General features: G+C 71.9%; 46 protein-coding genes, 1 pseudogene and 1 riboswitch (2 of these 48 only partly in view). Of the genes and pseudogenes, 23 read left to right on the top strand and 24 right to left on the bottom strand.

Features of this window, described 5'->3' with window-relative positions; genetic code table 11:
- From ACLIN4_RS24875 to ACLIN4_RS24855, 5 genes are all read right to left on the bottom strand, one after another.
- Window positions 1-574, bottom strand: partial view of an ABC transporter substrate-binding protein gene (locus ACLIN4_RS24875; protein WP_100049108.1) — the beginning only. 1,226 nt of this gene lie to the left of the window's left edge; 574 of the gene's 1,800 nt are visible here — the first part of the coding sequence; it begins with the start codon at window positions 572-574; its stop codon lies off the left edge, out of view.
- A gap of 70 nt (window positions 575-644) precedes the next feature.
- A complete protein-coding gene (locus ACLIN4_RS24870; protein ID WP_100049109.1) occupies window positions 645-1,652 on the bottom strand; it encodes an ABC transporter permease in 1,008 nt (335 codons plus the stop codon).
- 315 nt (window positions 1,653-1,967) lie between these two features.
- Complete coding sequence (locus ACLIN4_RS24865; RefSeq protein ID WP_100049110.1) at window positions 1,968-2,765, bottom strand: enhanced serine sensitivity protein SseB C-terminal domain-containing protein; 798 nt, start codon at window positions 2,763-2,765, stop codon at window positions 1,968-1,970.
- Window positions 2,766-2,978: 213 nt separating this feature from the next.
- Window positions 2,979-3,746 carry an enhanced serine sensitivity protein SseB gene (locus ACLIN4_RS24860; protein WP_107477066.1) on the bottom strand — a complete coding sequence of 256 codons (768 nt, stop codon included), beginning with the start codon at window positions 3,744-3,746 and terminating at the stop codon, window positions 2,979-2,981.
- Window positions 3,747-3,825: 79 nt separating this feature from the next.
- The gene (locus tag ACLIN4_RS24855) at window positions 3,826-4,494 is read right to left on the bottom strand and encodes an AAA family ATPase (protein ID WP_107477065.1); all 669 of its coding nucleotides are present in this window, start codon (window positions 4,492-4,494) and stop codon (window positions 3,826-3,828) included.
- 179 nt (window positions 4,495-4,673) lie between these two features.
- Window positions 4,674-4,767, top strand: a riboswitch (glycine riboswitch).
- 160 nt (window positions 4,768-4,927) lie between these two features.
- Between ACLIN4_RS24855 and gcvT the strand changes: the two genes are divergently transcribed.
- The 4 genes from gcvT (at window position 4,928) to ACLIN4_RS24835 (ending at window position 9,282) form a co-directional block, all read left to right on the top strand.
- A complete protein-coding gene (gcvT, locus tag ACLIN4_RS24850; protein ID WP_100046626.1) occupies window positions 4,928-6,046 on the top strand; it encodes a glycine cleavage system aminomethyltransferase GcvT in 1,119 nt (372 codons plus the stop codon).
- Window positions 6,047-6,156: 110 nt separating this feature from the next.
- Window positions 6,157-6,534 (top strand): glycine cleavage system protein GcvH, encoded by a 378-nt coding sequence (gene gcvH, locus ACLIN4_RS24845; RefSeq protein ID WP_043379681.1) that lies wholly within the window; start codon window positions 6,157-6,159, stop codon window positions 6,532-6,534.
- Between the two features lie 14 nt (window positions 6,535-6,548).
- Entirely contained in the window at window positions 6,549-7,814 is a 1,266-nt protein-coding gene (gene glyA / locus ACLIN4_RS24840; protein ID WP_100046627.1) for a serine hydroxymethyltransferase, read from the top strand.
- A gap of 100 nt (window positions 7,815-7,914) precedes the next feature.
- The gene (locus ACLIN4_RS24835; RefSeq protein WP_100046628.1) at window positions 7,915-9,282 is read left to right on the top strand and encodes an L-serine ammonia-lyase; all 1,368 of its coding nucleotides are present in this window, start codon (window positions 7,915-7,917) and stop codon (window positions 9,280-9,282) included.
- Window positions 9,283-9,356: 74 nt separating this feature from the next.
- Here the strand turns inward: ACLIN4_RS24835 and ACLIN4_RS24830 are convergent, their stop codons facing one another.
- The 4 genes from ACLIN4_RS24830 to ACLIN4_RS24815 form a co-directional block, all read right to left on the bottom strand.
- A complete protein-coding gene (locus ACLIN4_RS24830; protein ID WP_143657510.1) occupies window positions 9,357-9,671 on the bottom strand; it encodes a hypothetical protein in 315 nt (104 codons plus the stop codon).
- Between the two features lie 230 nt (window positions 9,672-9,901).
- Entirely contained in the window at window positions 9,902-10,702 is an 801-nt protein-coding gene (locus tag ACLIN4_RS24825; RefSeq protein WP_107477062.1) for a helix-turn-helix domain-containing protein, read from the bottom strand.
- Window positions 10,699-11,526, bottom strand: a complete 828-nt coding sequence (locus ACLIN4_RS24820; protein WP_289911579.1) for a peptidoglycan-binding protein — start codon at window positions 11,524-11,526, stop codon at window positions 10,699-10,701. The genes ACLIN4_RS24825 and ACLIN4_RS24820 overlap by 4 nt, the downstream gene beginning before the upstream one ends.
- 407 nt (window positions 11,527-11,933) lie before the next feature.
- Window positions 11,934-12,962, bottom strand: coding sequence for a helix-turn-helix domain-containing protein (locus ACLIN4_RS24815; RefSeq protein ID WP_307652075.1), 1,029 nt, complete (start codon window positions 12,960-12,962; stop codon window positions 11,934-11,936).
- Between the two features lie 157 nt (window positions 12,963-13,119).
- On the opposite strand from ACLIN4_RS24815, the gene ACLIN4_RS24810 reads away from it, so the two are divergent.
- Both ACLIN4_RS24810 and ACLIN4_RS24805 read left to right on the top strand, forming a co-directional pair.
- Window positions 13,120-14,535: an MFS transporter gene (locus ACLIN4_RS24810; RefSeq protein WP_411576244.1), complete on the top strand. Its 1,416-nt coding sequence runs from the start codon at window positions 13,120-13,122 to the stop codon at window positions 14,533-14,535.
- Between the two features lie 130 nt (window positions 14,536-14,665).
- Window positions 14,666-15,223 (top strand): glycoside hydrolase family 25 protein, encoded by a 558-nt coding sequence (locus tag ACLIN4_RS24805; protein WP_107478153.1) that lies wholly within the window; start codon window positions 14,666-14,668, stop codon window positions 15,221-15,223.
- Between the two features lie 58 nt (window positions 15,224-15,281).
- On the opposite strand, the gene ACLIN4_RS24800 is transcribed toward ACLIN4_RS24805, so the two are convergent.
- On the bottom strand, window positions 15,282-15,494 hold the full coding sequence (locus ACLIN4_RS24800) for an EF-hand domain-containing protein (RefSeq protein WP_107478154.1): 213 nt from the start codon (window positions 15,492-15,494) through the stop codon (window positions 15,282-15,284).
- 107 nt (window positions 15,495-15,601) lie between these two features.
- Here ACLIN4_RS24800 and ACLIN4_RS24795 point away from each other — a divergent pair.
- Window positions 15,602-15,732: pseudogene (locus ACLIN4_RS24795) on the top strand (GNAT family N-acetyltransferase); the annotation flags it as partial.
- Between the two features lie 10 nt (window positions 15,733-15,742).
- Here ACLIN4_RS24795 and ACLIN4_RS24790 read toward each other — a convergent pair.
- The 5 genes from ACLIN4_RS24790 to ACLIN4_RS24770 form a co-directional block, all read right to left on the bottom strand.
- Window positions 15,743-16,354 (bottom strand): ADP-ribosyltransferase, encoded by a 612-nt coding sequence (locus tag ACLIN4_RS24790; RefSeq protein WP_269957125.1) that lies wholly within the window; start codon window positions 16,352-16,354, stop codon window positions 15,743-15,745.
- A gap of 98 nt (window positions 16,355-16,452) precedes the next feature.
- The gene (locus tag ACLIN4_RS24785; protein ID WP_179342491.1) at window positions 16,453-16,956 is read right to left on the bottom strand and encodes an ATP-binding protein; all 504 of its coding nucleotides are present in this window, start codon (window positions 16,954-16,956) and stop codon (window positions 16,453-16,455) included.
- Between the two features lie 303 nt (window positions 16,957-17,259).
- Window positions 17,260-18,027, bottom strand: coding sequence for an enoyl-CoA hydratase/isomerase family protein (locus ACLIN4_RS24780; protein WP_107478157.1), 768 nt, complete (start codon window positions 18,025-18,027; stop codon window positions 17,260-17,262).
- An 88-nt stretch (window positions 18,028-18,115) separates the two neighbouring features.
- Window positions 18,116-19,378 (bottom strand): L,D-transpeptidase, encoded by a 1,263-nt coding sequence (locus ACLIN4_RS24775; RefSeq protein ID WP_411576243.1) that lies wholly within the window; start codon window positions 19,376-19,378, stop codon window positions 18,116-18,118.
- 177 nt (window positions 19,379-19,555) lie between these two features.
- A complete protein-coding gene (locus ACLIN4_RS24770; RefSeq protein WP_289911565.1) occupies window positions 19,556-20,794 on the bottom strand; it encodes a L,D-transpeptidase in 1,239 nt (412 codons plus the stop codon).
- A gap of 169 nt (window positions 20,795-20,963) precedes the next feature.
- On the opposite strand from ACLIN4_RS24770, the gene glgX reads away from it, so the two are divergent.
- The 3 genes from glgX to ACLIN4_RS24755 all read left to right on the top strand — a co-directional run bounded on the left by glgX (window position 20,964) and on the right by ACLIN4_RS24755 (window position 24,881).
- Complete coding sequence (glgX, locus tag ACLIN4_RS24765; protein ID WP_107478159.1) at window positions 20,964-23,231, top strand: glycogen debranching protein GlgX; 2,268 nt, start codon at window positions 20,964-20,966, stop codon at window positions 23,229-23,231.
- 75 nt (window positions 23,232-23,306) lie between these two features.
- Window positions 23,307-23,402 (top strand): putative leader peptide, encoded by a 96-nt coding sequence (locus ACLIN4_RS24760; protein ID WP_354671095.1) that lies wholly within the window; start codon window positions 23,307-23,309, stop codon window positions 23,400-23,402.
- 81 nt (window positions 23,403-23,483) lie between these two features.
- On the top strand, window positions 23,484-24,881 hold the full coding sequence (locus tag ACLIN4_RS24755; protein ID WP_411576242.1) for a sulfatase: 1,398 nt from the start codon (window positions 23,484-23,486) through the stop codon (window positions 24,879-24,881).
- 70 nt (window positions 24,882-24,951) lie between these two features.
- Here the strand turns inward: ACLIN4_RS24755 and ACLIN4_RS24750 are convergent, their stop codons facing one another.
- Genes ACLIN4_RS24750 through ACLIN4_RS24735 form a run of 4 tightly spaced genes read right to left on the bottom strand, consistent with a single transcriptional unit; the run spans window position 24,952 to window position 28,517 of the window.
- Window positions 24,952-25,596, bottom strand: coding sequence for a response regulator (locus ACLIN4_RS24750; RefSeq protein ID WP_290014086.1), 645 nt, complete (start codon window positions 25,594-25,596; stop codon window positions 24,952-24,954).
- Window positions 25,586-26,842: a sensor histidine kinase gene (locus ACLIN4_RS24745; protein WP_107478162.1), complete on the bottom strand. Its 1,257-nt coding sequence runs from the start codon at window positions 26,840-26,842 to the stop codon at window positions 25,586-25,588. The genes ACLIN4_RS24750 and ACLIN4_RS24745 overlap by 11 nt, the downstream gene beginning before the upstream one ends.
- Window positions 26,843-26,868: 26 nt before the next feature.
- Window positions 26,869-27,618 carry an ABC transporter permease gene (locus ACLIN4_RS24740; RefSeq protein WP_290014087.1) on the bottom strand — a complete coding sequence of 250 codons (750 nt, stop codon included), beginning with the start codon at window positions 27,616-27,618 and terminating at the stop codon, window positions 26,869-26,871.
- Window positions 27,615-28,517, bottom strand: a complete 903-nt coding sequence (locus tag ACLIN4_RS24735; protein ID WP_179342492.1) for an ABC transporter ATP-binding protein — start codon at window positions 28,515-28,517, stop codon at window positions 27,615-27,617. Before ACLIN4_RS24735 ends, ACLIN4_RS24740 begins: the two co-directional genes overlap by 4 nt.
- A 149-nt stretch (window positions 28,518-28,666) precedes the next feature.
- Here ACLIN4_RS24735 and ACLIN4_RS24730 point away from each other — a divergent pair, with 149 nt between their 5' ends.
- The 6 genes from ACLIN4_RS24730 (at window position 28,667) to ACLIN4_RS24705 (ending at window position 38,907) form a co-directional block, all read left to right on the top strand.
- Complete coding sequence (locus ACLIN4_RS24730; RefSeq protein ID WP_290014088.1) at window positions 28,667-30,520, top strand: ABC transporter ATP-binding protein; 1,854 nt, start codon at window positions 28,667-28,669, stop codon at window positions 30,518-30,520.
- A complete protein-coding gene (locus tag ACLIN4_RS24725; protein ID WP_411576241.1) occupies window positions 30,517-32,388 on the top strand; it encodes an ABC transporter ATP-binding protein in 1,872 nt (623 codons plus the stop codon). The genes ACLIN4_RS24730 and ACLIN4_RS24725 overlap by 4 nt, the downstream gene beginning before the upstream one ends.
- A 25-nt stretch (window positions 32,389-32,413) precedes the next feature.
- Window positions 32,414-34,222 carry an ABC transporter ATP-binding protein gene (locus ACLIN4_RS24720; RefSeq protein WP_411576240.1) on the top strand — a complete coding sequence of 603 codons (1,809 nt, stop codon included), beginning with the start codon at window positions 32,414-32,416 and terminating at the stop codon, window positions 34,220-34,222.
- A complete protein-coding gene (locus tag ACLIN4_RS24715) occupies window positions 34,219-35,988 on the top strand; it encodes an ABC transporter ATP-binding protein (RefSeq protein ID WP_107478167.1) in 1,770 nt (589 codons plus the stop codon). The genes ACLIN4_RS24720 and ACLIN4_RS24715 overlap by 4 nt, the downstream gene beginning before the upstream one ends.
- A gap of 292 nt (window positions 35,989-36,280) precedes the next feature.
- The gene (locus ACLIN4_RS24710; RefSeq protein ID WP_289911544.1) at window positions 36,281-38,320 is read left to right on the top strand and encodes a M4 family metallopeptidase; all 2,040 of its coding nucleotides are present in this window, start codon (window positions 36,281-36,283) and stop codon (window positions 38,318-38,320) included.
- A gap of 77 nt (window positions 38,321-38,397) precedes the next feature.
- Window positions 38,398-38,907 carry a DUF1990 family protein gene (locus ACLIN4_RS24705; RefSeq protein WP_179342494.1) on the top strand — a complete coding sequence of 170 codons (510 nt, stop codon included), beginning with the start codon at window positions 38,398-38,400 and terminating at the stop codon, window positions 38,905-38,907.
- 27 nt (window positions 38,908-38,934) lie between these two features.
- Here the strand turns inward: ACLIN4_RS24705 and ACLIN4_RS24700 are convergent, their stop codons facing one another.
- A complete protein-coding gene (locus ACLIN4_RS24700; protein WP_381914129.1) occupies window positions 38,935-41,553 on the bottom strand; it encodes a glycosyltransferase family 1 protein in 2,619 nt (872 codons plus the stop codon).
- Between the two features lie 312 nt (window positions 41,554-41,865).
- Here ACLIN4_RS24700 and ACLIN4_RS24695 point away from each other — a divergent pair, with 312 nt between their 5' ends.
- The 4 genes from ACLIN4_RS24695 (at window position 41,866) to glgB (ending at window position 49,721) form a co-directional block, all read left to right on the top strand.
- On the top strand, window positions 41,866-43,977 hold the full coding sequence (locus ACLIN4_RS24695; protein ID WP_411576239.1) for an alpha-1,4-glucan--maltose-1-phosphate maltosyltransferase: 2,112 nt from the start codon (window positions 41,866-41,868) through the stop codon (window positions 43,975-43,977).
- Entirely contained in the window at window positions 43,974-45,674 is a 1,701-nt protein-coding gene (treS, locus tag ACLIN4_RS24690; protein WP_290014530.1) for a maltose alpha-D-glucosyltransferase, read from the top strand. Before ACLIN4_RS24695 ends, treS begins: the two co-directional genes overlap by 4 nt.
- 99 nt (window positions 45,675-45,773) lie before the next feature.
- Window positions 45,774-47,174, top strand: coding sequence for a maltokinase N-terminal cap-like domain-containing protein (locus tag ACLIN4_RS24685; protein ID WP_411576238.1), 1,401 nt, complete (start codon window positions 45,774-45,776; stop codon window positions 47,172-47,174).
- A gap of 51 nt (window positions 47,175-47,225) precedes the next feature.
- The gene (glgB, locus tag ACLIN4_RS24680) at window positions 47,226-49,721 is read left to right on the top strand and encodes a 1,4-alpha-glucan branching enzyme (protein WP_411576237.1); all 2,496 of its coding nucleotides are present in this window, start codon (window positions 47,226-47,228) and stop codon (window positions 49,719-49,721) included.
- On the opposite strand, the gene ACLIN4_RS24675 is transcribed toward glgB, so the two are convergent.
- The 4 genes from ACLIN4_RS24675 to ACLIN4_RS24660 form a co-directional block, all read right to left on the bottom strand.
- The gene (locus ACLIN4_RS24675) at window positions 49,718-51,982 is read right to left on the bottom strand and encodes a HelD family protein (protein ID WP_411576236.1); all 2,265 of its coding nucleotides are present in this window, start codon (window positions 51,980-51,982) and stop codon (window positions 49,718-49,720) included. The genes glgB and ACLIN4_RS24675 overlap by 4 nt on opposite strands.
- Before the next feature lie 130 nt (window positions 51,983-52,112).
- Entirely contained in the window at window positions 52,113-52,427 is a 315-nt protein-coding gene (locus ACLIN4_RS24670; RefSeq protein ID WP_398012383.1) for a thioredoxin family protein, read from the bottom strand.
- Between the two features lie 11 nt (window positions 52,428-52,438).
- Window positions 52,439-52,837, bottom strand: coding sequence for a MerR family transcriptional regulator (locus ACLIN4_RS24665; RefSeq protein WP_100047813.1), 399 nt, complete (start codon window positions 52,835-52,837; stop codon window positions 52,439-52,441).
- A gap of 129 nt (window positions 52,838-52,966) precedes the next feature.
- Window positions 52,967-54,355 (bottom strand): cation:dicarboxylate symporter family transporter, encoded by a 1,389-nt coding sequence (locus ACLIN4_RS24660; RefSeq protein ID WP_411576235.1) that lies wholly within the window; start codon window positions 54,353-54,355, stop codon window positions 52,967-52,969.
- Window positions 54,356-54,510: 155 nt separating this feature from the next.
- Here ACLIN4_RS24660 and ACLIN4_RS24655 point away from each other — a divergent pair, with 155 nt between their 5' ends.
- The 3 genes from ACLIN4_RS24655 to ACLIN4_RS24645 form a co-directional block, all read left to right on the top strand.
- On the top strand, window positions 54,511-56,211 hold the full coding sequence (locus ACLIN4_RS24655; RefSeq protein WP_411576234.1) for an ATP-binding protein: 1,701 nt from the start codon (window positions 54,511-54,513) through the stop codon (window positions 56,209-56,211).
- Window positions 56,208-56,909: a response regulator gene (locus ACLIN4_RS24650; protein ID WP_411576233.1), complete on the top strand. Its 702-nt coding sequence runs from the start codon at window positions 56,208-56,210 to the stop codon at window positions 56,907-56,909. Before ACLIN4_RS24655 ends, ACLIN4_RS24650 begins: the two co-directional genes overlap by 4 nt.
- A 106-nt stretch (window positions 56,910-57,015) precedes the next feature.
- Window positions 57,016-57,671 carry the 5' end (the start) of an extracellular solute-binding protein gene (locus ACLIN4_RS24645; RefSeq protein WP_289908705.1) on the top strand. The gene runs 724 nt beyond the window's last position, so the window shows 656 of its 1,380 coding nt (coding positions 1-656); it begins with the start codon at window positions 57,016-57,018; its stop codon lies off the right edge, out of view.

Below are 57,671 nucleotides of genomic sequence, written 5' to 3'. Positions count from 1 at the left end.
TGTCCTTGGACTTGTCCTTGTACGGGCCCTGGTACTCGTCCTTGGGGTCGAGCACCTCCTTGAGGTACGTCGGGCCGCCCGACAGCACGTCCTGCGCCCAGACGCGCTCGATGCCGTACTTGACGTCCTTGGAGGTGATCGGCTTGCCGTCCTCCCAGGTGATGCCGTCACGCAGGGTGTACGTGTAGGTCTTGCCGTCGTCGGAGACCTTCGCGAGACCGGTGGCGAGGTCGGGGGTGACCTCGGCGCCCGCCTTGCCCGGCTCGGTCTTGTTCGTGACGAGCTGGCGGCTGTAGTAGCGGGAGAAGTTCCACATGAAGCCGTAGTAGCCGCGCGTGGTGTCCCACGAGTCGGCGTCCTGCGAGCTGGCGAACTTCAGGGTGCCGCCCTTCTTGGCCGCGGAGGCCTGGGCGACCTTGTTGTTGGCCGCGTCGAAGCCCGGCGCGCCGTTCTTCGAGCCGCCGTTGCTGTCGTCGCCTCCGCCGCCGCACGCCGCCGTGGTCAGCAGCGCGGCGACCACTGCGGCAGCGGCCAAAGCCTGCTTGCGCCGCCCTGAGGTGCGTTGGGTAGTCACGATCTCGGATCCTCCGGATTAGATGAGAGACCCCGTGCAGGTGCCACGGGTCGCTTTGCGGTACGGCAGGTCAGCGGGAGCCCTTCGGGTCCAGCGCGTCGCGTACGCCGTCACCGAAGAGGTTGAAGGCAAGAACGGTGATGAAGATCGCCACACCCGGGATCACCATGTACATGGGATCCGACTTGTAGTAGTCGATGGCGCTCGACAGCATCTGTCCCCAGGAGGAGGTGGGCGGCTTGACGCCCACGCCCAGGAAGCTGAGTGCGGCCTCGGTGAGGATGTTGGTCGGGATCATCATCGTGGTGTAGACGATGATCGGCGCGACCAGGTTGGGCAGCAGTTCCTTGAACAGGATGTAGAACCGCCCGGCACCCAGCGACCGGGCCGCCTCGACGTACTCCCGCTCGCGCATGGAGAGGGTCTGGCCGCGGACCACACGGCCGATGTAGGGCCATCCGAAGAAGCCGATGACCAGGATCATCATCAGCAGGCGGACGCCGGTGCCGCTGAGGCCGAGCATGCTGTCCGGCATGACCGAGACCAGCGCGATGATGAAGAGCAGCTGCGGGAAGGCCAGCAGGCCGTCCATGACCCGGCTGATGAGGGCGTCGACCCAGCCGCCGAAGAAGCCGGCGAGGACACCGAGGACGGTACCGATGATCACGGCCACGATGGCGGACAGGAAGCCGACCAGGAGCGAGATCCGGGCGCCGTGGACGATGCGGGCGAAGATGTCGCGGCCGTTGACGGGCTCGACGCCCAGCCAGTGCTCACCGCTCATGCCGCCGAGGGAGCCGGTGGGAGTACCGAACAGCGGGTCGATCAGGTCCTCGTGGAACTCGTTGGGGTCCTGCCCGTAGAGCGAGGTGATCAGGGGCGCGAAGATCGCGACCACGATGAGGAAGAGCACGACGATACCGCCCGAGAGGGCCAGCTTGTCCCGCTTCAGGCGCTCCCAGGCGATGCGGCCGAGGGAACGCCCCTGAACCGCCTTGGTCTCGGCGCCGGCAACCGCCGCCTCCTCGGCCGCACTCGGGGCCGCTTCCGCGGTCGGCTCGTGCAATGGTGCCGTCATCTGGCAGGGACCCCTCTCAACCGGCGGTAGCCGGCCCGCACTTGCCGCTGTAGCGGCGTGATCAGTCCGTCGTACAAAGGGGCGAACAGTCACCCCTTGCTGCGGGAGTCTTCAACGGTTTGGCGATCTGTAGCCAGACTTGGCAGGGAATGGATGCGCAACCGTGATGCTGTTCGAGGTGTTCCGTTATCCGGACAGTGGGTAACGGGGGCCGGACGCGGACGAGTTGGGACATCAGCGGCACAGTGGTGCCATACGTCCTCGTCTACGCGCGAAGATGTCCGCCCACCGCGGGCGGGAGACGTCCCGGGACGGTCAGTACCGGCCTTGGGCCGGAGGGTATCCGTATCCGCCCACCGGCGCCTGGGCGGGAGCGGCGACGTGGGCCTCCCGGTCGTAGAACGGGCGGGCGTTGGCGCGCAGCCACATGGCGACCGGGTCGTGGGCGTCGGTCATCGCGACGGTCGACACGGGCAGCCCGTCCGGGACCGCGCCGACGGACTGCTGCATCATCGCGCGCACCGCGTCGACGGCCGGCGGGGAGGTGTCGTACACGTCGAGACCGATGGCGAGATACGGCGCCCCGAGCGCCGGCTGGACCCAGGCGCGGCGCAGCGCGCGGACCGCCGGGGTGCGGTGGGCGTTCTGCGCGAGCAGGGCGTAGAACTGCGGGATCTCGATGGCTGGTTCGGACAGGCGCAGGGGTCCGGCGGGCTGGCGGTCCAGGCCGGAGGCGATGCGGCGCAGGTCGGGCCAGGGGATGCCGACGCCGCCGCCGGGGGCGTGCGGGTTGAGCCACAGGCCGTAGTGGTCGGGGTAGAGGGCGCGGGCCACTTCCAGGCCGTCGACCACCTCGTACGAACGGTTCCAGCCGCTGGCCGACAGCTCCTGGGCGGAGGTGACGCAGGGCGCGTAGCCGTGGCCGTCGACCTCCATGTTCCCGTACTGGGCGTCCGGGGAGCCGGCCTGGCCGTGCCAGAGGAGCATCCAGACCTGGCCGGAGGTGGGGGTGGCGAGCGCGCGCAGCAGTGCCTCGTAGGCGTCGTAGCGCCCGGGGGTCACCTGGCGCAGCATGTGCTCGACCTGTCCGGTCGTGGTGCCGCTGGCGCTCACGCGTATCGCCCCTTCGAGAAGTTCCCCGGTTGTGAAACCAGCTTAAGGCTCCGCCGGGTGCGGGGCGCCTATGAGCTCGGGGTGCCTTGTCCGTTCGCGGGTGCGGGTGCGTCGTGGCCGGTCGCGCCCACGCGGCGGAGCCGCATATGTCACAGCCCCGCGCCCCTGGGCCGGCTGCTCCGACCGGTGTCCAGAAGTGCCGCGGATGGCTTCCTACAAGTCCCGGTCGTAGAACGGGCGGACGTTCGCCCGCATCCAGTCGCAGACCGGGTCCTGGGCCGCCTCCAGGAGGACCAGGTTGACCTGGGTCTTCAGGGGGGCCTTGGCGAGGGCTCGGCCGAGGGCGTCCAGGGGGAGGGCGCGGGCGTCGCCCTCCCAGTGGGTGAGTTCGACGCCTACGAACATCACCGGGTCGGCGGTCTCGATGGCGGCCATGCAGCGGCGGGCGGTGCGGACGACGCCGATCGCGGCGAACTCGGCGGAGGCGGCGGCGAGGAAGTCCACCGGGTCGTCCTGCCAGTCCGGTTGGAAGAGGCGGACCCGGCCGCCGGAGGCGGGCCCGTCCAGGGGGGTGCGGCCGGCCCGGCACAGCTCGGCCACGGCGGGCGGCGGCAGCGGGATGCCGACCACGCCGTCCGGGTTGACGGCGATGCCGACCTGCGGGGGCAGTCCGCGGGCGAACTCCACGGCGGGGGCGACGGTGTACGACATCTGCGCGCCGGCGACCTGCCGGAACTGCTCCTCGGAGCTGAACACCGGGACGTAGGCCTGGCCGTCGATCTCCAGCGAGGGCAGGTCGAGGGGGCCGCTGTTCGGGCCGCCGCCGTTGGGCAGGGGTATCCACAGGAAGCTTCGGCCGAGCACCTCCACGATCCGGCCGCCGGCCGAGGGGACACCGAGGGAGGCGGACAGCACCTCCTCCAGCTCGTTGCCGGGCCACCCGCCGTGCGGGTGGGGGTGCGCCTGTGCCGGGAAGTCCATCTGCCTACCTACCGCCTGCCTGGTGCCACTGCTGTGGCTGAAAAGGCTAACCCGTTCGGCCCTGCCGACCTACGGTGCGTCACCCCGTGAACGCGATCCGGTGGAGTGTGTCGGCCGCCGCCCGGTCCAGGAGGACCGCCGAGGTGCAGCCGGCGGGCAGGGTGCCCTCGGTCACCGCGCGCAGCAGGCGGGCGTTGGCCGTGCGGTGCCGCAGGAACGCGTACCGCGACACGCCCCGGCCGCGCTCGCGCTGGCCGGCCAGGGCCTCGTCGGCGCCGACGTCGAGCAGGAGCAGGTGCAGGGTGCCCTCGCGGCGGCGGGCCTCGCGGGCCAGCCAGGCCCGCACCCAGGACTGCGTGCCGCAGTCGTGCACGACGACGCCCTCGCCGGAGCGCAGGGCCTTGCGCAGGCCGGCGTAGTGGGCGAGGCGGACCAGCGGCCGGTAGAGGGCGTAGGGCAGGAAGCGCGGCATGCGGCGCTCCCAGCGGTCCCGGGTGTCCTGGGAGTCGATGCGCCGTCCGCGCACGGTGCGCTCCATCAGCGTGGACTTGCCGCTGCCGGGCAGGCCGGTGATCACCACCAGGTCCCGGGGTCCGAAGAGCAGGGCGTGCGGGCTGCGGCCGTCGCGGTCCCGCAGGTCGCGGACGACCGGTGCGGGCAGTTCGGCGCACGTCTCCGGGGCCGGGGCGCCGGGCTGGCCGGGCAGCGCGAGACCCGTGGTGGTGGCGTACGCCGTGGTCCTGTTCACCGTGATCGTCCTCCCCTGGGGCGGTTCACGAGTTACCGTCCCCGTCGAGTGTAAAGAGAAGGTAATGCGCGGGTCTCGCTTTTTCGTGCGCTTACTGCCACAGCCCGGTTACAGATCGCGGCCTGCCGTCGGCGGGCCGGGCGTGCAATGATGGCGGCGCCAACTGCATACCGGCCGTTTGAATCCGCGCGGGAGAGTCCCCGGCCGCGCCGGGGCGCCGAAGGAGCAAGTCCCTCCCTTGAATCTCTCAGGCACCGTTACCGCGCGGGCGAGGCACATCTGAAAAGCGGGCCGCCGTCCGACGGCGGCCCCACCCAAGGTGCAAGCCCTGATCGCCGTACTCCGGTGGTCGTGGCGAACCTCTCAGGTTCCGATGACAGATGGGGAGGAACGACCTCGCCCGTGCCGTCCTGTCCTGGGAGACGACCGACCGATGAGCAGCACAGAACTCCGCCGTACCGCGCTCGATGCCACGCATCGCGCGCTGGGCGCGACGATGACCGACTTCGCCGGCTGGGACATGCCCCTGCGCTACGGCTCCGAGCGCGACGAGCACGTCGCGGTGCGCACCCGGGCCGGACTCTTCGACCTCTCGCACATGGGCGAGATCACGGTCACCGGCCCCCAGGCCGCCGACCTGCTGAACTTCGCGCTGGTCGGCAACATCGGCAGCGTGAAGCCGGGCCGCGCCCGCTACACCATGATCTGCCGTGAGGACGGCGGCATCCTGGACGACCTGATCGTCTACCGGCTGGGTGAAGCCGAGTACATGGTCGTCGCCAACGCCTCCAACGCCCAGGTGGTGCTCGACGCGCTGACCGAGCGGGCCGCCGGCTTCGACGCCGAGGTGCGCGACGACCGGGACGCGTACGCGCTGCTCGCCGTGCAGGGCCCGGAGTCCCCGGGCATCCTCGCCTCGCTCACCGACGCCGACCTGGACGGCCTGAAGTACTACGCCGGGCTGCCCGGCACGGTCGCGGGCGTCCCCGCGCTCATCGCGCGCACCGGCTACACCGGCGAGGACGGCTTCGAGCTGTTCGTGAAGCCCGAGCACGCCGTGGAGCTGTGGCAGGCGCTGACCAAGGCGGGCGAGGGCGCCGGGCTGGTCCCGTGCGGCCTGTCCTGCCGGGACACGCTCCGCCTGGAGGCGGGCATGCCGCTGTACGGGCACGAGCTGACGACCGCCCTGACGCCCTTCGACGCCGGGCTCGGCCGGGTGGTGAAGTTCGAGAAGGAGGGCGACTTCGTGGGGCGCGCCGCGCTGACCGAGGCCGCTTCCCGGGCCGAGCAGAACCCGCCGCGCGTCCTGGTCGGCCTGGTCGCCGAGGGCCGCCGGGTCCCGCGCGCCGGGTACCGGGTCGTCGCCGGCGGCGAGGTGATCGGCGAGGTCACCTCCGGTGCGCCGTCCCCGACGCTGGGCAAGCCGATCGCCATGGCGTACGTCGACCCCGCGCACGCGGCGCCGGGCACCGAGGGTGTCGGCGTGGACATCCGGGGCAGCCACGAGCCCTACGAGGTCGTGGCGCTGCCGTTCTACAAGCGCCAGAAGTAGACACTGGGCGGCGGGGCCCTCGCCGCCCCGCGCGCGTTCTCGCTGATCAACAGCGGTTTCAGCAGTCCCCCCTTCACCAGCACTCCCCCGCGTACAGGAGAATTCAGGCCATGAGCAACCCCCAGCAGCTGCGTTACAGCAAGGAGCACGAGTGGCTGTCGGACGCCGAGGACGGCGCCTCGACGGTCGGCATCACGGAGCACGCGGCCAACGCGCTCGGTGACGTCGTCTTCGTCCAGCTCCCCGAGGTCGGCGACTCGGTGACCGCGGGCGAGACCTGCGGCGAACTGGAGTCCACCAAGTCGGTCTCCGACCTGTACTCCCCCGTCTCCGGTGAGGTCACCGAGGTCAACGAGGACGTCGTCAACGACCCGTCGCTGGTGAACAGCGCGCCCTTCGAGGGCGGCTGGCTGTTCAAGGTGCGGATCACGGACGAGCCGGCCGACCTGCTCTCCGCCGACGAGTACACCGCCTTCACCGCCGGCTGAGGAGTCACGCCCGCATGTCGCTTCTGAACACCCCCCTGCACGAGCTCGACCCCGACGTCGCCGCCGCCGTCGACGCCGAGCTGGACCGCCAGCAGTCCACCCTCGAGATGATCGCCTCCGAGAACTTCGCGCCGGTCGCGGTCATGGAGGCCCAGGGCTCGGTCCTCACCAACAAGTACGCCGAGGGCTACCCCGGCCGCCGCTACTACGGCGGCTGCGAGCACGTCGACGTGGTCGAGCAGATCGCCATCGACCGGGTCAAGGCGCTCTTCGGCGCCGAGCACGCCAACGTGCAGCCGCACTCGGGCGCCCAGGCCAACGCGGCGGCGATGTTCGCGCTGCTCAAGCCGGGCGACACGATCATGGGTCTGAACCTCGCCCACGGCGGGCACCTGACCCACGGCATGAAGATCAACTTCTCCGGCAAGCTCTACAACGTCGTCCCGTACCACGTCGGCGACGACGGCCAGGTCGACATGGCCGAGGTGGAGCGCCTCGCCAAGGAGACCAAGCCGAAGCTGATCGTGGCCGGCTGGTCGGCCTACCCGCGTCAGCTGGACTTCGCCGCCTTCCGCAAGATCGCGGACGAGGTCGGCGCGTACCTGATGGTCGACATGGCGCACTTCGCCGGTCTGGTCGCGGCGGGCCTGCACCCGAACCCGGTGCCGCACGCCCACGTCGTCACCACCACCACCCACAAGACGCTGGGCGGCCCGCGCGGCGGTGTGATCCTCTCCACGGCCGACCTGGCCAAGAAGATCAACTCCGCCGTCTTCCCCGGTCAGCAGGGTGGCCCGCTGGAGCACGTGGTGGCCGCCAAGGCCGTCGCCTTCAAGGTCGCCGCGAGCGACGACTTCAAGGAGCGCCAGGGCCGTACGCTGGAGGGTGCCCGCATCCTCGCCGAGCGCCTGGTGCGGGACGACGCGAAGGCGGCGGGCGTGTCCGTCCTGACCGGCGGCACGGACGTGCATCTGGTCCTGGTCGACCTGCGCGACTCCGAGCTGGACGGGCAGCAGGCCGAGGACCGTCTCCACGAGGTCGGCATCACGGTCAACCGCAACGCCGTCCCGAACGACCCGCGTCCGCCGATGGTGACCTCCGGTCTGCGCATCGGTACGCCGGCCCTGGCGACCCGCGGCTTCACGGCCGAGGACTTCACCGAGGTCGCGGACGTGATCGCCGAGGCGCTGAAGCCGTCCTACGACGCCGAAGCCCTCAAGGCCCGGGTGAAGGCCCTGGCCGACAAGCACCCGCTGTACCCGGGTCTGAACGACAAGTAGACACCGCGCTTGTCCGGGGCGCCGGGCCCGTCACGAGCGGACCCGGCGCCCCACCCCGAAGCACCACCCTCTGCACCACCCCCGTTCTGAGGAGACCCCCGTGGCCATCTCGGTCTTCGACCTGTTCTCGATCGGCATCGGCCCGTCGAGCTCCCACACGGTCGGCCCGATGCGCGCGGCCCGCATGTTCGCCCGCCGCCTGCGCAACGAGGAGCTGCTGGGCTCCGTCGCCACGGTCCGCGCCGAGCTGTACGGCTCGCTCGGCGCCACCGGACACGGCCACGGCACGCCCAAGGCGGTGCTGCTCGGCCTGGAGGGCGACTCGCCCCGCACGGTGGACGTGGAGACGGCCGACGACCGCGTCGAGACGATCAGGACGTCCGGCCGCCTCAGCCTCCTCGGCGAGCACGAGATCGCCTTCTCCTACGACGACGACATGGTCCTGCACCGCCGCAAGGCCCTCCCCTACCACGCCAACGGCATGACGCTGTGGGCGTACGACGCCGAGGGCGCCGAGGTGCTGACCAAGACGTACTACTCGGTCGGCGGCGGCTTCGTCGTCGACGAGGACGCGGTGGGCGCCGACCGCATCGTCCTCGACGACACGGTCCTCAAGTACCCCTTCCGCACCGGCGACGAGCTGCTGCGCCTCGCCAAGGAGACGGGCCTGTCCATCTCCGCGCTGATGCTGGAGAACGAGCGGGCCTGGCGCGACGAGGACGAGATCCGCGAGGGCCTGCTGGAGATCTGGCGGGTGATGCAGGCGTGCGTCTCCCGCGGCATGTCCCGCGAAGGCATCCTGCCGGGCGGCCTGAAGGTCCGCCGCCGCGCCGCCAACACCGCGCGCAAGCTGCGCTCCGAGGGCGACCCGCAGGCCCTGGCGATGGAGTGGATCACCCTCTACGCGATGGCCGTGAACGAGGAGAACGCGGCCGGCGGCCGGGTCGTCACCGCCCCGACCAACGGCGCGGCCGGCATCATCCCCGCGGTCCTGCACTACTACATGAACTTCGTCCCCGGCGCCGACGAGGAGGGCGTGGTCCGCTTCCTCCTGGCAGCGGGCGCCATCGGCATGCTCTTCAAGGAGAACGCCTCCATCTCCGGCGCCGAGGTCGGCTGCCAGGGCGAGGTGGGCTCCGCGTGCTCGATGGCGGCGGGCGCGCTGGCGGAGGTGCTGGGCGGCACGCCGGAGCAGGTGGAGAACGCCGCGGAGATCGGCATGGAGCACAACCTCGGCCTCACCTGCGACCCGGTCGGCGGCCTGGTCCAGATCCCGTGCATCGAGCGCAACGGCATGGCCGCGGTCAAGGCGGTCACGGCGGCGCGGATGGCGATGCGCGGCGACGGCTCGCACAAGGTGTCCCTGGACAAGGTCATCAAGACCATGAAGGACACCGGCGCCGACATGTCGGTGAAGTACAAGGAGACGGCGCGGGGCGGGCTGGCGGTCAACATCATCGAGTGCTGAGCGGAAACGCCTCGGCCGGGCGGGCGCCGCGAGGTGCGGCACCCGCCCGGGCCGGAGCGCCGGCGAACGTCCGGTCAGCAGCGGACGGTCGCCTTCCAGACCTTGATGCCCTTGCTGTCGAAGTAGACGGTCTTGCCCTTCGCGATCCTGGTGCAGGGGTGGTCCGTGCCGTACTTCATCTGGACCTTGACCTTCATCGCGCCCTTGCAGGTGTTCCTCACCTGGACGGTGTAGACGCTGGGCTGGTTGTACGTGGTGGTCTTCACGCAACTGGGCACCGGCCTCGCCTTGCCCGCGGCCTGGGCCGGCGCGGCGGCGGTGACGCCCATGCCCGCGCTGAGAACGGTCGCGGCTACGAGCGAGCCGACCAACGACTTACGTGACCTCATGCTGCTCCTCTGCGGTGTGGGGCGCGGATCCGCAGTACCCCCGTGGCCTGCGGCTTCTCGCGGCTCCTCCAGTAAGACACGGCCCGGGGGCGATCACCGCCGTCAGCTCGCGAGAGAGGACGTCCCAGGCGGTGGCCTGCGGTGACGGCGCCCGGACAGGGACGGGTCGGGACGCGCGGGACGGCGTGGGACGGGGCCGTGTCCTCGGGTCCCTTCGAGGTCGTCGTCCACTAGGACGTGAGGCAGTGGCGCTCCGCCGTGTCGCCGAGGACCAGGCAGGCCTTCAGGCCTTCGGGACCACCGCCGACCATGGGGGTGGAGAGGTAGCCCTCGGCGTCGAATCTGTCCTTGATCTCGGTCCAGCGCGTGCCCTGGCCCGGAGCGCTGATCTCGACGCGGTCACCGACCCGGCCGAACCAGATCCGGGCCCAACTCGCCTCGCAGAACGGGCTGTACCGGATGTCCATGGACGGTCCCCGTTCGGGGCGCCGTTCGGCGACCGTGCGGGTGCCGGAGCCCGCGATGGCGCACGCCTGGGGCTGGGAGGAACGACCGGTGCACTCCGCCCCCGTGCAGCCGGGGCGCAGCGGCTCGGGCCGGGCGTCGGAACCGGAGTCGCGCGGGAGGCTGACCGCCGTGAGCACGGCCGCCAGTGCCAGGCCGCCGGCCAGCACGGCCGTCAGCACGGGGCGGCGCAGGCGTGGCCGGGCGCGTTCCCGGAAGGGCCGGGACTGCTGCGGGCCGGGTTCGGGCAACGGGGGTGGCGGCGTCGGGGGCTCGCCTCCGGGCTCGGCCGCGAGGTCCCACAGGGCGAGCAGCCGGGCGGGGGGCTCGTCCGCCAACGCGCACAGTTCCCGGACCAGGGCACGCGGAGGCAGCAGGGTTCCGTTGAGATAGCGGTGCCAGGAGGACCTGCTCGCCGTGGTGCGCCGGGCGAGGGCGTCCAGGCTCAGCCCCGTACGCGCGCGCAGCGCGGCCAGCTCGCGCGCGAGGACGAGAAGACCGTGTTCCGGCCCGCTCCGGTGCGTCACCGGCGCAGGGCTTCCCAGGTGTGGGGGCCCATGTGCCCGTCCGTGACGAGACCGGCCGCCTCCTGGAAACGCTTGACCGCCTTCTCCGTCTCCGCACCGTACGCGCCGTCGACCAGGCCCGGTGAGTAGCCGCGGTGTGCCAGGAGACACTGTGCCTCGACCACGTCCCAACTCGTGGAGATCTGCTGGAGCAGGGCATCGCGCGTGTCGCTGTGCCCGGCGTGCAGGAGGCCGTCTTCGCGGTGGATGTCGCAGGCGTGGGTCCGGCCCGGTTCGAAGACGAACGTGGCCTTCTCACCGCGGCGGTCGTCGCCGTTCACGGCTCCGCTCGTCTCACGGGAGGCCAGGAACACCACGGCCGCGGCCACTGCCCCCAAGGTGACCACCGTGGCCGCGGTGAGGGCGGTACGGCGCGTCGGCCGCCGGGGCGGGGCAGCCGCGTCCGCGTCCACGGGCCCGGCGGGCTCGGTCTCGGCCGGCTCAGGCAGGGCGTCCGGCGTGCCGGCGCCGCTCGTCTCGCCGCCCGCCGACCAGCTGTCCTCCGCCAGGGACCGCAGAGCAAGCGTCCGGTCCACGTCCCCACCGCCGAGCCGGGCCAGCTCCTCCACCACGACGGCCGGTGGCAGGTACGAGCCGTTGAGATACCGCTCCCAGGACGACTTGCTGCAACTCGTCCGGTCCGCCAGGGCGGCGAGGCTGAGGCCGCTGCCGCTCTTCAACCTGCGTAACTCGGCCACGAACTGACGCCCCGGCTCATCGAGTGCGTCCGGCAGTTCCTTCCACCGGGCCATCGGCAACTCCTCCCCCTCCATGTCACGGCGCACCGCAAGCATGGTAATCACCGGACCGATCCCCATGTCGGATCGCGGGCCGCGTCCCAGCCGTCCCGCGAAGTCCCATCGCGATGTGTGTTTCCGCTGGTCAGAGGCTGGGACATCCCGAGTTCGGCACGCTGCTTGTCCAGGTACTCACCGTGCTCGCAGAATCGCCGCGCACCACGGGTACCGAGGGACAGCCCACTCCGGCGCGCATCGTCAAGAGGGTGTCGCTGATCGTCAAGGCCAGGGCCGGCGGCTCTTCGCAGACTCATGGGCATTCACCGGGCAGCGGATCGACACCCTCTCCTTCGACGGCACGACCCTGCACACCGTCACCGGCGACCGGCGTCAGGTCCTCGACCTCGCACCGGACAGGCTGGCCGCGACGGTGTGCCGGCGAGTGGGACGCGACATCACCGCGCAGGAGTGGCACACGTACGTCCCTGACGCGCCCTACCGGAGTCTGTGCTGAGCCCGGCCTTCCTGTACTCGCTGGGAGGGACGCCGTAAGCGGCCCGGAAGGCGCGGCTGAAGTGCGCCGACGTGGTGAATCCACAGCGGGCCGCGATCGTCTGGACCGGCGTGTCGAGCAGGGCCGGGTCGACGAGGTCCCGGCGGGCCTTGTCGAGGCGCCGGTGGCGGATGAGAGCGGCCACGGTGACGCCCTCCTGCTGGAACAGACGGTGCAGGTGCCGGCTGGAGATGTGGTGTGCCGCCGCGACCGTCTGCGGAGTGAGCCGGGGATCGTGGAAGTTGTGCAGGATGAAGGAGCGGATGGTCAGGACGAGATTGCGGGTGCGGGTCTCCGGGGGCAGGGCCGCCTCGGCGTCCAGCTCGTGGGAGATCAGCCCGGCCACCAGATCGACCAGCACACTGTTGAGTCGCGGCGCGTCGGACGGCCGGTAGGCGTCCGGCTCGTCGGTCACATGGCTGATGAACCGCGTCAACAGCGCACCGAAACCCCGCCGGCCGGACAGCCGTCGGCCGAGCACGCCGTCCAGGGCCCCGGCGCCGGGCAGGTGGAGCCGGGACTTGGGGATCTCGACGCCTACGCCCACCAGTGGCCGCTCGGCGTGCGAGCGGACGTCGTAGGGGCGGGAGGTGTCGAGGAAGTAGAGGTCGTACGGGTCGTTGACACTGCGGTGGCCGCCGCGGTCGACGTGGACCGTCCCGCTGCCGGGCAGGACCAGCGACATGTGGAGAAGCTCGGGGTCGGACTGCCGGATCATCCTGGGCGTGCGCCGATACCGTGACGCGCAGACGCTCACGGGCCACAGCCACGCGTCCTCGAGGTGCAGCAGCCGCTGGCGGGCCCAGAAATCCTCGGCGCGCGGACTGGTGATCTCCGAGGGTGCCATCGTGTGCTCGAAGCGCTCCCGCCAGGAGTCGAACCGGTCGCTCCGCGAAAGGGCATCCGTCCGGAACTCCGACTCGGTCAGCACAGGCCGCCCTCCCCCTCGTACGTCCGAGCTCGGTGAGCATATCCAAGCACTCGAACGGGCCCCGCCCAGGTGTCTCACATATTGAAACCCGCTTCCCGAAAAACAAGACGCCTGAGATCGTTGCCATCCCCATGTTTCGCACATGAAAGACCGAGCAATGCCCGCACCAGCCCCCGGCTCAGCCCAGACCCCCGTCAACCCCCGGTCGCGCGTCCTCATCGCCAGCCTCATCGGCACGACGATCGAGTTCTACGACTTCTACATCTACGCGACCGCCGCCGTACTGGTCTTCCCCGAGCTCTTCTTCCCGAACAGCGACCCGACCACGGCCCTGCTGTCGTCGTTCGCCGTCTTCGGCGCCGCGATGGTCGCCCGCCCGATCGGCGCCGTCTTCTTCGGACACCTCGGCGACCGGCTCGGCCGCAAGAAGACGCTGGTGGTCTCGCTCCTCACCATGGGCATCGCCACCTTCCTCATCGGGGTACTGCCCACCTACGCGCAGGCCGGCTGGATCGCCACCGCGCTGCTGGTGCTGATGCGGCTCGCGCAGGGCTTCGCGCTCGGCGGCGAGTGGAGCGGCGCGGCGCTGGTCGCGACCGAGAACGCCCCCCGCGGCAAGCGCGCCCTGTACGGCACCTTCCCGCAGCTCGGCGCCCCGCTCGGCTTCATCATCGGCAACGGCCTCTTCCTGATCATCGGCGCGCTGCTGCCGTCCGCGGCCGGCGCCGACCCCACGCAGCCGTCCGAGGCCTTCACCAGCTGGGGCTGGCGCATCCCGTTCCTGTTCTCCGCCGTGATGGTCGCGATCGGCCTGTGGGTGCGCTCGCGGCTCGTGGAGTCGGCGGTGTTCACCAAGACGCAGGAGACCGGGAAGGTGCGCAAGCTGCCGCTGGCCACCGTGGTCCAGGGCCACTGGAAGCAGCTGATCCTCGGCACCTTCATCATGCTGGCGACGTACGTGCTCTTCTACCTGATGACCACGTTCTCGCTGAGCTACGGCCGCACCGCCGAGGACGCGGACGTGCCCGGGCTCGGCTACAGCTACACCACCTTCGTCCTGATGATGATCTTCGGCGTGCTGTTCTTCGCCGTGTTCACGCTGGTCTCCGGCCCCCTCGCCGACAAGTACGGCCGCCGCACCACCCTGATCTGGATCACGGCGGCGATCGTGGTCTTCGGCCTGGTCTGGGTGCCCCTGATCGGCCTCGGCACGCTCGGCGTGGTGCTGTGGCTGGTGCTCGGCTTCACGCTGATGGGCATGACGTTCGGCCCGATGGGCGCGCTGCTGCCCGAGCTGTTCCCGACCAGCGTGCGCTACACCGGTTCCGGCATCTCGTACAACGTCAGCTCGATCCTCGGCGCGGCCGTCGCCCCGTTCATCGCGGTGGCGCTGTGGGAGGCCGGGGACGGCTCGCCGTGGCTGGTCGGCGTCTACCTCTCCGCGATGGCGGTGCTGACGCTGATCGCACTGCTCCTCGGCAAGGAGACCAAGGACGTCTCCCTGGACGAGGGCGAGGCCGCTCCCGCCGGCGAGGACGCCCCGGCGGCCTCGGTCACCACCACCGCCCCCTGATCCGACCGGCGTTCACCACCGCCCGACGCCGGGCGTCCACGCGCCCGGCGTACGGCCGGCCGATGCCGGGCATAACAACAACCTCCGCCCCCAAGGCACTTCAGCCCCACCGGCATCCGAGGGAGTCCGCATGCTGCGCGGCATCGACGTGAGCGCGTACCAGTCCTCCAGCTACGACACGGACGGCCTCTCCTTCGTCTTCATCAAGGCGACGGAGGGCCGTTCGTACATCAACCCCAAGCTCGCGGCCCAGACGGAACGGGCCCGCGACGCCGGTCTCGTCGTCGGCTTCTACCACTTCCTGTGGCCGGGCAACCTCACGGCCCAGGCCGAGTACTTCGTCTCCAAGGCGCCCGACCGCAAGGGCGACATCCTCGCCGTCGACTGGGAGACGACGGGCGAGGGCACCCACGCGAGCAACTCGGAGAAGGACCGCTTCATCCGGAAAGTGCGGGAGCTGCGTCCCGACAATCGGGTCATTCTGTACTGCAACCGGAACTTTTGGCTGAACATCGACACGACCTCGTACGCCGGTGACGGCCTCTGGATCGCCGACTACGTGTCGGCCGGCAAGCCCCGCATCCAGGCCGAGTGGCGCTTCCACCAGTACACCGACGATCCGGTCGACACCAACGTGGCGGACTTCTCGAGCAAGGCCGCGCTGAAGAAGTGGGCGGACGGCGCCTGACCGGACACACCGAGGGGGCGCCCCCCGGTGACCGGACGGGCGCCCCCTCGTGGGGTCGCTACTTGTTCAGGTGCGCCCAGAACTCGTCGAACGACAGCAGCTTGTCGCCGTCGAGGTCGCGGCCGGCGATGATCGCCTCGGCCACCGACTCGGTGACGTTCCAGTCGCCGCCCTGGGCCAGCGCGGTCTTGAACTCGGCCGCGGTGATGAAGCCGTCACCGTCCGTGTCGATCCGCTCGAACTGCTTGCGTGCTTCCTCGATGTCCGCCACCGGTCCGCCCCTCATTTCCGTGCTCTGCTCGTCCTGTGGACGCGTCTGACGCAGGTCAGATTAGCTGCCCGTGCGGGCGCCCAGTGCGGCGACCACCCACCCGAACCGCGGCGCGGCGCCCGGCCGAGGGCGAGCCGGTGTGGGCGCAGGTCGCGGCGGGAACGCCCGCGGTCTGCGGGCGTTCCAGGCGGCGGGCTACCGGCCGGTGGGAGCGGAGGCGCTGCCGCTGCGGCCCTGAGCGGTGTCGCTCAGTGCCAGGGCTTGTAGTGCGGGTTGCTCTCGCACTCGCTCATGATCTCGGTCTTGGTCTGCCGGTCGACCGGGCAGACGCCGATGATGTACTGGCGCTTGATGCCGCCGGGGAAGGCGACCTCTACCTGGTCGGCCCACTTGTGGGTGTCGCCGATGGTCTTGTTGACGTCGATGCCTCCGGGGGCGTCGACGTAGTAGTTGTAGCCGGACTTGTACCAGGTCTTGTAGAGGTCGTGGTCGTAGGTGGTCGAGACGTACGGCGAGGGCTGGTTGACGAGGACGTACTTCTCGACGTCGTACTGGCCGTTGTGGACGTCCTTGGCGTGGAAGCCCTCTTCGAAGACGACCTGCGGGCCGCGGCTGTCGCTGCGGTAGAGGGTGCCGCACGTGGTCCGCCAGACCGGCTCGGGTGTGATGCGGTCGAGGTCCACGCCGGGGTCGGCGGCGGCCTTGAGCTTGTCGTCGAACTGCGGGCAGGCGGGGGCGGCCTTGGCGGGGGCCGTCGTCGTGGCCGCCGTTCCGGGGGCGGTGGCGGCCGTGGTGGCGAGGACGGCGGACAGGGACAGGACGGCGGCGGCGCCCCGGCGGCGCAGGCGAGTGGTGAACATGCGGCTTACGATCCCGGGTGCGGAGCGACAGGCTCCGGACCTTCACCCGTAGGTGGCGTGTCCGGCGAACCGCCTTGCCCTCGGGGGGAGATGGCCCCTCAGCGGTCGGCCACTCGCATCTCGAACCAGGTCGTCTTGCCGCGCGGCAGCAGGTCGACGCCCCAGCGGTCGGACAGCTTGTCGACGAGGAAGAGGCCGCGCCCGCTGATGTCCGTGTCCTGCACCGGCATCAGACACGGCAGTCCCCGGGAGGGGTCGCGGACCTCGACGCGGATCCAGCCTGGGCGGCGGCGCATGTGGAGGCCGAAGACGCGGGCTCCGGTGTGGCGTACGGCGTTGCCCACCAGCTCGGAGACGAGCAGGACGGTGTCCTCCGTGACGCGGGGGCCGAGTTGCCACTGACGCAGGGCGATGACCTGGGCCAGTCGGCGGGCGGTGGCGGCGGACTCGGGGCGGGACGGTAACGGAACTTCGCGCTCCGTGGGATTGCCGTACAACTCCAGCGCCTTGAGCGCGTGTTCGTCCTCGACCGCCGGCGACCAGCGCGCCGCGGTCGCACGTCCGGCTCCCCGCGGCTGTTCCATACCCTCCAGCCCCGCCATGCCCCCATCATGGCCGCCCTCGGCGGGCTCCGGGGCCGTTCCCGGGGAATACACCCCCGCGAAGCCCCGGCCCGGTGACGGTCGATCGGCATATGCCACAGGCAGTTCGGGACCGGAAACAGCCCCACTGACCTGCGCGGACGGCTCGGCCGGAGACAAGCGACGGACTCCCTCGACAAGACGCGCTTAATGGTGCGTTAAGGCTGCCATAAACCGCCCCATCGAGGGACACCGAATCAGACACCGCGTCAATTGCAAGTGGGCCGGCCGCACTTCGGAGGGACAGTGCGTGGGCGGGCCCCGCTAGAGGAACTTCGCCTTCCCGGGACCCTCTTCCACAAAGCTGCGCATCCCGCGTTCGCGGTCCTCGGTCGCGAACAGACCCGCGAACCAGTTCCGCTCGACGGCGAGACCGGTCTCGATGTCCGTCTCCAGGCCGGTGTCGATCGACTCCTTCGCCGCGCGCAGCGCGATCGCGGGCCCCTTGGCGAGCCGCGCGGCCCAGGCGTGCGCCTGCTCGTAGACCTCGGCGGCCGGTACGACGCGGTCCACCAGGCCGAGCGCGAGCGCCTCGTCGGCCCTGACCTGGCGCCCGGTGAAGATGAGGTCCTTGGCCTTGGAGGGACCGATCAGCCGGGACAGCCGCTGGGTGCCGCCCGCGCCGGGGATCAGGCCGAGCAGGATCTCGGGCTGGCCCAGCTTGGCGTTCTCCCCGGCGATGCGGAAGTCGGCGCAGAGCGCCAGCTCGCAGCCGCCGCCGAGGGCGTACCCGGTGACCGCCGCGACCACCGGCTTGGGGATGCGGGCCACCGCCGTGAAGGAGTCCTGCAGGGCGCGGGCGCGAGCGATCATCGCCGCGTGGTCCATCACCTGCATCTCCTTGATGTCCGCGCCCGCCGCGAACACCTTCTCGCCGCCGTACACGACGACGGCGCGTACGTCGTCGCGGCGCGTGACCTCCTCGGCGAGTTCCTTGAGCCGGTCCTGGGTTGCGATGTCGAGGGCGTTCATGGGCGGGCGGTTCAGGCGCAGCGTGCCGACGCCGTCCGCGACTTCCAGTTCAACGGTCATGCCAGCAGGTTAACGGCGACTAACGACGGCGGCCCCGGTGCCGTACCTCACATCGAGGACGGGCACCGGGGCCGTACGGGGGTGGAGGCTACGCCTTCCACTTCTCCCAGGACATGTTCCAGCCGTTGAGGCCGTTGTCCGGGGCGATGGTCGCGTCGTTGGAGTTCTTCACCACGACCACGTCGCCGATGAGCGAGTTCTCGAAGAACCAGGCGGCCGGCGCCTTCTCGTCCCAGCCGCCGCGCACGTCGCGCAGACCTATGCAGCCGTGGCTGGAGTTGCGGTTGCCGAAGGCGTCGCCGCCCCAGTAGTTGCCGTGGATGAAGGTGCCGGAGGTGGACAGGCGCATGGCGTGCGGGACGTCCTTGATGTCGTACTCGCCGCCGTAGCCGACCGTCTCGCCGTTCATGCGGGTCACGGGGAGCCGCTCGGTGATGACCATCTGGCCGTTCCAGGTCTCGTAGCCGGGCGCGCCGGTGGTGATCGGGATGGTCTTGATCGTCTTGCCGTCCCGCACGACCTTCATCGTGAGCTTCTTGGCGTCGACCACGGAGACCTGGCTGCGGCCGACGGTGAAGGAGACGGTCTTGGCCTGCTCGCCGTAGACCCCGTCGCGGCCCTCGACGCCGTCGAGGTTGAGGTCGACGGTGACCTTGGTGCCGGCCTTCCAGTACTTCTCCGGGCGGAAGTCGAGGCGGTCGTTGCCGAACCAGTGGCCCGCCACCTCGACGGCCGGCTCGGTCTTGATGCGGATGGCCTTCTCGATGTCCTCGGGGTTGGTGATGCCCCGGGTGAAGCGGATCGAGAACGGCATGCCGACGCCGACCTTCGAGCCGTCCTCGGGTGTGAAGTGGCCGATGAAGGTGTTCTTCGGCGTCAGGGTGGTGAAGCGGGAGTCCTCGGCGGCCGTGCGGCCCTCGGAGTCCTTGGCGACCGCGTGCACCGTGTACGTGGTGGCGGCGGCCAGGTGGGTGGACGGCGTCCAGGTGGCGCCGTCGCCGGATATCTTCCCGTCGACCTCCGCGCCGTCGGCGTTCTTGACGACGACCTCGGTCAGCTTGCCCTTCGTGGCGCCTATCCTGAGGGCGCCGCTGGTGTCGACGCCCTCGGCCCCGTCCTTCGGGGCGATGCTGACGACGGCCTCGGACTGCTTGCTCTGTGCCGCCGTGGAGTCCTTGGCGTTCTTGCCGCCGTCGCCCGCCCCGGCTCCCGTGCCGGACCCTCCCCCGCCGCACGCGGTGAGTGTCAGCAGCACTCCCAGTGCCAGCGCCGGCAGTGCCCTGCCGCGTCCCCTGCCGCCCCGCCCCCGGGCTCCCGCCGGCGACGCCCCCGATATCGGACGCACGTTCAACTCGTCTCCCCTCGCCGGGCCCGCTCCGGCCCGCGCCCCAGTGCGCCAACGCGCACGGGCGCATCGTAACCGCAGGCCAGGGAGGTGAGGGACAGGGAAAATGTCACCGTTCCGTACCGAGTTGACGGGCCGGTGTCGCCGGACACACGACGAGATCACGCGGGCGTCACGCCGGGGTCACTTCACCGCGCTGCCCGCCTTCCACTTCTTCCAGCTCATGTTCCAGCCGCCGAGGCCGTTGTCGGGCGCGACCGTCTTGTCCTTGCTGTTGACCACCTCGACGACGTCGCCGATGAGGCTGCGGTCGAAGAACCAGCCCGCCGGGGTGTCGGAACCGCCGCCCTTGACGTCGCGCAGCCCGACGCAGCCGTGGCTGACGTTGGCGCGGCCGAAGGTGTCGGCGGGCGCCCAGTAGTTGCCGTGCAGGAAGGTGCCGGAGCTGGTCAGACGGATGGCGTGCGGGACGTCGGGGATGTCGTACTCGCCGCCGAAGCCGACCGTGCGGCTGTTCATGCGGGTCACGTCGAGCATCTCGGTGATGACCATCTTGCCGTTGTAGGTGGGGGTCGTCGGGGCCCCCGCCGTGATCGGCACGGTGGTGAGGAGAGTGCCGTCCCGGCGTACCTCCATGGTCCGCTTGGCCGCGTCGACGAGCGAGACCTGGCTGCGGCCGACGGTGAAGGAGAACGTCTTGTGCTGGAGCCCGTACACCCCCTTCGCGCCCTCGACGTCACGCAGCTTCAGGGCGACGGTGACCTCGGTGCCGGGCTTCCAGTACTTCTCGGGGCGCAGGTCGAGGCGGTCCTTGCCGAACCAGTGGGGGCGGACCTCGACGGGGGGCTCCGCGGTCACCGTGACGGCGCGTTCGACGGCGGCGCGGTCGGTGATCCGGTCGCTGAACTGGAGCGAAACGATCATGCCGGTGCCGACGACGGAGCGGTTCTCGGGGGCGACGTAGGCGATGAAGCGCTCGTCGGGGACGTAGGTGGTGAAGGTGGTGTGCCGCGCGGAGCGGCGCCCGTGGCCGTCCAGGGCGACCGCGTCGACGGTGTACTTGGCGGCCAGGGCCAGCCGCCGGTCGTCGGGTTCCCAGCGCAGTCCGTCCTCGGAGATCCGGCCGGGGACCTCGGTCTCCTGGGCGTCCTGCGACTTGACGACCTTCACCGACTCCAGCCGGCCGTCGGGCACCCGCACCGACAGCCTCTTCTCCGGCCGGACGGCCTTGCTGCCGTCGTCCGGGGTGATGCGGATGACGTCCTCGGCGGCGGGTGGTTTGCCGAGCATCTCGCCGATGTCCGAGCCGATGCCGCCGCCGCCCGAGGTGCATCCGACGGTGCCGGCCAGCAGTCCTGCCCATGTCAGTACGGCGGCCAGAGCGGTCGCCGCGCGCCGTGCGCGCCCATGTACGTGCCTCACATCCACCCGTAACGACCGGTCCGCCCTGGGGAAACGTGAGTGCGAGCCATGCGGTGGGCAGAACACTGGGGAGGACGACGCGACAGGGTGCGGCGGTCGGGACACCGCGCGCCCTTTTCCCGTCTCCCCGTCCTGGCACGTCGTTCCACGAGCCGCAGGAGGCTGACAGGTGTCCAGCGCAGCCGAGCAGGAGGCGACGGCCGGGAAACGGGCCGCCGAGGACGGGCCGGCGCGCCCCGCCGTCCTGGTGAACGGCGCACGGCGTACCGCGCCGCCGCCCGCCGTGCCGGCGTGGCCGGGGACACCGGTGCCGCTGGGCGCCCGGTTCCGGACCGGCCCGGACGGCGTGGCGGGGACGAACTTCGCGCTGTGGGCGGGCGGGGCGGAGGCGGTCGAGCTGTGCCTCTTCGACGAGCCCGGTCCCGGTGGCAGGGAGAGCCGGGTGCGGTTGACCGAGCTGACGCACGAGATCTGGCACGGTTTCGTACCGGGTGTGCGGCCGGGGCAGCGCTACGGCTACCGGGTGCACGGCCGCTGGGACCCGTGGACCGGCGCCCGCTGGAACCCGGCGAAACTGCTGCTCGACCCGTACGCCCGCGCGGTCGACGGCGACTTCGCACTGCCCGCCGAGGTGTACGGGCACGTGCGGGACTGGCCGGAACAGCACGTGGCGGACACCGTGCGCGACGACCGCGACTCGGCGCCGTACGTCCCGAAGGGCGTCGTGGTCCACGACGACGACGACTGGTCGGACGACCGCAGGCCCAAGACCCCGTGGGCGGACTCGGTCATCTACGAGCTGCACGTGCGCGGCTTCACCAAGCTCCACCCGGACATCCCGCCCGAGCTGCGCGGCACGTACGCCGGCCTCGCGCACCCGGCCGCGATCGAACACCTGACGCGGCTGGGCGTGACGGCGGTGGAGCTGCTGCCGGTGCACCAGTTCGCGCACGAGAGCCACCTGCTGGAGCGCGGCCTGAAGAACTACTGGGGCTACAACTCCGTCGGCTACTTCGCCCCGCACGCCGCCTACGCCGCCTCCGGCACCACCGGTGAGCAGGTCGGCGAGTTCAAGCGGATGGTCCGCGCGCTGCACGCGGCGGGCATCGAGGTCATCCTCGACGTGGTCTACAACCACACGGCGGAGGCGGGCGAGCTGGGCCCGACGCTCTCCCTGAAGGGCATCGACAACCGCGGCTACTACCGCCTCCAGCCCGACGCGCGCCGCTACGCCGACTACACCGGCTGCGGCAACACCCTGCACGTCGTCCAGCCGCACGTGCTGCGCCTGATCACCGACTCCCTGCGGTACTGGGTGACGGAGATGGGCGTGGACGGCTTCCGCTTCGACCTGGCGGCGGCGCTGGCCCGCTCGATGCACGACGTCGACATGCTCTCCCCCTTCCTCGCGGTGATCGCGCAGGACCCGGTGCTGCGGCGGGTGAAGCTGATCGCCGAGCCGTGGGACGTGGGCTCGGGCGGCTACCAGGTCGGCGCCTTCCCGCCCCTGTGGACGGAGTGGAACGACCGCTACCGCAACGCGGTGAGGGACTTCTGGCGGCACGCGCTGCCCGACGTCCGGGAGATGGGCTACCGCCTGTCGGGCTCCAGCGACCTGTACGCGTGGGGCGGCCGGCGCCCGTACGCCTCGGTCAACTTCGTCACCGCGCACGACGGCTTCACCCTCCGCGACCTGGTCTCCTACGAGCGCAAGCACAACGAGGCCAACGGCGAGGGCAACCGGGACGGCACGGACGACAACCGGTCCTGGAACTGCGGCACGGAGGGGGAGACCGACGACGAAGGGGTACGGGCGCTCAGGCGCCGCCAGCTGCGCAATCTCCTGACCACCCTCCTCCTGTCGACCGGGGTGCCGATGCTGGTCGCGGGCGACGAGTTCGGCCGCACGCAGCGCGGCAGCAACAACGCCTACTGCCAGGACAACGAGATCAGCTGGCTGGACTGGAGCCTGCTGGACGACCCGGAGTGGCGGCCCCTGTTCGAGCTGACCTCCCGGCTGATCGCGCTGCGCCACCGGCACCCGGTGCTGCGCCGCCGGGCCTTCTTCTCCGGCCGCGCGCACTCCGCGGACGGCCTGCGCGACCTGGCCTGGTTCACGGCGCGGGGCACCGAGATGACCGAACAGGACTGGTACGCCCCCGCCGCCACCCTCGGCATGTTCCTCTCCGGGCGGGACATCCCGGGCCGGGACGAGCGCGGCGCGCCGATCGCCGACGACAGCTTCCTGGCCGTCCTGCACGCCGGGGAGCACCCCGCCGCCTTCGTCCTGCCGGCCGAGCCGTGGGCCCGGCGGTACGAGGTGGTCGTCGACACCAGCGACGAGGCGCAGGCCGATGCGCCGGGCGGTGGGCATCCGGCGGGGGCGGAGATCACGGTGGAGGCGCGGTCGGTGCTGCTGCTGCGGGTGGCGGGCTAGCGCTCGTTTCGGCTCCGTGAACTCGGCGGTGATCTCCTTGACCGGCTGATCGCCCGGCTGGCAGCGTCCGGGGGCATGAGGTCCCCCGCTGCCCGGCGTCGCACGGGCGTCGCACTCGTGGTGCGGCGCCACGTCGACCTGTGCCGGCAGTCCAGCGCCGTCTGTCGCTGACCCTCGCTGCTCACCGCCCTTCCGGCCTCGTGGCCGAGGGCCCTTCCTCTTTCGCTCCCTTCTCACCTCCAGGGATGACGCATGCCCGAAATCTCCCGTCGTGCCTTCGGCGGACTGCTGGGCGGCGGCGCGGTGACGGCCGTGGCCGGCGCCTCCGCGACCGCCGCCGCTCCCGCTGAACGCCCCTTCCGGTCCCGCCCCGGCGCCGCCCGCCCCCGCAGACGTCCCAACATCCTCTTCATCCTGGGCGACGACCTGGGCTGGGCCGATCTCTCGTCCTACGGCGCCCCGCACATCCGCACGCCCCACCTCGACCGCCTCGCCGCCCAGGGCGTCCGCTTCACCCAGGGCTACTCCGGGTCGGCGACCTGCTCCCCGACGCGGTTCAGCCTGTACACGGGCCGCCACCCGGGACGCGCCGCGGGCGGCCTGGCCGAGCCGCTGGGCAACCGCGCGCAGGGCCTGGACCCGGACCACCCCACGCTGGCCTCCCTTCTGAAGGACGCGGGTTACGCCACGGCCCTCATAGGCAAGTGGCACTGCGGCTGGCTGCCGGACTACAGCCCCACCAAGTCCGGCTGGGACGAGTTCTTCGGCAACTTCGGCGGCGCGCTGGAGTACTTCTCCAAGCTGGGCCAGCTGGGCGACTACGACCTGTACGAGGGCGACGCCACCTACGAGGACCTGCGCTACTACACCACCGTCCTCACCGAGCGGGCCGTCGAGTACGTCGGCCGCGACCACCACCGGCCCTGGCTGCTCAACCTCAACTTCACCACCCCGCACTGGCCGTGGCTGACCGAGGAGGACGCGGAGACCGGCGCGCGGATCGCGGCGGAGATCCGCTCCGGCACGGTGCTGGGCGCGTTGCGGCACGACGACGGCGGCTCGGTGGAGAAGTACCGGGAGATGGTCGAGAACCTGGACGCCTCGGTCGGGCGGGTGCTCGCCGCGCTGCGCCGCTCGGGCCAGGAGGAGAACACGCTCGTCGTCTTCGCCAGTGACAACGGCGGTGAGCGCTTCTCGTACCAGTGGCCGCTCAGCGGCGGGAAGTCGGAGCTGCTGGAGGGCGGCATCCGGGTGCCGACCGTCCTGCGCTGGCCCGCCGGCGTGGACGCCCGCCAGGTCAGCCACGTGCCGGTGTACTCACCGGACTGGACGGCGACCCTGCTGGAGCTGGGCGGCGCCCGTCCTCATCCGGCGTACCCGCTGGACGGCCACAGCCTGGCCGGATACCTCCTGCGCGGCGAGGAGGTGCCCGAACGCGACCTGTTCTGGCGGGTGCGGGGCAACCGGGCGCTCAGGCGTGGCGACTGGAAGTACTACCGGGACGCGGACGGCCGGGACCACCTGTACGACCTCGGCACCGACGTCCGCGAGCAGGCCGACCGCGCCGCCGAGCGGCCCGAGCTGCTGGCCGAGTTGCGGACGGCCTGGGAGAGGGTGGACGGCACGCTGCTGCCGTATCCGGCGGCCTGAGCGGCGCGGCGACCGGGCGGGTCCCGTCTCGGTGGCCGCGGGCCCTGTCGCGGCGACCGCGGGCCCTGCCTCAGCCGAGGATGCCCCGGTCGTAGCCCGCCGCCACCGCGGCGGCGCGGTCGTTGACGCCCAGCTTGGCGTACAGGTGGGTGAGGTGGGTCTTCACGGTCGCCTCGCTGATGAACAGTTCACGGGCGATCTCCTTGTTGGAGGTGCCGCGGGCGACCAGGGCGAGCACCTCGCGCTCACGGGCGGAGAGTGCTTCGCCGCCGGGCCCCCTGGGTGTGCGGACCGCGGAGACCAGACGGGTGGCGACGGCCGGGGAGAGGACGGTACGGCCCTGGGCGGCGGCCCGGACGGCGGTGAACAGTTCGTCGCGGGGCGCGTCCTTGAGGAGGTAGCCGGTCGCGCCGGCCTCGATCGCGGGCAGTGTGTCGGAGTCGGTGTCGTACGTGGTGAGGACGAGGATCTTGGCGCGGGCGCCGCGCCGGGCCAGTTCGCGGATGGCGTCCACGCCCGATCCGCCCGGCATCCGCAGGTCCATGAGGATCACGTCCGGGTCGAGTGCGGCGGCCCGCGCCAGCGCCTCGACGCCGTTCTCCGCCTCGCCGAGGACGCGGAAGCCGGGCGCGGAGTCGAACATGCCGCGCAGGCCGTCGCGTACGACGGGGTGGTCGTCGACGATGAGGAGGGAGATCACGGCGTCATCCGTCATGGCGGACCAACGGTACGCGAGCCGAGACGGCCGTGCCCTGGCCGGGTTCCGCCTCGACGGTCAGCGAACCGGCGATGCGCTCGGCGCGGGCCCGCATGCCGTCGAGGCCGAAGCCGCCGGTGCGGGTGCGTGCGGGGAGGGCGAGCGGGTCGAAGCCCCGGCCGTCGTCGCGGATGTCGAGGGTGACCTCGTCGCCCATGTAGGAGAGGGTGACGCCGGCCCGGTCGGCGGCGGCGTGCCGGGCGGTGTTGGACAGGGCCTCCTGGGCGATGCGCAGGAGGGTGGCCGCCACCTCGTCGTGCAGGGGCTCCGCGGTGCCGGTGACGGTGAACCCCGCCTGGACGCCGGTACGTTCGCCCCATTCCGTCACCGTCTTGTGCAGGGCGCCCGGCAGCCCGTCGTCGGCCAGGGCGACCGGGGAGAGGTTGTGCACGGAGCGGCGGGCCTCGCCGAGGCTGTGGCGGGCCAGGGCCAGGGCCCGGTCCGTGTGCTCGCGCGCGAGGTCCGCGTCCCGGGTGTTCGCGACGACCTGGAGCTGGGCGATGATGCCCGTCAGGCCCTGGGCGAGGGTGTCGTGGATCTCGGCGGCCAGCCGACGGCGTTCGTCGGCGACTCCGGCTTCCCGGGCCTGGACGAGCAACTGGGCGTGCAGGGCCGCGTTCTCGTCGAGGGCCTGCTGCAAGGCGGTGTTGGTGCGCTCCAGTTCGGCGATGGCCGCGGCCTGGGTGCGGGTACGTTCCTCCTCGCGGGCGGTGAGGTGGCCGAAGACGGCGATCATGCCGAGGTGGACGCCGAGCAGCGCCCCGAACACCCCCCAGCCGAGCGGCCCGTGCGGGGGCAGTCCGCCCGACTGGGAGCCGGCGATCGTCACGGCGGTGACGAGCAGGCCGGGCTTCAGCAGCCGAGGGGGGAGCAGGCGGTCGGCGTCGAAGTAGCCGACGGCGGCGAGGAAGGCGAAGAACGGGTTCAGCCAGCTCAGCGCGAAGGTGGCGGCCGCGCGGACGAGGTAGTAGCAGGCCGAGACCGGTGACCGGACGGCCCGGGTGCGGGCGGACCGCCGGTCCCACCACAGCTGCCACAGCAGTACGAACCCGACGAGCACGGCGGTGGCGTACCGCTCGGCCTGCCCCATGCCGATGACGTCCATGGTCGCGCTGGTGAGCGCGGTGCCGACGCCGAGCATCGCGTACGGCCCCCAGCGGCGGACGGTCGCCCAGCGTTGTTCGACTCCCGCCACGTCCGCCATGGCACCAGTGTGGGTCACGGCGGCGCTCACTCCCAGCGGAACCAGCGCGATGCCGCCGCCGTGAGCAGCACCGTCCAGGCCGCCAGCACGCCGAGGTGGGTCCAGCCCGGCCAGGCACCCGTCGCGGAGTCGTTCAGGGCCTGCGCGGCGGCGCCGAACGGGGTCCAGCCGACGATGTCCGCCAGCAGGTCCGGCATGGCCTCCACCGGCAGCCACACGCCCGCGCAGAACATCGCGGGGAAGAGCGCGGTCGACCCGATCGCGGTGGCGATCTTCGTCGTGCGCGACAGGGCGGAGAGCAGGGCTCCCAGGGAGAGGGAGGCTCCCAGGGCCAGCAGCAGGGCGAGCAGGTAGCCGAACGGCTGCGCCGGCAGCGTCACGTCGAAGGCGAGTCGGCCGACCGTGAGGGTGACCAGGGCGGAGAGCAGCGCGGCGCCGCCGAACACCAGCATCTGCGCGGTCAGCAGGGCCGACGGGCGTACCGGCGTGGTGGACATCCGGCGCAGGATGCCGTTCTCCCGGTAGCCGGTGATCGTGGGCGGCATGCCCTGCAGTCCGCCGACGATCAACCCGAGCAGGACGGCCACCGGCACGTAGGCGTCGACCGGCCGCAGGCCGCCGAGGTTCGGGTCGGACTCGCGGAAGGACGGGACGGAGCCCAGGATCACCAGCAGCAGGGTGGGGAAGAGCAGGATCCAGAAGACGCCGCCGGGTTCGCGCCCGAAGAGGCGGATCTCCGTCCTGAGTACGGCGGTGTTGACGACGTCGGTGCTCATGCCGTGGCCTCCGTGAGGTCCAGGAAGGCGTCGTCCAGCGTGGCGTCGGTGACGCGCAGCTGGTGGGCGGTGACGCGGGTTCGGGCGAGGAGGGTGATGACGGCGTTGACCGTCTCGTCGGTGCCGGACAGGGTGACACGGCCGTCCTTGCGGTGGACCGACGCGAGCTCCGGCAGGGAGTTGAGATCGTGGTCGTCCAGCGGGGCGGACGGGGTGAAGCTGATGACGGTGGCGCCCGCCGACCGGCGGATCAGGCCGGCCGGGGTGTCCAGGGCGGCGACCCGCCCCTTGTCGATGACCGCGATGCGGTCGCACAGGCGCTGCGCCTCCTCCATGAAGTGGGTGACCAGCAGGACGGTGACGCCGCCCGCGCGGATGTCCTCGACGATCTGCCAGGTGTCCCGGCGGGCGCGTGGGTCGAGGCCGGTGGTCAGCTCGTCCAGCACGACGATCCGGGGGCTGCCGACCAGAGCGAGCGCGATGGACAGGCGCTGCTTCTGGCCGCCCGAGAGCTTGGCGAACCGGGTGTCCATCTTCGGGGTGAGGCCGAGGCGTTCGGCGAGCGGGCGCCAGTCGGCGGGCTCGGGGTAGAAGGCGGCGTACAGCTCCAGTGCCTCGCGGACGGTGAGTTTGGGCTGGAGTTCGCTCTTCTGGAGCTGGGCGCCGAGGACGCGGGTGACCTCCTCGTGGTCGGCGACGGGGTCGAGGCCGGTGACGCGGACACGGCCCGCGTCGGGGACGCGCAGGCCCGCGACGCACTCGACGGTGGTGGTCTTGCCGGCGCCGTTCGGGCCGAGGACGCCGAAGATCTCCCCCTCCTCGACGGCGAACGACACACCGTCGACGGCGGGGTGACCGCCGTAGGACTTGCGCAGGTCGGTGACTTCGATGACGGGCATGGCACCAGCGTCCCGGGGTGCGGGTGCCCGGCACATCGGCCGTCGCGCTCGAAGGCGCATCAGCCGATCGGTCGATGCTCCCGTACGACCCCCGGTGCGCGCGGAAACTCGGTGGGCACCGTCAGTGGTGAACCGTAGTCTCGCTGCTGATGCCCACGACACCCGCGCCCGCCCCGGACCACCCCGCCGAGAAGCGTTCCACCGTGCGTGCCCTGCTGCGGCTGTGGCCGTACGTACGGCCCGTGCGGGCGCGGTTGGGGAGCGCGGCGGTCATCGCGATCCTCGCCTCCTGCGTGGGCCTGGTGATCCCGCTCGTCCTGAAGTGGATGGTGGACGGGCCGGTGGCCGACCGGGACCCGTCCGGGGTCTGGCTCGGCGCGCTGTACCTGCTGCTCCTCGGGGTGGCGGAGGCGCTGCTGTTCGGGCTGCGGCGGTGGCTGGTGGCCCGGCCGCTGTCGGCGGTCGAGGCGGGGATGCGGGCGGACCTGTACCGGCATCTGCAACGGCTGCCGGTGGCCTTCCACGACCGTTGGGCCTCCGGCCAGTTGCTGTCGCGCGGGACGACGGACCTGATGCTGCTGCGCATGTTCCTCGCGTTCCCGCTGACGTTCCTGCTGGTCAACGGGGTGACGATCCTGGTCGGCGTGGGCATCATGCTGGTCCAGGACTGGACGCTGGGGCTGGTGATCCTCGGGCCCGCCGTTCCCGTGATGATCACCTGCGGGATCTTCGAGAAGAAGTACTCGGCGGTGGCGCGGCGGGCGCAGGACCAGGTCGGGGACCTGACGACCGTGGTCGAGGAGAGCGTGCTCGGCGTCCGGATCATCAAGGGCTTCGGCCGGCACCGCAGCCAGGCGCGGGCCTTCCACGAGCTGTCGCACACCCTGCGCGGGACGGAGCTGCGCAAGGCGCGGCTGCTGGCGTCCATCTGGGCGGTCATCGTGACGCTGCCCGAGGTGGCGATCGGTGCGGCGCTGGTGGTGGGGGCGGTGCAGGTGGCGGACGGGGCGCTGTCGGCGGGGACGCTGGTGGCGTTCCTGTCCACGGCGCTGGCGCTGCGGTGGCCGGTGGAGTCGATCGGCTTCCTGCTGGCGATGAGCCAGGAGGCGGCGACGGCCACGGACCGGTACTTCGAGGTGATGGACGCGGAGGGCGAATCCGACGCGGCGGCACCTCCCGGCGCCGGGCGGCGCGTCCACCGTCCGGTGCACACCGAGTCCGGTCGCCCCGGAGGTCTGCGGTTCGAGGGCGTCCGCTTCCGTTATCCCGACGCACCCCCCGACTCCCCGCCCCTCCTCGACCGCGTCGACCTCCACATCCGCCCCGGCGAGTCCATGGCCCTGGTCGGCGCCACCGGCAGCGGCAAGACGACGCTCACCGCGCTCGTCCCCCGCCTGCACGAGGTGACCGACGGACGGATCACGCTGGACGGCGAGGACATCACCGCCCTGTCCCGCGAGGAGCTGCGCGCGATGGTCTCCGTCGCCTTCGAGGAGCCCACCCTCTTCTCGGCCAGCGTCGGCGAGAACGTGCTGATGGGGGCCGGTGACGGAGCCGGTGACGAAGAACTGGGCCGGGCCCTGGCCGTGGCGCAGGCCGACTTCGCGCACGCGCTGCCCCAGGGCACCGGCACCCAGGTCGGCGAGCAGGGCCTGAGCCTGTCCGGCGGCCAGCGGCAGCGCCTCGCGCTCGCCCGGGCGGTCGTCGGCAGGCCGAGGTTCCTCGTCCTGGACGACCCGCTGTCCGCGCTGGACGTGCACACGGAGGCCGCGGTGGAGGCCGCCCTGCGGCAGGTCCTCGCGGACACCACCGCCCTGATCGTGGCCCACCGCCCCTCCACGGTGCTGCTGGCCGACCGTGTCGCGCTGCTCTCGGGCGGCCGGATCGCCGCCGTCGGCACCCACCACGAACTGCTGCGCACCAGCGCCGAGTACGCCCACCTGATGTCCGGGCTCGACGGGCGCGAGGATCACGAGGGACTCCGGGAAGGGGACGGCCGATGACCGCGCCCACGGCCACCGCGCCGGACAAGGGACAGCCCGACGGCGGCCGAGCGGCCGGGGACGGGACGCCCGCGGCCGACGACGCCTTCGACCGGGACGTCCTGCCCAGCCCGCCGGGCGCGACCGGCGCCCTGCTGCGTTCCCTGCTGACGCCGATGAAGGCCCGGGTCGCCCTCACCACCTTCCTCCTGCTGCTCCAGCAGGCGGCCGTCCAGGCGGGCCCGCTGCTGGTGGCCTACGCCATCGACCACGCCGTACCGGCGCTGCGGGACGACGACCACGGCCCGCTGATCGCGGTGGGCGCCGGCTACCTGCTCTGCTCGCTGGCCGCGGGCGGGCTGCAGTACGCGTTCATCGCCACCGCGGCCCGCGTCAGCCAGGACGTGCTGCTGGACCTGCGCGGCCGGATCTTCCGCCACGCCCAGGCACTCAGCGTCGACTTCCACGAGCGCTACACCTCGGGCCGGCTGATCTCCCGCTCCACCACGGACGTGGAGTCGCTGCGCGAACTGCTCGACGAGGGCCTGCAGGAGCTGGTGACGGTCGTCCTGTCCTTCGTCTACATCGCGGCGCTGCTGCTCTGGCTGGACCTGGGCCTCGGCGGGGTCGCGGTGGCGTCGTTCGTGCCGCTGTACGCGCTGGTGCGGCTGTACCAGCGGCGCGCGGGCCGGGCGTACCGGCAGCGGTCCACGGCGATCGCGGCGGTGATCGTGAAGTTCGTGGAGACGATGAACGGCATCCGTCCGGTGCGCGCCTTCCGCCGGGAGGCCGCCAACGACGCCGACTTCGCCGTGCTGAACCGCCGTCACGAGCGGGCCAACGGCGACGCGCTGCTGGAGATGGCCCGGTACGTCGTCGGCTCGCGGCTGGTCGCCAACACGGCCGTCGCGGGGATCGTGCTGTGGGGCGCCTACCGGGTCGCGGACGGCACCCTGGCCCTCGGTGTGCTCGCGGCGGCGGTGCTGTACCTGCGGCGCCTGTACGACCCGATCGACCGGCTCGGCATGTTCCTGAACTCCTACCAGTCGGCGGCGGCCTCGCTGGAGAAGATCGCCGGGCTGCTGGCGCAGACGCCGTCGGTGCCGGAGCCGGCCGCGCCGAAGGAGCTGCCGCCCCTGGAGTCGGAGCACCCGGGGCGCGAGGTCGTCTTCGACTCGGTCCGCTTCGCCTACCGCACCGGCGGCGAGGTGCTGCCCCGCTTCGACCTGACGATCCCGGCCGGGCAGACGGTCGCCGTCGTCGGCTCCACCGGCGCCGGGAAGTCGACGCTGGCCAAGCTGCTGGCCCGGTTCTACGACCCCTCCGACGGGCGGGTCCTGCTGGACGGCACCGACCTGCGCGACCTGGCCGTGCCCGAACTGCGCCGGGGGGTGGTGATGGTGACGCAGGAGGCGTTCCTGTTCTCCGGCACGGTCGCCGAGAACATCGCCATCGGCCGTCCGGAGGCGACGCGGGAGGAGATCGAGCGGGCCGCGAAGGCGATCGGCGCCCACGACTTCATCGCCGCGCTGCCCGACGGCTACGACACCGACGTCCGCAAGCGGGGCGGGCGCATCTCCGCCGGGCAACGCCAACTCGTCGCCTTCGCGCGGGCGTTGCTGGCGGACCCGGCGGTGCTGATCCTGGACGAGGCGACCAGCTCGCTGGACGTCCCCGGGGAGCGGGCGGTGCAGCGGGCCATGGCGACGGTGCTGAAGGGACGTACGGCGGTGGTGATCGCGCACCGGCTCTCCACCGTGGAGATCGCCGACCGGGTGCTGGTGATGGAGCACGGCAGGATCGTGGAGGACGGCTCGCCGGACGAGCTGACCGCCGGGACGGGCCGGTTCGCGGAGCTGCACCGGGTGTGGCGGGACAGTCTGGCGTGAGGGCGGATCCTCGGGGAGAGCCACGGTGATCGACGCGTACGAAGACCCCGGCACACCGGACCGCCGGGGCGGCTGGCGGTACCTGCTGTGGCTGGTGCGGCGGCAGTGGCCGCGCTGCCTGGCGGGCGCGGTGCTGGCCAGTGTCTGGATGGTGCTGCTGGCGGCGACGCCGTACCTGATGGCGCGGGTGATCGACCACGGCCTGACGCCCGGTGACCTGGGCGCACTGGCGGGATGGACGGGTGCGCTGGTCGCCGCCGGGGTGTGCAACGCCTGGCTGGGCACGATGCGGCACCGCACGATGACGCGGGTGCGGATGGACGCCAACTTCCGCACGGTCAAGGTGGTCGTCGAGCACGCCACGCGGCTCGGTGCGTCGCTGCGCCGGCAGGTGGGGGCCGGTGAGGTCGTCACCATCGGGGTGGGCGACGTGCAGACCATCAGCACCTCGCTGACGGCCGTGGGGCCCGGTGTCGGAGCGGTCGTCGCCTACGCGGCCGTCGGCGGGCTGCTGCTGTCGGTGTCGACCCGGCTCGCCCTGGTGGTCCTGCTCGGGGTGCCGTTGCTCGGCGTGCTGCTCGGGCCGCTCATGGGGCGGTTGCAGAGCAGGGAGAGCGAGTACCGGGAGCGGCAGTCCGTGCTGACCGCGCGGGTCGGCGACCTCGCGGGCGGGCTGCGGGTGCTGAACGGCCTGGGCGGCAAGGGCCTGGTCGCGGACGCCTTCCGCCGGGACTCGGGGCGGCTGCGCGAGCAGGGTTACCGGGTCGGGGCGGTGACCAGCTGGATCCAGGCCCTCGGGGTGGGCCTGCCGATGCTGTTCCTGGCGCTGGTGACCTGGCTGGGCGCCCGGCTGGCCGTGCAGGGGCAGATCAGCGTGGGCGAGTTGGTGTCGGTGTACGGGTACGTGGTGGCGCTGGGCTGGCCGGTGACTTTCCTGATCGAGATGGCTCACCAGCTCAGCCGGGGCGTGGTGGCCGCCCGCCGGGTGGTCGCGTTCCTGCGGCTGGAGCCGGACCCGGACACCGGCACCCGCGACGCCCCCGCCGAACCGTCGGTGCTGTACGACCCGGATTCGGGAGTACGGGTCCTCCCCGGCCGCCTGACCGCACTGGCCGGCGCGCGTCCCGCCGACGCCGCCGAGCTGATCGACCGCCTAGGCCGCTACGCCCCGTCCGAGGTGACGTGGGGAGACGTCCCGCTGTCCGAGGTCCCGCTCGCCCAGGTCCGCGCCCGCATCCTGGTCGCGGAGGCGGAGGCCGACCTCTTCGCGGGCTCCCTGCGCGACGTCATAGGGGCTCGGGAGACGCCGCTCAGGGACGCGGGCGGTAACGATGTGCGGCTCCGCCGCGTGGTCGCGACCAGCCACAACACACCCGCGGACGCCCGACGGCATGCCGGGGCACCCCCGACGGCGAACCTCACCCGGGCCATCCGCACAGCCGCCGCCGAGGACATAGTCCAATCCCTCTCCGACGGCCTCGAAACCCAGGTCGCGGCCCAGGGACGCGACCTGTCCGGCGGCCAACGCCAACGCGTCCGCCTGGCGCGCGCCCTGTTCACCGATCCCGAGGTCCTGCTCGCCGTCGAGCCGACCTCCGCGCTGGACGCCCACACGGAGGCGACCGTCGCACACCGCCTGCGCGACGCGCGCCGGGGCCGTACGACCGTGGTGGCCTGCACCTCCCCCCTGGTGCTCGACCGGGCGGACGTCGTGCACCACCTGGTGGACGGCAAGGTCGTCGCCACCGGCACCCACCAGGAACTCCTCGCCGGCGAGCCGGGGTACCGGGCGCTGGTCTCCAGGGAGGACAGGGACGACGAGGTGGTCCGATGACGTCCGCGGGACAACTGCCCGTCGCCGGGCGCACCGACGTCCGCCGGGCGGCGGCGGACCTCGTGCGCGCCGACCGGCGGGCCTTCACGGTCGTCCTCGGTCTCAACGCGCTGGCCGCGCTCGCCGGGCTCGCGGGCCCGTGGCTGCTGGGCCGGATCGTCGACGAGGTGCGCGCCGGGGGCGGTGTCGGCGCCGTGGACCGGATGGCGCTCGCCATCCTGCTGTGTTCGCTGGCACAGATCCTGCTGGCCCGCTGGGCGCGGTACGTGGGGCACCGCTTCGGGGAGCGGACCCTCGCCCGGGTGCGGGAGCGATTCGTGGACCGGGCGCTGTCCCTGCCGGCGTCGGTCGTGGAGCGGGCGGGCACCGGGGACCTGACGACGCGCGGCACCGCCGACGTGACCACGATCGGCACGACGCTGCGCGACGCGGGACCGGAGCTGCTGATCAACTCGGTGCAGGCGCTGTTCCTGACCGCCGCCGTGTTCGTGCTCGACCCGCTGCTCGGCCTGGTCGGCGTGCTGGGGCTGACGCCGGTCTGGTTCGGGCTGCGCTGGTACCTGCGCCGGGCAAGGGCCGGCTACCTCGCCGAGGGCGCGGCCAACTCGGAGGTCGCCGAGAGCCTGTCGGCGACGGTGGCCGGGGCCCGCACGGTCGAGGCGTTCCGGCTGGCCGACCGGCGCGTCGCGTCGAGCCGCCGGGCGCTGGAGGAGTCGCGGCGCACCCGTTTCCACACGCTGTACCTGCGCAGTGTGTTCTTCCCGACGGTGGACGTCTCGTACGTCGTCCCGGTGGCGGGCGTGCTGCTGCTCGGCGGCGTCCTGCACGCGCAGGGATCGGTGAGCCTCGGGGCGGTGGTGTCGTGCGCCGTGTACCTCCAGCAGCTGGCCGGGCCGCTCGACGAGGTGCTGATGCGGGTCGAGCAGCTCCAGTCGGGCGGTGCCTCCTTCGCCCGGGTGGAGGGGCTGGCCCGTGCTCCGCGGGCCAGGACCGGCGGATCGCCGGTGCCGGCGGACGACCGGATCGACGTGTCGGGGGTGCGGTACGCCTACGACCGTGGCGGCGAGGTGCTGCGCGGGGTGGACCTGACCGTGCGGCCGGGCGAGCGGCTGGCGGTGGTGGGGCCGTCCGGGGCCGGCAAGACCACGCTGAGCCGGCTGCTGGCGGGCGTGGACGCGCCGACCGAGGGCTCGGTGACGGTGGGCGGGGTGCCGGTGGTCGCCCTCGGGCCCGAGCGGCTGCGCCGTCAGGTGGTGCTGGTCACCCAGGAGCACCACGTCTTTCTGGGCACGGTCCGCGACAATCTCCTCATCGCCGAACCGGGCGCCACCGACGAGCGGTTGTGGTCGGCCCTGGCCGCCGTGGGCGCCGAGCGGTGGGTGCGGGACCTGCCCGGCGGTCTCGACGCCGGACTGGGCGCCGACGCGCACCGCACGGACGGCTCGCAGGCCCAGCAGCTCGCCCTGGCCCGGGTGGTGCTGGCCGACCCGCACACGCTGATCCTGGACGAGGCCACCGCCCTGCTGGACCCGACCACGGCCCGGCACACCGAGCGCGCCCTGGCCGCGGTGCTGGAGGGCCGCACGGTCATCGCCATCGCCCACCGCCTGCACACCGCGCACGACGCCGACCGGGTCGCGGTGATGGAGGACGGCCGGCTCACGGAACTCGGCACGCACGAGGAGCTGGTGGCGGCCCGGGGCGCGTACGCGGCGCTGTGGGACTCCTGGCACGGGGAGCCGGCCCCGGAGCCCGTCACTGACTGACGGGGCAGTCAGTACGACAGCCGGGCGACGCTTCCGTATATCGAACATGAACGCCCGGACAACGAACGATTTCCGGCCAACTTCCTGACGCGCTCCTGACAAATGCACCGCCCGGCTGCCACTCTTCCCACGGCCGTTCCACAGCGCCCCCACAGCTTCCCTGTCAGCGCTGTGCCGCGGCCAGCTCCTGGCATGTGGTTTCTGCGTACCGAACCAGCACCGCCCGGCCGGCCCACCCGCCGACCGGTCTCCCCTGGCCGCGCGACCCGCGGCCACGCAGAAGGAGTCAGTGTTGAGCAGCAGTTCTCCCCACAGACGCACCTCCCACACCGCGTCCCGCACCACCCACCGCCGAGCCGCCGCCGTCGCCCTCGCCGGTGTCGCCGCGCTGATCGCGACGGCGGTCCAGTCCGGCGCCGCCACCGCGGCTCCCGGCCCGGCGCCCGCTCCGGGTGCCGAATCCGTCAAGCTCAGCCCGGCCCAGCGCGCCGAGCTGATACGCGAGGCCGACGCCACCAAGGCCGAGACCGCCGGTGACCTCGGCCTGGGCGCCAAGGAGAAGCTGGTCGTCCGCGACGTGGTCAAGGACCGCGACGGCACCGTGCACACCCGCTACGAACGCACCTACGACGGACTCCCCGTCCTGGGCGGCGACCTCGTCGTCAGCAGCGACGCCGGGAAGACCGAGCGGGTCGTGAAGGCCACGCAGAAGCCGATCGCGCCGGCCACCGTGACGCCGAAGATCTCCGCCGCGAAGGCCAAGACGCAGGCCGTCGCCGCCGCGAAGGCGGCCGGAGCGAAGGCCCCCGACGCCGACCGCGCCCCGCGCAAGGTGATCTGGGCGGCGAACGGCACCCCGGTCCTGGCGTACGAGACGGTCGTGGGCGGCCTCCAGGAGGACGGCACCCCGAACGAACTGCACGTCGTCACCGACGCGGCCACGGGCGCCAAGCTCTACGAGTACCAGGCGATCCACAACGGCACCGGCAACACCATGTACAGCGGCACGGTGACGCTGGGCACCGCGCAGTCCGGGTCGTCGTACACGCTGACCGACACCGCGCGCGGCAACCACAAGACGTACAACCTGAACCGGGGCACCTCCGGCACCGGCACGCTCTTCTCCGGTCCCGACGACGTCTGGGGCAACGGCAGCGCGTCCAATGCCGAGACCGCCGCCGCCGACGCCCACTACGGGGCCGCGCTGACCTGGGACTACTACAAGAACGTCCAGGGCCGCTCCGGCATCCGCGGCGACGGCGTGGGCGCCTACTCCCGCGTCCACTACGGCAACAACTACGTCAACGCCTTCTGGTCGGACTCCTGCTTCTGCATGACGTACGGGGACGGCTCCGGCAACGCCAACCCGCTGACCTCCGTCGACGTGGCCGCGCACGAGATGACGCACGGCCTCACCTCCAACACCGCGGGGCTCAACTACAGCGGCGAGTCCGGCGGACTGAACGAGGCCACCTCGGACATCTTCGGCGCGTCCGTCGAGTTCTACGCGAACAACTCCTCCGACGTCGGTGACTACCTCATCGGCGAGGAGATCGACATCAACGGCGACGGCACCCCGCTGCGCTACATGGACAAGCCCAGCAAGGACGGCGCGTCCAAGGACTACTGGTACTCGGGCATCGGCAACGTCGACGTCCACTACTCGTCCGGCCCGGCCAACCACTTCTTCTACCTGCTGAGCGAGGGCAGCGGCACCAAGACCATCAACGGTGTCACCTACGACTCGCCCACCTCGGACGGCCTCCCGGTCACCGGCATCGGCCGCGAGAAGGCCGCGAAGATCTGGTTCCGCGCGCTGACCACCAAGTTCACGTCGACCACCAACTACGCGGGCGCCCGCACCGGCACCCTCGCGGCGGCCGGTGAGCTGTACGGCACCGACAGCGCCGAGTACACGGCGGTGCAGCACGCGTGGGCGGGCATCAACGTCGGCGCGCGCCCCGGTGACGGCGGGGGCGGCGACGGCACGACCTTCGAGAGCGGCACGAACGTGAACATCCCCGACTACGGGTCGGCGGTGACCTCCTCGCTCACCGTCTCGGGCCGGGCCGGCAAGGCGCCGAGCAACCTGAAGGTGGGCGTGGACATCGTGCACACCTGGCGCGGTGACCTGCGGATCGACCTGATCGCGCCCGACGGGACGGCGTACCTGCTCAAGAGCAGCGGCTACGACCCGGCCGAGGACGTCCACGAGACCTACACGGTCGACGCCTCCTCCGAGACGGCCAACGGCACCTGGAAGCTGCGCGTCCAGGACCAGGGGCGGCAGGACACCGGGTACATCGACGCCTGGCGGCTGACCTTCCCGTAGGCCCTTCGAGGCCCCACGGTGTGACGGGCGACACCCGGAACCGATGGTTCCCGGGTGTCGCCCTAGTCTTGGTGCCCATGTCCTTCACGTACGACGACGTCGGCGCCACCCGCGAGCAGGGAGCCTGCCCGCCCGGCTTCCGCCCCATGCACGTACGCACCCGCCTCGGGGAGGGCGAACCGGTCTTCCGGCGCGCGGCCGAGGCCGTGCTCACCTGGGAGATGCACCGGGAGATGGGGGTCGGCATCGAAGCGAGCGCCGAGCGTGCCGCGCCCGGCGTCGACGTCACCGTCAGCCTGGCCGGGATGATCAAGGCGCCGTGCCGGGTGGTGTGGACGCTGGAGGAACACCGCCGGGCCGGCTGGGCCTACGGCACGCTGCCCGGTCATCCCGAGTCCGGCGAGGAGGCGTTCGTGGTCGACCGCACGGGCGACGGCACGGTCTGGCTGACCGTGCACGCCTTCAGCCGCCCCGCCAAGTGGTACGCCAAGGCCGGCGGTCCGGCCACCCGGGCCTTCCAGCACGCCTACGCCCGCCGCTGCGGCGCCGTCCTGCGGCGGCTGAGCGGGGGCGACGAGGAGGACTGAGCCCCGCGCTCGCCGCCCCGGGGACGCTCACCGCATCAGCAGCCCCGCCGCCTGGGCCAGGTCGTCCGACGGCACCGCGACCAGGCCCGCCTCCGCGCCGGACGCCAGCAGCCGGTGCGCGGGCAGGATGCGGACCGTGTAGCCGAAAGGCCCGGTGCGGTCCAGGGCGAGCGGGCCCTCGTACAGCCAGCGGCCCTCCAGGTCGGGGCCGCCCACCGGTTTCAGCGGCACGGTGGTCGCGTCGGTGATCCGGTCCTCGGTGTCGACCCGGCCGGAGACCGCCTGCACCTCGACGTCGTCCGGCGCGAGGTCGCCGAGGTTCACCCGCACCCGCAGCCCGAGCGTCGAGCCCAGCTCCGCCGTGCTGGTGGCGGCGGACGTCTCCACGTGGTCGACGCTCACCCCGGGCCAGGCGGTGCGCACCCGGGCCTTCCACTCGGCCAGCGCCCGCGCGGAGTCCGGGTCCATGGCGCGGTGCGCCTCGGCCGCCGGGGTGTAGAGCCGCTCGACGTACTCGCGGACCATGCGGCCTGCCAGCACCTTCGGCCCGAGCAGGCTGAGGGTCCTGCGGACCATCTCGATCCACCGGTCGGGCAGTCCGCTCGCCCCGCGCTCGTAGAAGCGGGGGGTGATCCGCTGCTCCAGCAGGTCGTAGAGCGCGTCGGCCTCTATGGCGTCGCGCCGGTCCGGGTCGGTGCCCGCGCCGTCGGCGGTGGGGATCGCCCAGCCGAAGTCGGGCTGGTACCACTCGTCCCACCAGCCGTCCAGCACCGACAGGTTCAGGCAGCCGTTGAGCGCCGCCTTCATGCCGGACGTGCCGCACGCCTCCAGGGGGCGCAGGGGGTTGTTCAGCCAGATGTCGCAGCCCGGGTAGAGCTTCTGCGCCATCGCCATGCCGTAGTCCGGCAGGAACACGATCCGGTGCCGCACCCGCGGGTCGTCGGCGAACCGCACCAGCTCCTGCACCAGCCGTTTGCCGCCGTCGTCCGCGGGGTGCGCCTTGCCCGCGACGACGATCTGGACCGGCCGCTCCGAGTGCAGCAGCAGGTCCATCAGGCGGTCGCGGTCGCGCAGCATCAGCGTGAGCCGCTTGTACGACGGGACGCGCCGCGCGAAGCCGATGGTGAGCACGTCCGGGTCGAGGACGTCGTCGATCCAGCCCAGCTCGGCGGTCCCGGCGCCGCGCTGCCGCCAGGAGACGCGCAGCCGTTCGCGCACCTCCTCGACCAGTTGCTCGCGCAGGGTGCGGCGCAGGTCCCAGATGTCCTGGTCGGGGATGTCGGCGACCGAGTCCCAGCGGTCCGAGCCGCCGACGGTCAGCGCGTCCTCGGCCCGCTGCACGCCGATCTGCCGGGCGCCGAGCCGGAACACCTCGGGCGCGACCCAGGTCGGGGCGTGCACGCCGTTGGTGACGGAGGTGATCGGCACCTCGTCGGCGTCGAAGCCGGGCCACAGTCCGGAGAACATCTCCCGGCTGACCCCGCCGTGCAGCAGGGAGACGCCGTTGGCGCGCTGGGCCAGGCGCAGGCCCATCACGGCCATGTTGAACAGGTTGGGCTCGCCGCCGGGGTAGGTCTCCATGCCGAGCCGGAGGATGCGGTCGACGTCGATGCGCGGGAGTTCGGAGTCGGGACCGAAGTGGCGGGCGACCAGCTCGCGGTCGAAGCGGTCGATGCCGGCCGGGACCGGGGTGTGGGTGGTGAAGACGGTCCCGGCCCGGACCGCCTCCAGGGCGGAGGGGAACTCCAGCCCCTCGTCGCACAGTTCGGCGATGCGTTCCAGACCGAGGAAGCCCGCGTGGCCCTCGTTGGTGTGGAACACCTCCGGCGCGGGGTGGCCGGTGAGCCGGCAGTACGTGCGCACCGCCCGGACACCTCCTATGCCGAGCAGCATCTCCTGGAGCAGCCGGTGCTCGCTGCCGCCGCCGTAGAGCCGGTCGGTGACACCGCGTTCGCCGAGGTCGTTCTCCTCGACGTCGGAGTCGAGCAGGAGCAGCGGCACCCGGCCGACCTGGGCCAGCCAGATCCGGGCGCGCAGCTCCCGGCCGCCGGGCAGGGCGAGGGCGACGTGGGCGGGGGTGCCGTCGGGCTCCTCCAGGAGGGCCAGCGGCAGCTCGTGGGGGTCGAGGACGGGGTAGTGCTCCTGTTGCCAGCCGTCCCGGGAGAGGGACTGGCGGAAGTAGCCGTGGCGGTAGAGCAGGCCGACGCCGATGAGCGGCACGCCCAGGTCGCTGGCGGCCTTGAGGTGGTCGCCGGCCAGGATGCCGAGGCCGCCGGAGTACTGGGGCAGGGCGGCGGTGATGCCGAACTCGGGCGAGAAGTAGGCGACGGCTGCGGGCAGTCGGCCGGACTGGGCCTGGTACCAGCGGTCGCCGGTCATGTAGTGGTCGAGGTCGTCGGCCACCGCGGTGAGCCGGCGCAGGAAGCGCCGGTCCTCGGCCAGCTCCGCGAGTCGGGCGGGCGGCACGGTGCCGAGCAGCCGTACGGGGTCGCGGCCCGACTCGGCCCAGCACGCTGGATCGACGGACTGGAAGAGGTCGCGGGTCTCCGGGTGCCAGGACCAGCGCAGATTGCGGGCCAGATCACTGAGCGGCCGGAGGGGGTCGGGGAGTACGGGACGGACGGTCAGTCGACGGATCGCCTTCACCCCTCCGACGTTACCGGCGTGATGTGTCCCTCGCTGGGGGCTTCGCCCGAAGATCTCCGATTCGGCCTGAATGGCATCGCTCCCGTTCGCCGGACGGGCTAATAACGACCGGCGTGTCGATCTCCCGGCGGGGAAGGCGTCCGGTCAGGGCCCGTCGCGTGTGTCGACATACGCGTGAGTAGTTAACAAAGTGCCGGATTGCCCACCCGAACAGTGTGGGAAGGCTCCTGCGGTACGCCCCGCACGCACCGCCGCAGGACCCACCTCCCCAGAGTCATCCGCCCACCCACGTTGACGCGGACAGGAGCGGTCATGCCCGCCACGCACCACTCGTCAGCACGGCCCGGAGCGACCCCAGGCGCACCCCCCGAGGCGCCACGCGGAGCCCCGCGCACCACCTCTCGCGACACCCCGCGCGAAGCCGCCGTCCCGGACGTCACCACCGTCGTCGGACGCATCCCCGTCCTGGACGTCCGCCCGATCGTCCGTCAGGGACGCAGGCCCGCCAAGGCGGTGACCGGCGAGTCGTTCCAGGTCTCGGCCACCGTGTTCCGCGAGGGGCACGACGCGGTGGCCGCCGATGTCGTACTGAGGGACCCCGAGGGGCGGCCCGGCCCCTGGACCCCGATGCGCGAACTGGCCCCGGGCACCGACCGCTGGGGCGCCACCGTCACCGCCGGCGAACCCGGGCTCTGGACGTACGCCGTGGAGGCGTGGAGCGATCCGGTCACCACCTGGCGCCACCACGCGCGGATCAAGGTTCCGGCGGGCATCGACACCGAGCTGGTCCTGGAGGAGGGCGCCCGGCTCCACGAGCGGGCCGCCGCCGAGGTGCCCGGTGACGCGGACCGGCGCGTCCTGCTGGCCGCCGTCGACGCGCTGCGGGACGAGGACCGGCCCGCGGCGTCCCGGTTGGCGGGGGCGTTGACGCCGGAGGTGGACGCGGTGCTGGCCCGGTACCCGCTGCGGGAGCTGGTCACCACCTCCGACCCGCTGCCGCTGCTGGTGGAGCGTGAACGCGCCCTGTACGGCGCCTGGTACGAGTTCTTCCCCCGCTCCGAGGGCACCCCGGCCCGGCCCCACGGCACCTTCCGCACCGCCGCCCGCCGCCTGCCCGCGATCGCCGCGATGGGCTTCGACGTCGTCTACCTCCCGCCCGTCCACCCCATCGGCACCACCCACCGCAAGGGCCGCAACAACACCCTCTCCGCCGGACCCGACGACGTCGGCGTCCCCTGGGCCATCGGCTCCCCCGAAGGCGGCCACGACGCCGTCCACCCCGACCTCGGCACCCTCGACGACTTCGACCACTTCGTCACCGAGGCCGCACGGCAGGGCCTGGAAGTCGCCCTCGACTTCGCCCTCCAGTGCTCCCCCGACCACCCCTGGGTCCACAAACACCCCGACTGGTTCCACCACCGCCCCGACGGTTCGATCGCCCACGCCGAGAACCCGCCCAAGAAGTACCAGGACATCTACCCCATCGCCTTCGACGCCGACATGGACGGCATCGTCGCCGAGACCGTGCGCGTCCTGCGCTTCTGGATGGACCACGGCGTGCGGATCTTCCGCGTCGACAACCCCCACACCAAACCCGTCGTGTTCTGGGAGAGGGTCATCGGCGAGATCAACCACGCCGACCCCGACGTCATCTTCCTCGCCGAGGCCTTCACCCGCCCGGCGATGATGCACACCCTCGCCCAGATCGGCTTCCAGCAGTCCTACACCTACTTCACCTGGCGCAACACCAAGCGGGAACTGACCGAGTACCTCACCGAACTGTCGGGGGAGGCCGCCTCCTACATGCGGCCCAACTTCTTCGCCAACACCCCCGACATCCTCCACTCCTACCTCCAGCACGGCGGGCGCCCCGCCTTCGAGGTCCGCGCCGTCCTCGCCGCCACCCTCTCCCCCACCTGGGGCATCTACAGCGGCTACGAACTGTGCGAGAACACCCCCCTGCGCGAAGGCAGCGAGGAATACCTCGACAGCGAGAAGTACCAGCTCAAACCCCGCGACTGGGCCACCGCCGCCCGCGAGGGCACCACCATCGCCCCCCTCATCACCCGCCTCAACACCATCCGCCGCGAGAATCCGGCCCTTCACCAACTGCGCGATCTGCACTTCCACCACACGGACAAGGAAGAGGTCATCGCCTACTCGAAGCGGCAGGGGTCGAACACGGTTCTGGTGGTCGTGAACCTCGACCCCCACCACACCCAGGAGGCCACGGTCTCGTTGGACATGCCGCAACTCGGCCTGGACTGGCACGAGTCGGTGCCGGTGCGCGACGAGCTCGCCGGCGAGACCTACCACTGGGGCAGGGCCAACTATGTGCGCCTGGAGCCGGGCCGGACGCCCGCGCACGTCTGCACGGTTCTGCGACCGTCCAACCCGCAGATCGGAGGGTCACCCACCACATGATCTTCAACGAGCCCGTGCCGGACACCTTCGAGGACACCCCGGCCAAGGACCGCGACCCGGACTGGTTCAAGCGAGCCGTCTTCTACGAGGTCCTCGTCCGCTCATTCCAGGACAGCAACGGCGACGGCATCGGCGACCTCAAGGGCCTCACCGCCAAGCTGGACTACCTGCAATGGCTGGGCGTGGACTGCCTGTGGCTGCCGCCCTTCTTCAAGTCGCCGCTGCGCGACGGCGGCTACGACGTCTCCGACTACACCGCCGTACTGCCCGAGTTCGGCGACCTGGCCGACTTCGTCGAGTTCGTGGACGCGGCACACCAGCGCGGCATGCGCGTGATCATCGACTTCGTCATGAACCACACCAGCGACCAGCACCCGTGGTTCCAGGAGTCCCGCGCCAATCCCGACGGCCCGTACGGCGACTACTACGTCTGGGCCGACGACGACAAGCAGTTCCAGGACGCGCGGATCATCTTCGTCGACACCGAGGCGTCGAACTGGACCTACGACCCGGTGCGCAAGCAGTACTTCTGGCACCGGTTCTTCTCCCACCAGCCCGACCTGAACTACGAGAACCCGGCCGTGCAGGAGGAGATGATCTCCGCTCTGAAGTTCTGGCTGGACCTCGGCATCGACGGGTTCCGGCTGGACGCGGTGCCGTACCTGTACCAGGAGGAAGGCACCAACTGCGAAAACCTTCCGGCGACGCACGCCTTCCTGAAGCGGGTGCGCAAGGAGATCGACGCGCAGTACCCGGACACGGTCGTACTGGCGGAGGCCAACCAGTGGCCGGAGGACGTCGTCGACTACTTCGGCGACTACGCCTCCGGCGGCGACGAGTGCCACATGGCCTTCCACTTCCCGGTCATGCCCCGCATCTTCATGGCCGTCCGCCGCGAGTCCCGCTACCCCGTCTCGGAGATCCTCGCCAAGACCCCGGCCATCCCGTCCGGCTGCCAGTGGGGCATCTTCCTGCGCAACCACGACGAGCTGACCCTGGAGATGGTCACCGACGAGGAACGCGACTACATGTACGCGGAGTACGCCAAGGACCCGCGTATGCGCGCCAACATCGGCATCCGCCGGCGCCTGGCGCCGCTCCTGGACAACGACCGGGACCAGATCGAGCTGTTCACCGCGCTGCTGCTGTCCCTGCCCGGCTCGCCGATCCTCTACTACGGCGACGAGATCGGCATGGGCGACAACATCTGGCTCGGCGACCGCGACGCGGTCCGCACCCCGATGCAGTGGACGCCGGACCGCAACGCCGGTTTCTCGTCGTCCGACCCGGGACGCCTGTTCCTGCCCACGATCATGGACCCGGTCTACGGCTACCAGGTGACGAACGTCGAGGCGTCCATGGCCTCGCCCTCGTCGCTGCTGCACTGGACCCGCCGCATGATCGAGATCCGCAAGCAGAACGTGGCCTTCGGCCTGGGTTCGTACACCGAACTGCCCTCCTCCAACCCCGCGGTGCTGGCCTTCCTGCGGGAGTACGAGGACGACCTGGTGCTGTGCGTGCACAACTTCTCCCGGTTCGCGCAGCCCACCGAGCTGGACCTGAGTGCCTTCGAGGGACGCCATCCGGTCGAGCTGTTCGGCGGGGTCCGCTTCCCGGCTGTCGGCGAGCTGCCGTACCTGCTGACCCTCGGCGGGCACGGCTTCTACTGGTTCCGGCTCCGCAAGGACGCCGTCTAGGCCACACCGGCCCGATCCCCGGCGCGGGGCGGTTTCCACCGCCCCGCCCGGGGCACGCATCAGTAACACCCCGACGACCCGGGGAAGGGACGCGACGCCATGTCGGAAGCCGTCACGAGCACCGTCACGAGCACGAGCCCACCGGGCCTCCTTGCGTCACTGGATCCACTCCTGCGGGACTGGCTGCCCCGGCAGCGCTGGTTCGCCGGCAAGGGGCGTCCGGTCACCGGGTTCTCCCTGGTCGCGGCCACCGACCTGCTCCCCTCCGAGGCCCGCCTCGGCCTCCACCACCTGCTGGTCCGCGCCCACCAGCAGCCCGCCGCGGGCACCGCCGCGCCCGAGGGGCCCAGTGACTGCTACCAGCTCCTCATAGGCACGCGCGAGGCGCTGCCGCCCCGGCTGGCGCCCGCGCTGATCGGACACGTGACCCAGGGCCCGCTGGCCGGCCGCACCGCCTACGACGCCCTGTACGACACCCGGCCCGCCGAGGTGCTCCTGGAGGCGCTGCGCACCAGGGCCCGCATCGGCGGGCTGCGCTTCGAACGGGAAGGGGAGCAGGAGATACGCACGGGGCTGGTGCCCCGGCTGATGACCGCGGAGCAGTCGAACTCCTCGATCGTGTACGGAGATACGTTCATTCTGAAGCTGTTGCGCCGGATCGTGCCGGGCGTCAACCCCGACTTGGAGCTGCCCCTGGCGCTGGCCCGCGAGGGGTGCGCCCGGGTACCCGCGCCGGCCGGGTGGATGGTCGCCGACCTGGCCGACCGGACCTGGGTGCTGGGCGTGCTGCAGCCCTACGTGCAGGGCGCGACCGACGGTTGGGAGCTGGCCCTGCGGGAGCTGGCCAAGGGCGAGGACTTCGTCGCCGAGGCGCGGGCGCTGGGGCGGGCCACCGCCGAGGTGCACACCGCGCTGGCCCGCACGCTGCCGACCGTCACCCTCGGCCACGGCCGGATCCGGCAGCTCGCCGACGGCATGATCGGCCGGCTGGAGGAGGCGGCGCGGGCGGTGCCCGTGCTGCGGCCGTACGCGCCCGCGCTGCGCACGGCGTTCACCGCGCTGGGCGACCTGGCCGCCGAGGGCCGTACCTGGACCGCCCAGCGCGTCCACGGCGACCTGCACCTCGGTCAGTGCCTGCGCTCGCCGTCCGGGCAGTGGTCGCTGATCGACTTCGAGGGTGAGCCCGCCAAGCCCCTGGCCGAGCGCCGGATGCCGCAGCCGCCGGTGCGGGACGTCGCCGGGATGCTGCGCTCCTTCGACTACGCCGCGCACTCGGCCGGTGCCCCGGCGTCCGGCTGGGCCGAGTCCTGCCGGGCCGCGTACTGCACCGGGTACGCGGAGGCCGGCGGCCACGACCCGCGCACCGACCCGGTGATACTCCGCGCCTGCGAGACGGACAAGGCGGTCTACGAGGTCCTGTACGAGGCCCGGCACCGCCCCGACTGGCTGGCGGTGCCCCTGTCCGCGGTGCGCCGCCTGTCCGCGCCCGAACCGGCATGACGCCCCCCCCTTGATCCCACCGCGCCCAGGAACGCCCAGGAGGCCCTGCCCGTGACCCCCCGCCCCTCGTCCAGCGGTCCCGACCCGGAGGAGACGGCCACCAAGAAGGCGGCCGCGAAGGAGACGACGACGACCGGCAAGAAGGCGACCGCGAAGAAGGCCGCGGCGAAGAAGACCGTCGCGAAGAAGGCGGTGGCGAAGAAGGCTGTGGCGAAGAAGGCCGCAGCCGAGAAGACCGTCGGCAAGAAGTCCGTCGCCAAGAAATCCGTCGCCGAGAAGGCATCCGGCAGTAGGGCGCCCGGCAGGAAGGCGTCCGGCAAGAAGGCCGTACCCGCCGCCGTCCGTCCCGTCGAGACCCCCGCCTCCCCCGCCCTGGACGCCGCCGACCGGGAGCGGCTGCTGGCCGGCACGCATCACGACCCGCACACGGTGCTGGGCGCCCACCCGGTGCCCGGCGGGGTGGCCTTCCGCGTCTTCAGGCCGTACGCCCTGGCGGTGAGCGTGCTCACCGGGGAGCTGCGGACCGAGCTGCGCGACGACGGGGACGGCTTCTTCTCGGGCTTGCTGCCGCTGGGCGAGGTCCCGGCCTACCGGCTGCTGGTGACGTACGAGGAGACGGTCCAGGAGGCGGAGGACCCGTACCGCTTCCTGCCCACGCTGGGCGACCTGGACCTGCACCTGATCGGCGAGGGCCGGCACGAGCAGCTGTGGCAGGCGCTGGGAGCGCACCCGACGGTCCACGAGGGCGTCGCGGGCACCCGCTTCACCGTGTGGGCGCCGAACGCGCGCGGGGTGCGGGTGGCCGGCGGCTTCAACTTCTGGGACGGCACCGGCCACCCGATGCGCTCGCTCGGTGCCACCGGCGTGTGGGAGCTGTTCCTGCCGGGGATCGGCGCGGGCGAGCTGTACAAGTTCGAGATCACCCGGCCGGACGGCTCGCGCACCTTCCGCGCCGACCCGCTGGCCCGCCGCACCGAGGTCCCCCCGGCCACCTCCTCGGTCGTGCACGCCTCGGACTACACGTGGGGCGACGCCCAGTGGCTGGCCCGCCGCGCGGAAGCGCCCGCGCACGAGGCGCCGATGTCGGTGTACGAGGTCCACCTGCCGTCCTGGCGGCCGGGACTGACGTACCGGGAACTGGCCGAGCAGCTCCCCGCGTACGTCGGCGACCTGGGCTTCACGCACGTCGAGCTGATGCCGGTCGCCGAGCACCCCTTCGGCGGTTCCTGGGGCTACCAGGTCACCGGCTTCTACGCGCCCACGGCCCGCCTCGGCGACCCGGACGACTTCAAGTACCTGGTCGACCGGCTCCACCAGGCGGGCATCGGCGTCCTGATGGACTGGGTGCCGGCGCACTTCCCACGTGACGACTGGGCGCTGGCCGAGTTCGACGGGCGTCCGCTGTACGAGCACTCCGACCCGCTGCGGGCCGCGCACCCGGACTGGGGCACGCTGGAGTTCGACTTCGGGCGCCGGGAGGTGCGCAACTTCCTGGTCGCCAACGCGGTGTACTGGTGCGAGGAGTTCCACATCGACGGGCTGCGGGTCGACGCGGTCGCCTCGATGCTCTACCTGGACTACTCGCGCGAGCCGGGCCAGTGGACGCCCAACGAGCACGGCGGCCGGGAGAACCTGGACGCGGTGGCCTTCCTCCAGGAGATGAACGCGACGGTGTACCGGCGGGTGCCGGGCGTCGTGACGGTCGCGGAGGAGTCGACGGCCTGGGACGGGGTCACCCGGGCCACCCACCACAAGGGGCCGAGCGGCTTCGGCGGGCTCGGGTTCGGGCTGAAGTGGAACATGGGCTGGATGCACGACTCGCTCCAGTACATGAGCCACGAGCCGGTGCACCGCAAGTACCACCACGGGGAGATGACCTTCTCCATGGTGTACGCGTACAGCGAGAACTACGTGCTGCCGATATCGCACGACGAGGTGGTGCACGGGAAGCGGTCGCTGGTCTCGAAGATGCCGGGCGACTGGTGGCAGCAGCGGGCGAACCTGCGGGCGTATCTGGGCTTCATGTGGGCCCACCCCGGCAAGCAGCTCCTCTTCATGGGGCAGGAGTTCGCCCAGGGCGCCGAGTGGTCCGAGGCGCACGGTCCCGACTGGTGGCTGCTGGACCCGGAGTACGGGGCGGCGGCGGACCACCTGGGTGTGCGGGACCTGGTCCGCGACCTCAACGCCGCGTACCGGGCCACGCCCGCCCTGTGGCGGTGCGACACCCACCCCTCCGGTTTCGCGTGGGTGGTCGGCGACGCGGCCGAGGACAACGTCCTCGCGTTCCTGCGGCTGGACGCCGACGGCGCCCCGCTGCTCGCGGTGTCGAACTTCGCCCCGGTCGTGCGGCACGACTACCGCCTCGGCGTCCCGGACGACGTGCCCGCCTGGCACGAGGCGCTGAACACGGACGCCGCGCGCTACGGCGGTGGCGGCGTGACCAACCCGGACCCCGTCAAGCCGGAGGCCCTGGGGTGGCACGGCCGGCCGGCGAGCATCCGGCTGACCCTGCCTCCCCTCGCGACGGTGTGGCTGCGTCCGGCCTAGGCGTCCACGAGCCCCTTCGGCAGCGGCTCGGTGTGCAGGACGCCGAGTCGCTGGGTGGCCCGGGTCAGGGCCACGTACAGGTCGCTGGTGCCGTAGCGGCCGGGCTCGACGACCAGGACGGAGTCGAACTCCAGGCCCTTGGACTGGCGCGGGTCGAGGAGGACCACGCGGTGGGTCAGGTCGGGCTCGGCGCCCGCCGTGACGCCGTCCAGCCGGGCGGCGAGCGCGGCGTGCAGCTCGCGCGGGGCGATGACGGCGAGACGGCCCTCCTCGGGAGTCAGCTCGCCGACCGCCTCGGCCACCGCCGCCGGGAGGTCGTCGGTGGCCCGGATCCAGGGGCGTACGCCGGTGGAGCGGACCGAACTCGGCGGTGCGAAGGACGGGTCCTCGGCCCGGACCACCGCCGCCGCGACGTCCATGATCTCGGCCGGGGTGCGGTAGTTGACGCCCAGGCGCGTGTGCTCCCAGCGGTCCTCGACGTAGGGGGCGAGGATCTTCGACCAGGAGCCGACGCCGGCCGCCTCCGCGGTCTGCGCGGGGTCGCCGACCAGGGTCATCGAGCGGGTCGGGCAGCGCCGCATCAGCAGCCGCCAGGCCATCGGGGAGAGTTCCTGCGCCTCGTCCACGATGATGTGCCCGAAGGCCCAGGTGCGGTCGGCCGCGGCGCGTTCGGCGGCGCTGCGGTGGTCGTCCTCCTCCTGGCGTTCGGCGAACCGCTCGGCGTCGATGATGTCGTGGGCGAGCAGGACCTCGGCGTCCTCCTCGTCCTTGTCCTCGAACTCGTAGGTCCGGGACGCGTACGACACGTCCAGCACGCCCTGGGCGTAGGCGATCTGCGCCTCCCGCTCGCGTTCGGCGCGGGTGCGGGCGATCCGGTCGTCCACGCCGAGCAGTTCGGCCGCCTCGTCCAGCAGGGGCACGTCGGCGACGGTCCAGCGCCGGGTGACCGGGCGGCGGACGGCGGCGGCGTCCTCGGCGCTCAGGAAGGCCTCCGGGGCGGCGAGGAAGTCGGCGACGAGCCGCTGCGGGGTGAGGCGGGGCCAGAGCTGGTCGATGGCCGACCAGACCTCGGGGTTCTCGGCGAGTTCGTCGCGGATCTGGGTGATGTCGCTCGGGTCGAGGAGGTTGGAGCCGTCGTAGGGGTCGGTGCCGATGCGTTCGGCGACCATGTCGGTGAGGGCGTTGAGGATGTGGCCCTCGAAGTGTTCGCGGGCGACGTTGTGCGGCAGCTTCGCGGCGCGGGTGCGCTCGCGGGCGACGCCGACGAGGCCGTCGTCCAGCATCAGGACCTCGCGGTCGTGCTCGATCGCGATGACCGGGTCGGGCAGCGCCTGCCGGTCGCGGACCACCTCGGCGAGTACGCCGGCCATGTCGGCGCGGCCCTTGACCGCCGCCGCCTCGGGGGTGTCCGAAGCGGTGGCCTTCACGCCGGGGAACAGCTCGCCGACCGTGGCGAGCAGCACGCCGGTCTCGCCCAGGGAGGGCAGCACCTCGCCGATGTAGCCGAGGAAGGCGGGGTTGGGGCCGACGATGAGGACGGCGCGCTTGGCGAGCAGTTCGCGGTGCTCGTAGAGGAGGTAGGCGGCGCGGTGCAGGGCGACGGCGGTCTTGCCGGTGCCGGGGCCGCCCTCGACGACCAGGACGCCGCGGTGCGGGGCGCGGATGATGCGGTCCTGGTCGGCCTGGATGGTCTGCACGATGTCGCCCATGCGGCCGGTGCGCGCCGAGTTCAGCGCGGCCAGCAGCACGGCGTCGCCGGACGGGTCCTCGTGGCCGGTGCGCGTCTCGTCGCCGAGGTCGAGGATCTCGTCGTGCAGGGCGGTGACCGTGCGGCCCTCGCTCGCGATGTGCCGGCGGCGGCGCAGGCCCATCGGGGTGTGGCCGGTGGCCAGGTAGAAGGGGCGGGCGACGTCGGCCCGCCAGTCGATGAGGACCGGGGTGCGTTCGGCGTCGTCGGCGCGCAGGCCGATGCGGCCGATGTGGTGGCCGACCCCGGAGGTGAGGTCGATCCGGCCGAAGCAGAGGGAGCCGTCCACCGCGTTGAGCGCGGCGAGCAGCCCGGAGCGCTCGGCGACCAGGATGTCCCGCTCCAGCCGGGCCTGCTGGGGGGTGTTGCCCTGCGCGAGCGCCTCGGTGACCGAGACCTCCGCGTCGCCGCGCAGCGCGTCCACACGCGCGTACAGCCCGTCGATGAATTCCTGCTCGTGCCGCAATTCATCGTCCGGAAATTCGGTGTTTGACAATTCCACTCCCGGCCGCATATACTGTGCCTACTGAACTTCTTCGCGACCTCATTGTCTTGAAGTCACGAATCATCGAATATACGCAATACAATCCCCCGAGCGCAATTGCTCGGGGGATTTTCCGTATACGAGGCCGGTCAAGGGCAGGTCAGACGACGTCGGCCAGTTCCTCCAGCAGCCGCCTCTTGGGCCGGGAACCCACCATCGACTTCACCGGCTCGCCGTCGCGGAAGACCATGAACGTCGGCATCGACAGCACCTTGTACGCGTTCGTGGTCGCCGGGTTCCGGTCGACGTTCAGCTGCACCACCCTCAGCCGGCCGGCCTCCTCCGCGGCCACGGCGCCGAGCACCGGCGCCATCTGCCGGCACGGCGGGCACCAGTCCGCGGTGAACTCCACCAGCACGGGCAGGTCCGACCCGATCACCTCCGCCGCGAAGTCCGCGTCCGTCACCTCGGGCACCCCACTGGTCCTCATCCGTGTCCTCCCAGTTCGCACTTGGGCTCCGGACCCCCCGGAACCGCCGCCTCGGCCCGCGCCAGCTGCGCACCCACCTGCGCCCGCACCGACGTGAGCTGCTCGATCAGCGCGTCCAGCTCCGCCAGCTTGCGGCGGTAGACCACGAGGGACGCCGGGCAGGAGTCGCCCTCGGGGTGCCCGGCGCGCAGGCACTCCACGAAGGGGCGGGTCTCCTCCAGGTCGAACCCGAAGTCCTGGAGCGTCCTGATCTGCCGCAGCAGCTTCAGGTCGTCCTCGTCGTAGGTCCGGTAACCGTTGCCGGTGCGCCGCGCGGTCAGCAGGCCCCTCGACTCGTAGTACCGCAGCGTCCGCGTCGTGGTCCCGGCCCGTGCGGCCAGCTCGCCGATTCGCATGCGGACGAACGTAAGCCTTGACGCGGGCGTCAAGGCAAGAAGCCCCGCGCCGGGGGGCGCGGGGCTTCGGGGGGCCGGGCGGCTGAGCAACGGGGGGAGCACCTCAGCCGCCCGGGACCGGCGGCGCGGTCAGGCCCGCGCCAGCTCCTTCTCGCCGCCCTGCTCGGGCAGCTCCGGCGCGTCGTCGTCGGCGCCGTGGTGGTCGTCCAGCAGGGTCTTCTCGTCGAACGGGGCCCGGCCGGCCAGCACCTCGTTCACGCGGTCCTTGTCGATCTCCTTGGTCCAGGTGCCGATCAGGACGGTGGCCACGGCGTTGCCGCCGAAGTTGGTCAGCGCGCGGGCCTCGCTCATGAAGCGGTCGATGCCGACGATCAGGCCGATGCCGTCCACCAGGGCCGGCTTGTGCGAGGAGAGACCGCCGGCCAGCGTGGCCAGGCCGGCGCCGGAGACACCGGCCGCGCCCTTCGAGGCGACCAGCAGGAAGAGCAGCAGCGGGATCTGCTCGCCGATCGACATCGGCGTGCCCATGGCGTCGGCGATGAACAGCGAGGCCATGGTCATGTAGATCATGGTGCCGTCGAGGTTGAAGGAGTAGCCGGTCGGGACGGTGATGCCGACCACCGGCTTGCTGACGCCCAGGTGCTCCATCTTCGCGATGAGGCGCGGCAGCGCCGACTCCGAGGAGGAGGTGGACAGGATCAGCAGGAACTCGCGGCCCAGGTACTTGAAGAGCGAGAAGACGTTGACGCCGGCGACGACGCGCAGCAGCGTGCCGAGCACCAGGAAGAGGAAGAGCACACAGGTCACGTAGAAGCCGAGCATCAGGACGGCCAGGCTCTTGAGGGCGTCGACGCCGGCCGAGCCGGTGACGGCGGCGATGGCACCGAAGGCGCCGACCGGGGCGGCCCACATGATCATCGCCAGGACGCGGAAGACCAGCCGCTGGATGTGCTCGATGCCGCGCAGGACCGGCTGACCGGCGTTGCCCATGGCCTGGAGGGCGAAGCCGCACAGCAGGGCGATCAGCAGCGTCTGGAGGACCTCGCCCGAGGTGAACGCCGACACGATGGTGGTCGGGATGATGCCCATCAGGAAGTCGACGGTGCCCTTGGCCTCCGCGTCGACCTGCGCCTGGCCGGTCTCCTTGACGGCGTCGGTGACCGCGAGGCCCGTGCCCGGGTCCAGGATGTTGCCGACGAGCAGGCCGATGGCGAGGGCCACCAGCGACATCACCAGGAAGTAGACCAGCGCGATACCGCCGACCGCACCGACCTTGGCGGCCTTGCGCACGGAACCGATGCCCAGCACGATCGTGCAGAAGATGATCGGCGAGATCATCATCTTGATCAGGTTCACGAAGCCGGTGCCGAGCGGCTTCAGCTCGGTCGCGAAGTCGGGGGCGATCAGACCGACGGCGATACCGAGGGCGACCGCGATGATCACCGCGATGTAGAGGTAGTGCGTGCGATCGCGCTTGGCTTTGGGTGCGGCAGGTGCCGTAGCGGCGTTGCTGGTCACGGCGGCCCTCCTTGACGACGTCGTCGGCATCACCGGCGTGCGGCTCACGTCCGGGGAGTCTGTTTCGGGGATGCGGCGACTATCTCCCGTGTTGTGAGCACGGTCACCCTTGCGTTCATTTAGTTCACAATCCAGCCAGGAGAGAGACTTGCGGCATGCACCTCCGCGTCCCGAGACCCCGTAGCCTGGCCGGTCAGCTCTTCGCCATGCAGGCCGTGCTGATAGCCGTCGTCGTGGCCGGATACGCGCTGTTCACCTACATCAGCGACCGGGGGCAGGCGCAGGACGCGGCCGGGCGGCAGGCCAGGGCGGTGTCGCTGGCGATCGCCGACTCGCCGTCCGTGCTGGAGGCCATCGGCACCCCCGACCCGACGGCGCGGCTCCAGCCGTACGCGGTGCGGGTCATGCGGGACACCGACGTCGACTTCGTGACGATCATGAACCCGGAGGGCATTCGCTGGACCCACCCGGACCCGGAGCAGATCGGCCGCCCCTTCCGCGGGCACATCGAGCGCGCGCAGCGGGGCCAGACCTTCACCGAGACCTACACGGGCACGCTCGGGCCGTCGGTGCGGGCGGTGACTCCGGTGCGGGACGGCGATCGGGTGGTCGGGCTGGTCAGCGCCGGGATCAAGGTCGAGGAGATCAGCAAGCGGGCGCAGGAGCAGCTGACGGCCCTGCTCGGAGTGGCGGCCGGGGCGCTGCTGCTCGGCGCGGTCGGCACGTACGTGATCAACGCGCGGCTGCGCCGGCACACGCACGGGATGAACGCGGGCGAGCTGAGCCGGATGCACGACTACCATCAGGCGGCGCTGCACGCGGTGCGCGAGGGTCTGCTGATGCTGGACGGGCAGTACCGTGTCGCGTTGATCAACGACGGCGGACGGGAGCTGCTCGACGTGACCGGTGACGTGGTGGGCGCCTCGGTCGCGGACCTCGGGCTGCCGGCGCAGCTGACCGGGGCGCTGCTGGCGTCGGAGCCACGGGTGGACGAGGTGCATCTGACCGACCGGCGGGTGCTGGTGGTGAACACCTCGCCGGTCTCCGGCGGCGAGCGCCGGGGCACGGTGGTGACGCTGCGGGACGTGACCGAGCTGCAGTCGCTGATGGGCGAGCTGAACTCGGAGCGCGGTTTCACGCAGGCGCTGCGCTCGCAGGCGCACGAGGCGGCCAACCGGCTGCACACGGTCGTCTCGCTGATCGAGCTGGGGCGCGCGGAGGAGGCCGTGGACTTCGCGACGGCCGAACTGGAACTGGCGCAGGCGCTGACCGACCAGGTGGTGGCGGCGGTGAGCGAGCCCGTGCTGGCCGCGCTGCTGCTGGGCAAGACGGCGCAGGCCAACGAGCGGGGAGTGGAGCTGGTGGTGTCGCAGGACAGCCGACTGGACGACGGGCTGCTGCCGCCGTCCCTGCCCGCCCGGGACCTGGTGACGATCCTGGGCAATCTGGTCGACAACGCGGTGGACGCGGCCCAGGGCCGGGTGCCCTCGCGGGTGACGGTGGCGGCGTACACCGAGACGGCCGGGGGCGAGGACGTCTCCGGCGCGGAATCGGCGGTCGGCGGCTCCGAGCTGGTGCTGCGCGTGTCGGACACCGGCGCCGGCGTCGCCCCCGCCCATGCCGACCTGGTCTTCCAGCGCGGCTTCTCGACCAAGCCGGCCGGCGAGGGCGGTCGGGGCCTGGGGCTGGCGCTGGTCAGCCAGGCGGTGCAGCGGCACGGCGGCACCCTGACGGTGACGGAGGCGGACGGCGGCGGCGCCCGTTTCGAGGCGCGGCTGCCGCTGGACGACCCGGGGGGCCGCGCACCGGCGCCGGGCGTCCTGGCGGGCAGACCGGAATCCGGGGGCGCCATATGAGCGGCGCCGAGCAGCCCATCCGGGTCCTGGTCGTCGAGGACGACCCGGTCGCCGCCGACGCGCACGTGATGTACGTCGGCCGGGTGCCGGGGTTCACGGCCGTCGGCAAGGCGCACACCGGCGCCGAGGCCCGGCGCACGCTGGACCGTGCGCCGGTGGACCTGCTCCTGCTCGACCTGCACCTGCCGGACGTGCACGGGCTGCAGCTGGCCCGTTCGCTGCGGGCGGCCGGGCACCACACCGACGTGATAGCGGTGACGTCGGCGCGGGACCTGACGGTGGTGCGCGAGGGCGTGTCGCTGGGCGTCGTGCAGTACGTGCTGAAGCCCTTCACCTTCGCCACCCTGCGCGACCGGCTGGTGCGGTACGCCGAGTTCCGGGGCGCCGCCGGGGAGGCGAGCGGCCAGGACGAGGTGGACCGGGCGCTGGCCACGCTGCGGGCGCCCGGCCCGGCCGCGCTGCCGAAGGGGCTGAGCGGGCCCACGCTGGAGCGGGTGACGGGCGCGCTGCGCGGGTCGGACGAGGGTCTCACGGCGGCCGGCGTGGCCGAGACCGTCGGCATCTCGCGGATCACCGCCCGGCGTTACCTGGAGCACCTGGTGGACGCGGGACGGGCGGGGCGACGCCCGCTCTACGGGCAGGTGGGGCGGCCGGAGTTGGTGTACCGGTGGGTGCGGGAGAGCGAGCGGGGCCGATGAACACGAGTTGTCCACCGCACACGCATTGACCTGACTAGACCACTCCTCTTACGTTCGCCGAGCAGCCGTCCCGGCCACAGCGTCGTGCCCGTAGGAGGTCTTGCCCGTGCGTCCCACCGTCCGGTCCGTCCGGTTCACCGCCCTGTTCACCCTCACCGCGCTCGCCTCCACCGCCCTCGCCGCCTGCGGCAGCGGCTCCGGCGACGATCCGGACACGGTGAAGGTCTCCTTCAAGCAGTCGACGGACAACTCCATCAAGGTGATGGACACCTATCTCGCCGACATCAAGAAGCAGTTCGAGAAGGCCAACCCGGGGAAGAAGGTCGAACTCGTCCCGATCAAGGCCCCGGACTCGGAGTACTACACCAAGCTCCAGCAGATGCTCCGCTCCCCCAAGACCGCGCCGGATCTGGTCTACGAGGACACCTTCCTCATCAACTCCGACATCACCAGCGGCTACTTGAAGCCCCTCGACGAGTACCTGGCGAAGTGGAAGGACTGGGATCAGTTCATCGACACCGCGAAGGCGGCGGCCAGGGGCGAGGACGGAAAGACGTACGGCGTCCCGGACGGGACGGACACCCGGGGCCTGTGGTTCAGCAAGGACGTGTTCGCCGAGGCCGGGCTGCCCGCCGACTGGCAGCCGAAGACCTGGGACGAGGTCCTCGACGCCGCCCGCACCATCAAGGAGAAGGTGCCCGGAGTCACGCCGCTCAACGTGTACACCGGCAAGCCCGCCGGTGAGGCCGCCACCATGCAGGG

Source organism: Streptomyces mutabilis (assembly GCF_046628145.1).
GTDB lineage: Bacteria > Actinomycetota > Actinomycetes > Streptomycetales > Streptomycetaceae > Streptomyces > Streptomyces mutabilis.
The sequence above is the reverse complement of the archived record's forward strand: the minus strand, read 5'-3'. Positions and strand labels throughout refer to the sequence as shown.

Bases quoted from the DNA above. Each gene is read 5' to 3' on its own strand.
- gcvH (WP_043379681.1), top strand. From the start codon at position 6,157: ATGAGCAACCCCCAGCAGCTGCGTTACAGCAAGGAGCACGAGTGGCTG.
- ACLIN4_RS24715 (WP_107478167.1), top strand. From the start codon at position 34,219: ATGACGTCCGCGGGACAACTGCCCGTCGCCGGGCGCACCGACGTCCGC.
- ACLIN4_RS24695 (WP_411576239.1), top strand. From the start codon at position 41,866: ATGCCCGCCACGCACCACTCGTCAGCACGGCCCGGAGCGACCCCAGGC.
- ACLIN4_RS24650 (WP_411576233.1), top strand. From the start codon at position 56,208: ATGAGCGGCGCCGAGCAGCCCATCCGGGTCCTGGTCGTCGAGGACGAC.
- treS (WP_290014530.1), top strand. From the start codon at position 43,974: ATGATCTTCAACGAGCCCGTGCCGGACACCTTCGAGGACACCCCGGCC.
- glyA (WP_100046627.1), top strand. From the start codon at position 6,549: ATGTCGCTTCTGAACACCCCCCTGCACGAGCTCGACCCCGACGTCGCC.
- ACLIN4_RS24760 (WP_354671095.1), top strand. From the start codon at position 23,307: ATGAGGTCCCCCGCTGCCCGGCGTCGCACGGGCGTCGCACTCGTGGTG.
- ACLIN4_RS24725 (WP_411576241.1), top strand. From the start codon at position 30,517: ATGACCGCGCCCACGGCCACCGCGCCGGACAAGGGACAGCCCGACGGC.
- ACLIN4_RS24740 (WP_290014087.1), bottom strand. From the start codon at position 27,618: ATGAGCACCGACGTCGTCAACACCGCCGTACTCAGGACGGAGATCCGC.
- ACLIN4_RS24665 (WP_100047813.1), bottom strand. From the start codon at position 52,837: ATGCGAATCGGCGAGCTGGCCGCACGGGCCGGGACCACGACGCGGACG.
- ACLIN4_RS24790 (WP_269957125.1), bottom strand. From the start codon at position 16,354: ATGTTCACCACTCGCCTGCGCCGCCGGGGCGCCGCCGCCGTCCTGTCC.
- ACLIN4_RS24750 (WP_290014086.1), bottom strand. From the start codon at position 25,596: ATGACGGATGACGCCGTGATCTCCCTCCTCATCGTCGACGACCACCCC.
- gcvT (WP_100046626.1), top strand. From the start codon at position 4,928: ATGAGCAGCACAGAACTCCGCCGTACCGCGCTCGATGCCACGCATCGC.
- ACLIN4_RS24745 (WP_107478162.1), bottom strand. From the start codon at position 26,842: ATGGCGGACGTGGCGGGAGTCGAACAACGCTGGGCGACCGTCCGCCGC.
- ACLIN4_RS24755 (WP_411576242.1), top strand. From the start codon at position 23,484: ATGCCCGAAATCTCCCGTCGTGCCTTCGGCGGACTGCTGGGCGGCGGC.
- ACLIN4_RS24730 (WP_290014088.1), top strand. From the start codon at position 28,667: ATGCCCACGACACCCGCGCCCGCCCCGGACCACCCCGCCGAGAAGCGT.
- ACLIN4_RS24780 (WP_107478157.1), bottom strand. From the start codon at position 18,027: ATGACCGTTGAACTGGAAGTCGCGGACGGCGTCGGCACGCTGCGCCTG.
- ACLIN4_RS24870 (WP_100049109.1), bottom strand. From the start codon at position 1,652: ATGACGGCACCATTGCACGAGCCGACCGCGGAAGCGGCCCCGAGTGCG.
- ACLIN4_RS24685 (WP_411576238.1), top strand. From the start codon at position 45,774: ATGTCGGAAGCCGTCACGAGCACCGTCACGAGCACGAGCCCACCGGGC.
- ACLIN4_RS24785 (WP_179342491.1), bottom strand. From the start codon at position 16,956: ATGGCGGGGCTGGAGGGTATGGAACAGCCGCGGGGAGCCGGACGTGCG.
- ACLIN4_RS24810 (WP_411576244.1), top strand. From the start codon at position 13,120: ATGCCCGCACCAGCCCCCGGCTCAGCCCAGACCCCCGTCAACCCCCGG.
- ACLIN4_RS24830 (WP_143657510.1), bottom strand. From the start codon at position 9,671: ATGAGGTCACGTAAGTCGTTGGTCGGCTCGCTCGTAGCCGCGACCGTT.
- ACLIN4_RS24655 (WP_411576234.1), top strand. From the start codon at position 54,511: ATGCACCTCCGCGTCCCGAGACCCCGTAGCCTGGCCGGTCAGCTCTTC.
- ACLIN4_RS24705 (WP_179342494.1), top strand. From the start codon at position 38,398: ATGTCCTTCACGTACGACGACGTCGGCGCCACCCGCGAGCAGGGAGCC.
- ACLIN4_RS24675 (WP_411576236.1), bottom strand. From the start codon at position 51,982: ATGCGGCCGGGAGTGGAATTGTCAAACACCGAATTTCCGGACGATGAA.
- ACLIN4_RS24805 (WP_107478153.1), top strand. From the start codon at position 14,666: ATGCTGCGCGGCATCGACGTGAGCGCGTACCAGTCCTCCAGCTACGAC.
- ACLIN4_RS24860 (WP_107477066.1), bottom strand. From the start codon at position 3,746: ATGGACTTCCCGGCACAGGCGCACCCCCACCCGCACGGCGGGTGGCCC.
- ACLIN4_RS24735 (WP_179342492.1), bottom strand. From the start codon at position 28,517: ATGCCCGTCATCGAAGTCACCGACCTGCGCAAGTCCTACGGCGGTCAC.